Raw genomic sequence first — 57,671 nt, 5'->3', positions numbered from 1 at the left:
AAGTTGTCCAACTCAATACGTGCTCTTGGTCTAAAAACATTCCGTTTAAAGACTGGAACCCCTGCACGAGTCTATACAGATAGTATTGACTTCACAAAGACAACGATCCAACCTGGTGATGACAAACCGTATTATTTCTCAAATACAACACGTAAAGAAGATGTTATTCAAGAACAATATGCTTGTTACCTAACCTATACAAATGAAGAAACTCATAAAATTATCCAAGCCAACTTAGGAAAATCAAGTATGTATTCAGGTGTTGTAGAAGGTGTTGGTGCGCGTTACTGTCCATCTATTGAAGATAAGATTGTACGTTTTGCAGATAAAGAACGTCACCAAATTTTCTTGGAACCAGAGGCAGCATCGCTTGATACAACATATGTTCAAGGACTCAGTTCTTCATTACCTGAAGATGTACAAGATGCTATGCTTCGTACGATTCCTGGATTGGAAAATGTACGTGTTCAAAAATATGGCTATGCCATTGAGTATGATGCAATTGACCCAATTCAATTGAAACCAACTCTAGAAATAATGTCAGTTGATGGTCTGTTTACAGCGGGCCAAATTAATGGTACTTCAGGGTACGAAGAAGCAGCGGGCCAAGGACTAATGGCGGGTATCAATGCAGCATTAAAAGTACGTGGGGAAGAACCACTTATTTTAAAACGTGATGAAGCTTATATTGGTGTTATGATTGACGATTTGGTGACAAAAGGAACGTTAGAGCCGTACCGTTTGCTCACATCTCGTGCAGAATACCGTCTGTTATTACGTCACGATAATGCGTATAGACGTCTATCCCATTTTGGACAACGCATAGGCTTATTACATGATGATAAAGCACAATCTATTCAAGATGATATTGCGATTATTGATGCGTTTATTGAAGAAGCGAAAACAATCAAAGTACCTCATGATGAAAACTTTACGGCATACTTTGCGTCAAAGGATTCTCCGTTTGAAAGTCATGACTTAACATTATATGATGCAGTTAAACGTCCGGGTATTGAATTACTGGAGATGCTTGAACTGTTCAATATGGATGTTCGTCAAGATCTTGCATTCCAAATTCAAGTAGAGATTAAGTATGAAGGTTACATCCGTAAAGCCATGAAGGATGCGGAAAAACTACGTTCGATGGAAAATATAAAACTTCCAGAAGACATTAATTATGATGCCATTGATAACTTATCAATTGAGGGAAAACAAAAACTTGGATTGGTACGTCCTGTCACAATGGGACAAGCATCACGAATATCGGGAGTTAATCCTGCAGATGTCGCAATCCTAGCAATGGTTCTCAAACAAAGAAATAAACAAGCTTAACACCCATTCGTGGGTGTTTTTCTTTGCAGTTTACCACCCAATAATGTATAAAAATTGAAAACTGATCACTTTTAGAATGACTTCGAGATACAACATCATGAATACACCAAAAAAATGATATAATACAAGTAATCGACCCCAAAGGAGGACCTGTTATGAAAATAGGGACAATCGGAAGTGGTGTTATTGTTGAAGAATTTATCCAAGCTGCACGGATCGTTGAAGGTGTTAGTTTTGATGCCGCATATTCAAGAACCATGGACCGTGCATCACTTTTTGCACAAAAAAATGACATACCTAAAGCTTATGATGATCTTGATGCAATGCTAGCTGACCCAGCGTTAGATTTTATTTATATTGCATCACCTAATAGTTTGCATTATAGCTATACAATGCAAGCACTCCATGCTGGAAAAAATGTCATTGTAGAAAAGCCCTTTGCTGGAAATGTGGCCCGGGCACAAGAAATGATTGCCTTGGCAAAAGCGAAAAATTTAATGTTGTTTGAAGCAATTTGCAACATACATATGCCACACTTTAAGTATATTAGTCAGCAATTCGACCGAATTGCTCCAATTAAGGCAATTCAATGTAATTTTAGCCAGTACTCAAGCCGTTATACACAATTAAAAAATGGTGAAGTCACAAATGTCTTTGATCCACAATTTTCTGGCGGAGCGCTAGCAGATATTAACATTTACAACCTTCATTTTGTTGTGGGTTTATTTGGGAAACCTGATCATGTTACTTACATCGCAAATACGCATGAAAATGGTATTGATACTTCTGGTGTTGTAACACTAACGTATCCTGGTATGGTTGTTGAATGTGTCGGTGCAAAAGATAGTTTTTCTAAAAATTTCGGACAAATCCAAGGCGAAAACGGTTACCTCTACATTCCTGAAGGCGTAAACAGTATTAAAAGTGTCGAAACGATTACAAAAGACGCAAAAATCGATTATAATATTCAAGATAAACCACGTCTTTACTATCAAGTAGATGTATTCAAAAATATTTATGATACACAAGATTTTGTGCGTCGTGACGCATTACTTGAACACAGCCTTGCTGTTGTCGAGGTTGCAGAAAAAGCACGCGATGCAATCAATCTAAAATTTGAATTTTAATAAAGGAGTATGCATGAATTTCAACGTATTTATAGAACAGATAAATACATTAGGAATTGTTGTTTCAGATACGATGGAGCAACAATTTTTAACGTATAAATCACTCATTCAAGAAGTGAATCAGGTGTTGAATCTTACCGCAATTGACGATGATGCAGGGATTTTCCACAAGCATTTTTATGATTCATTACTGATATCTCCATTGATTAAGGCAAACACTACCTTAGCGGACATCGGTAGTGGCGCTGGATTTCCAGGAATTGTCATTGCTATTGCAAGACCGGATGTTCATGTGACATGTATTGAGCCAACAACAAAGCGTACAAATTTTCTAAATCGTGTTGTTGCAGAATGTGGTCTCAAAAATGTTACTGTTTTGAACCAACGAGCTGAAGACGCAATCGTTGATTTGAGAGAATCGTTTGACTATGCGACGGCACGGGCTGTGGCATATCTCGATATTCTCAGTGAGTTATGCCTTCCATTCGTCAAAATGGGTGGAACCTTTCTGGCAATGAAAGGTCAACGCGCGATGGAAGAACTGGAAATATCAAAAAAGGCCATCACAACCCTTGGTGGGTCATTCAAAGAAAGTCACTTTTTTGATGATGAAATTATGGGTGAGCGATATAACCTTGAAATCGTTAAAATTAAGAACACGCCAAAGAAATATCCACGTATTTATGCTAAAATAAAGAAGACACCGTTGTCGGGGAGGAATCATGATTGATCGCAAAGATATACCGATTGAACTAGTACAGCCCAATCGTTACCAACCACGTACTGTATTTGATGAAGAAAGCTTATTGGAATTAGCTCAGTCTATTCGTGAGAATGGCTTAATTCAACCAATAGTTGTTCGTGAAGTTGATGATCATTATGAGATTATTGCAGGCGAAAGACGTTATCGCGCCATGCTCATGTCCGGATTTTTAACGGTACCAAGTATTATTAGCAATATCAATGATGAAAAAAGTGCAACATTAGCACTGATTGAAAATATCCAAAGAGAAAATTTAAGTGTCCTTGAGGAAGCACGATCATACCGTGACTTACTAAGACTTCAAGGAATTACGCAAAAAGAACTTGCATCACGTGTCGGAAAATCACAATCAGCAATTGCCAATAAAATTCGTTTGTTGGAATTACCTGAACCAATTCTTGAATCACTCGGGAAAAGAGAAATAACGGAGCGTCATGCACGTGCACTATTGGGTGTTGAACGTGAAAAACAAGAAGAATTCCTAGAGGCGATACTTGCCAAAAAGTTGAATGTTAAACAAACAGAAACTATGGTAAATAAACCGAAAAAACGCAAACCTGTTACGCGTGGAATTTCCCAACATATTAAAATTGGTATCAATACGATAAACCAATCTGTACAGATGATTGAAAAAACAGGAATTGCTGTAAAAGCAGAAATGGAAGACTTAGAAGACGAAGTTGTCATGACAATTCGCTTCCCAAAATAAAACCATAGAAATAAAGGATGTGAGTCAATGGGGAAAATTATAGCCGTAGCAAATCAAAAAGGTGGCGTAGGAAAAACAACGACCAGTATCAACTTATCTGCAGGATTAGCTTACTTAGGTCAAAAAGTTCTACTAATTGATCTGGATCCACAAGGAAACGCATCGCAAGGTGTTGGCGCAAGTCGTATGTCAATTAAAGACAGCACCTATGACCTAATCCTTACAGATAAAGAAGTAGAAGATGTAGCGATTTCGCTAACAACACCACCAATGGATTTAATTCCTGCTACCATCGATTTAGCAGGTGCTGATCTTGAGATGGTTGAGTTTAAAGTAGGACGTGAACGTTTACTTAAAAATAAATTAGAATCAGTCAAAGACAAATACGATTTCATTATTATCGATTGTCCACCATCATTGGGATTACTGAATACAAATGCATTAACTGCAGCAGATTCCGTAATAATTCCAGTACAATGTGAATACTATGCTTTGGAAGGATTAACACAATTACTTTCAACCATTCGCCTTGTACAAAAACTGTTTAATCCAGAATTAAAAATTGAAGGCGTACTCCTTACCATGTTTGATGTTCGTACACGTTTGAGTGTCGAAGTTCAACAAGAGGTTCGTAAGTATTTCAAAGAACGCGTCTACAAAAGTAATATACCGCGAAATGTTAAATTATCTGAAGCACCATCTCGAGGCAATACGATTTTTGAATATGACCTCAAATCCGAAGGTGCAAAAGCTTATGCTTCATTAGCAAAAGAAGTTTTATCGCAGAATAAGAAAGAGAGTTGATATACATGGTCGATAGCAATCGCCTTGGACGTGGACTTGGAGCCATCTTTGGAGACGATGTAAGTAATGTCTTAGAAGATATTCAACAGGGAAAAAACGATGCATTTGGAGGCGTTAAAAACGTCATCAACATTAAAGATATTCGTACAAACCCGTATCAACCACGCCGCCACTTTGATGAACAGAAAATCGCAGAGTTGGCCGAATCAATTAAAACACACGGTTTATTTACGCCAATTTTAGTTCGAGAAACTAAAAAAGGATATGAGCTTGTTGCAGGAGAACGCCGTTTACGTGCGTCAAAACTTGCAGGTCTCAAAGAAATTGCAGCTATCGTTGTTGAATTTGATGATTCACAAATGATGGAAATTGCGATTATTGAGAACGTTCAACGTGAAGATTTAAATGTCATTGAAGAAGCTATGGGATATCAATCCCTAATTGAACGTCTTGGGTTAACTCAAGAAGAAGTCGCATCACGTGTCAGCAAATCACGCAGTCATATTACCAATTTGCTCAGACTTTTACGCTTGCCAAAAGCGGTCCAAGAGATGGTAAGTGAGAATAAATTAACGATGGGTCATGTTCGTCCGCTTGTAACACTAGAAGACGATAAAGAAATCATTCGTATCGCTCAAGAAATCTATGATCGCAAATTATCAGTTCGTGAGGCTGAGGCACTTGTCAATAAACAAGGGCAAACCGATGAACCGAGCGAAAAGAAAACTTCGGAGCATCCTGAGTACAGCTATGTGAAGTCACTGTTTGAAAAGAAACTTCAGACACGTATCAATGTAGATAATAAAAAAGTAACAATTCATTTCTCAGATGATGATGACTTAAACAGAATCTTAGAAATTTTAGGAGTTATGGAATAGTAATGATCCGGTAAGGAGGACATATGCCATTATTCTTTCAAGTAATTGCGATGATTGGTGCCTTAAGTGCGATACCGCTCGCAATATGGATGTATCGAAAAAAATACATCGATATCTTTATTCTGGGTGGGATAGGAATATATGTTGCCGTGTTTAGTAGTATGGAACCAATGCCATTGTTTGCTATTAATTCCGACATCTTTATTATTCGATTTATAAATGATTTTCTACTAGTTCAGCTCTTCTCAATAACACTTGTATTGTGTGTTGTGTTGTTAGTTACGATACTATACCGAAAATTTATCAAGAAACAATAACTCTGGGTATTAAATACCGAGAGTTTTTCTTTGAAAAAACTTAAGAAACGCACATAGTTGCGATAGTATCCAAAAAGCAAGATAACACATGAAATTCTCAATGTTTTCATAGCAATACGGTATAATTTTTCGTAATCTATAAGATAGAAAGGTAGAATGCACATTAGTATATTCTATAGACACGATAGTATGGCACAAATTTATTATGTAGATGCACAATTAGGTCATGATACAAATAGCGGAACCAGTTCTCACGAAGCATGGCAGTCGCTCAAGAATGTTAATACGATACTATTTCAACCGGGAGATTCAATTCTATTTAAAACGGATTGTGAATGGTTTGGACAATTGCATCCACACGGTTCTGGAACCGTCGATAAGCGCATTAAAATAGGTTCATATGGTACAGGGGCACGGCCAGCAATACACGGCATGGGTGTCACGTCTGTAATTTTACTCGTCAATCAAGAATTCTGGGAAATATCACATTTAGAAATAACAAATAAAAATCCTGAAGGTGCTGTACCTGGTCCACGTCGTGGTATAGATATTCAAAACGTTAACTACGGAAATGACACTAATCAGGTTACCAACCTCGATACGATAACCAAGCTACATGATTTCTACATCCATGATATGTATATTCACGATATTCAAGGTGAAGATAAAAAAGATGCTGATGGAAGTGCAGGAATACAGTTCAGTGTATTAATTCCTAATATTTTGGAGGGGATTCCAGCGGAACATTCAGTCAATCAACGGAGCACATTTGATGGAATCCGAATTGAAAATAACGAATTAAGAAACATCGACCGTTCAGGGATTATCTTTTGGACTGATTGGAAGAGTCGTGATTTATTACGCCATGCTGACTTCTTGTATGGTGATAAAACAAAAACGCCTTGGACTCCTATCTTAAATACTTATATTGCCCGTAACAAGTTATTTAATATTGGTGGTGATGGGATTGCGCCTCATATGACAGAATCTGCAATCATCGAATATAACTTTATTGACGGTTACAATACAACATCTGAAGGCTTTAATGCAGGAATGTGGGTTTGGAATAGTGATAATGCGTTATTCCAGTACAACGAAGCAACGGGTGGGATATCCATTCGTGATGGAATGCCGTGGGACTTTGACCAAGCTAACAAAGGAACGATTTACCAATACAATTACTCTTATGGAAATGAAGGGGGAACACTCCTTATTTGTCCTGAAAATGAGGGTAATGGGATTGTCGACTGTATCTTCCGTTATAACCTAAGTTATAACGACTTATATCAAACCTTTACAATTGGTGTTGGTGACACCGCTCAAAACATTCAAGTTCATAATAATGTCTTCTATCTGGATGAGACGATGAATACGAATCATATGGTTGCTCAAGGTGGTAATAACCATGCAGAAATATTTAATAACATTTTCGTAAATCATGGTACTGGTACTTATACAAAGAAAGATAAATGGCAGTACCGCCATAATCTCTATGTTGGTAATAATATACCTGATTTTGAAACGATTCCTGATGTGCAACCTTCGTATGATGATCCGCAGTTTGTAAATACAGATTTTCCAGGAACGATTCTTAATAAGGAAATGGAAACGCGTGATGTAACGGACTGGTCAGCTCTGAACGGTTTCAAGGTCTTGATGACATCACCCGCTATTGATGCTGGAGTGCCTGTTTCAAACGATCCATTAGATTTCTATAAAAACGAAAGTGGTCTTTATGCAAATATTGGCCTCGATCAAAAGACACGCTAAACAGTGTGTTTTTTTTCTAGGAATCAAGGAGTCACAACATAAGCGCTAAAGAATGCGAGTTAATCATAATTTGACGTCATTTTCGTTAAACATGGTAAAGCTTGAAGAAGACGAACAATTGTGGAGGGTGCAATGAAAAAATTGTGGCAAATGATCGTTAAACATGCGTTGCTGATTTGGATTATATTGGTTTATCTGGGTGTGATGCTTTATCTTCAAATTTATGATTTTTTTGTGGGGTACCTATTTTTTGATATTGCATACAGTTCTGGGGATAATATTGCAAGCGTTCGTGATTTATCAAATTCGATTGTTTCAGATTTGAGTCTGGGAATGACGGTATTTCTAATTGTTTCAGTCATCCTTTACTTTATGATGTTGCGAAGAAAACAGACAACGGCATCAAAAGGATGGGATTAAACAGGTAACAGTATGACATTGAAAAGGAGAGTGATTAAGCACACTTTCCTTTTATTTCGACTATATTTGCAATAATTCCCAAAGAAAAATAACAATAAAACAATCGATGATGTGTAAGTGGTTGCACATTTCGATTATTTTAAATAATTCTCTTATATATTATCTTGCTATAAGTTATCATGTTCTTGGTACCCCTTACATGTACAATTATAAGTTATTTTGTCTATAGCAAGAAAGCATAAAGCAAGCACAAGATTATTATGGCTCGATAAGATATTAAGCCGTATTATGTAAGTGCATACATTACTAAAAGTCAGTAGCGGCTCAACTCGAGTCATTACAAATAGGTGTATCCCAGGAGGAAATAGTATGAAGAAAATACTAGTATTATTATTGAGTTTATTAGTGCTTACTGCTTGTGGGTCAAAAGCTAGCGGTGGTGCTCAAACTGAAGCAGATATGGCCAAAGCAGAACGCGTTCTTGAAGGAACGATTCAAATTTATGCGCCAAAAGGAAAAAACTCTGACTATCTTACAAAGTCAATGGAATTATATAATCAAAAATACTCAGCGAATCTAAAATTAGATTTAGTTGATGTTGCTCCAGCAATTCCAATGGTACAAAAAATTACACCAATGCTTGTATCAGATGAAAAAATGCCAGAATTAGTATTCATGCAAGATTCAGTAGCAGGTTCTATCTTTGAAAAATTCGAAGACCGTTTCTACTCTGCTGAAGCATTCGGATTTGTTGGTGAACACGGAAGCAAATTCTACCCAGCAAAAATGAACATGCTTAAAAATATTGCACCAAGTAAACAAACATTTGGATTCCCTAATGACTGGGGTAATGCAGCAATGTTCTATAACGATGCGGCATTCAAAGAAGCTGGTGTCAACATGGAAGAAGTTAAAACATGGGACCAATTCATTGAAGCAGGTAAAAAACTTAATGCAGCTACAGGTAAAAAATTAATGTACATGCGTGATACTGGTGAAGTCGATATGATCAACTATCTGACAGAACAACAAGAAGTATCTATGTTTGATGAAGCAGGAAACTTGAACTTGCTTAATGATGCTGTAATTAAAGCATACGATGTAGTAAACCAAATTCAAGAAGCAGATCTTGCAGCTTATGGACCATCAAATGACTATATTAAAATTGGACAAGAAACAGGTGTTATCTTACAAGGTGGTTGGTTAGCGTCAATGCAATCAAAAGATTTCCCAGATGATTCAGGAAACTGGCGTGTCGCAAAATTACCACAAATGATTGAAGGTAAAGACGTTGCTCCAATGAGTGGTGGATCAAGCTACTATGTTACAAAAAATTCTGAAAATGCAACGGCTGCGTACCAATTCATTACATTTGCACTCACAGACCTTGATGCATTACAAGCATACATGGGATTCATGGGACTTCCTGCAAACATGGAAGCATATGAAACAGAAGCTGCTAAGAAACAATTCGAATACTACGGTAACCAAAGCATTCTCGAAGAACTCAATGAAATTAGTAAAACAAGTGTGAATGGATATGTTTATCCATATTCAACAGACCTTGCAAACTATATTCAACAAGCAAGTTATGACATTCAGTATAACGGTGCAGATGTAAAAACAGCACTCGAAAAACAAGCAAACGATTTTGCTCAAAAATATGGCATTAAAGTGAACTAAGTACTCTGATTTATGAGCACCTTCTCAGGTTTATTGCGGAGGGTGCTTCTTTGATTATTAAGGAGCATATATGAAAAGCAATATCGAATCACAACAATCCAAATCAGCTTATAAAATGTTGTCGCCGTTTATTTTCTTCTTTGTCCTAACGGTGCTAATACCTACTATCGCATCTCTCTTCTTTAGCTTTATGAAAATTTCATCTCAGTTTGAGTGGGTGGGATTCGATAACTTTATAGGGATTTTTAAAGATCCATTATTCTTCAAATCGTATGTGAACGTCTTTATTTTTATGGCCGGTTCAATTCCGATTACAATACTACTCGCATTAATCTTTGCGGTAATTCTTAATAAACCGATGGTCAAAGGACGTACGTTCTTCCGTACGGTTTACTATCTTCCTGCGATTACTTCAATTGTTGCAGTATCGTCTATTTTCTTAACATTTTACAATCCTACCGGACTATTCAACCAAGTACTTGCATTGGTAGGGTTAGGACCCATTCCATGGTTAACTGACCCATTCTGGGCTCGTGTATCAATCATAATAGTTTCAATCTGGCTCAATGTTGGTTACTATACAATCCTCTTCTTAGCAGGGTTGCAAAATGTTCCAGGTGAGATCTACGAAAGTGCAGATATAGATGGAGCCAACAAAGTCCAACAATTCTTCCGCATTACAATCCCAATGCTGAAACCTGTTATCTTGATGGCAATCATCCTATCGACGATTAACGGTTTGGGAGCATTTGAAGTTCCAAACATCTTGTTCAAAAATGGATTCGGTCCAGAATCATCTGTTGTTACTGTAGGGGTTAACCTCTATAAAACAAGCTTTGAGATGGTTGACTTCGGTCGTGCATCAGCAATTTCATGGACAATGGTCTTTGTATCAGCAGTTCTATCAATAATTCAGTTCAAGCTTGGAGGTAAAGATAATGAAGCGTAAATTACCATCATTAACTCTAATTTATTTCGTATTAATATGTGGTGTTGTTGTCTTTGCGCTTCCATACCTATACATGATTATTTCATCTACACAAACCAATGAAGTCATCCTTGGAACAACATTAAATTTCAAATTTGGACCACACTTTGGTGCTAACATTGGCGAAGTTCAAGAGAAATATGATTACGTACGGGTCTTGATGAATACAGCAATTATTACAATTGTCGGAACAGTAATTTCAACGTTTATCACTACTTTAGCGGGATATGTTATGGCTAAGTACAAGTTTAAAGGTCAAAAATTGATGTTTAACCTCGTTATGGTTTCACGGATGGTACCACAATTTGCTGTGATCATTCCACAATTCTATATCTTAAGCAAGCTTGGACTAACAAACACCTATGCTGGTGTAATCATTCCTGCACTTGCATCGACAAACTCTGTATTTATTATGCGTCAGTATGCTAAACAGATTCCTGATGAAATCTTGGAGGCACCACGTATTGATGGTGCCAATGAATGGACGATATTCTCGAAAATTGTAGTTCCGATTTTAATTCCAAGTATCATTACGACCGCACTGCTTACATTCATGGCATACTGGAATGCATATCTCATGCCATTAATTATGTTAACAGATCCAAAGAAATTTACAGTGCCACTTATCATTCAAAATATGACACAAAACTTCTACGATCCCTTAAACTACGGTGCTTTAATGGCATTGCTTGCTACATCAGTAATTCCAATCATTTTAATCTACGGTTGGTTACAAACAAAATTCAAAGCGACCAATTTGGATTCAGCAATTAAATAATGCTAAGACTGCTTGGAGCGAAACGGCTTGAAGCAGTCTTTTTATGAATAAAATCTAAAGGAGATAAGAATCTATGCATGATTCATTTGTTGGTAATATTAATTTGACACGTCACAAATTAAAACAAACACTAATGGTTCTCGATAGTACGGAACGACGTGCACTTATCGCACGTGCAGATCTTTTACTTACAGATACGTTTGTGTTTGATAATGAATGGGATATGGAACGTTCTCACGAACCAATTAACCTACCCAAAATGGATCGTGAATGGAACTATGTCCATAATAGTGATCTAGAATGGTCGTATATGTTTCACCGTCATACATTCTTAAATGATTTGTGGGCTGCCTATGCGCTAACAGACGATTTTAAATACATCGCCTATCTCATGGATTTTATTGATTTATGGATTCTGGAAAATCCGCATACAGAAGCAAATCATCCATTCAGTTGGCGAACAATAGATACCGCCATTCGCATGAACAATTGGATTCGGATTATTGATGCATTACGCGTGATGGAAGTTTTGGATACACAATGGGCAAACCGTCTTTGTGTGTCATTGGATGAGCAGGCTAAGCATGTCTCCGATAATCTCAGTATCATCCGTGCACAGAGTAATTGGGTTGCAATTGAAACTAGTAGTGTCATTGTCTACGAAATATTTAGATATCACGATGCGTCCAAACGAAGTACTTATAAAAATGCAGTATCTTTGCTGCAACTCTGTATGAAGCTGCAGATTAACCGTGATGGACTCCAGTGGGAACAATCGTTTATGTATCATCATGAGGTCTTAATGGTCTTACTCCAAGCATTATGGATTCAAAAGCAAAATGGGCTAAAGTCACACAGTCTTTTCCTTGAAAGTGCGGAACTGATGACCCGTGCTTCAGAAAACCTACGACGTCCAGATAGTACCCAAAGTAATTTTGGAGATAGCGATGTCGAGGTTATGGATGGAATTCTGGCTTTTGCGCAAACAGTTTTGGGTCGTGATGTCGAAGGAGCAAGAGGAAATCTCTTTTCAGTCATGCTCTCAGGGATTAACGAAACCGCAAGCGATGTAAATTCAGCATTAATCTCGACGCATATGTATGAGTCTGGAATTTCTATCATTAAGCATGCAGCATCTGGAAACTTTCTTATGTTTACGCATGGTCCGTTAGGAGGGGGACATGGTCATGATGACTTGTTGCATTTAGAACTTATGTACCGTTTCAAACCGGTCCTTATTGATTCAGGAAGATTTACCTATTTTGAAGCCAATCAATCACGTCTAAAATTTAAGAGTTCACGTGCCCATAATACTGTTTTATTGGATGATCAGGACTACAATGAACATAAAGATGCATGGGATACATTAAAGAACGTTGCGGCAGAGAACCGTGAATTCATTGATGGATCACGTCTCACTTATTTAAAGGCTGGCCACTTTGGGTATAGTACTGTCGCCAATGCTGTATATGTTCAACGTGAGGTAATTGCGTTAGAAGATATGCGGATTCTCGTCATTGATACGTCTCACGGTCAACAAAATCAAGCACTAACCCATCATTTTATCTTTAATTCAGAAGATGTCACCATTTCAGGACAGACAGCAATCCATCATGAAACCGGGTATCAAGTTCAAAGTTTTGGTTCAACACAGCCATGGATTCAAGAAACAACAGAAGTTTCAGAAACTTATAATAAAAAAAGAGAAACAGTCCGCATCATTAAAAAACATGCTGAACAAAAAGCAGTCACATACTTAAGTCCTGTGCAGTATCAAGATATCACGAGTGTACCGGTCTATGACGAACACGGAGCACTTATTGATCCGACTATTGTGAGTTGTTATCGCTTCGAGATTGATACAGTATACGAACATGTTTTGATACAACACCAAGAGCCTCAAGATGGCCGCAAGGTCTACGTGGTTTCAGGTCATTATTTTTACGGAACACTCATTCATTTTGTGACTGATGGCGAGTCCCTTATTTATGAAGAAAAACTACGATAGGAGTACTTATGACAGCAGAAATAATAAAGCAAGCGTTGGATCGTGTAGCAATCCAAACAGCATTAAATATGGAATATTTTGAAGACACATTTCCGTCGGCTTCGACACTTCAGAACCAATATCAGAAGGTAAAAAATGAAGACTGGGTAGAAGGTTTTTGGACAGGTATATTGTGGATGATGTTTGAATATCAACAACAACCAGTTTATCGTGAGATGGCACAACGTCATGTCATCTCATTTATAGATCGTATGGACCGTAATATTGTGCTTGACCATCATGACATGGGATTTCTTTATTCGTTGTCGTGTGTGGCATCATACCGCCTAACAGGAGATGAAGCAGCGAAAGAAGTTGCCCTTAGAGCTGCAGACAAACTCATCACAAGATGGCACGAAAATCCAGGTTTTATCCAAGCGTGGGGTGCTAAAAATGATCCTCAAGAACATCGCTTTATTATTGATTCGCTCTTAAATTTACCCCTTTTATATTGGGCCAATGAAGAAACTGGAATTAGTGAGTATCGTGACATAGCTGATCGACATTATCAAATTTGTTTAACGTACCTCATTCGAGATAACGGGAGTAGTTATCACACCTATTACGTTGATCCAATAACACACATTCCAAGTCATGGATTGACGCGTCAAGGGTTTAGTGATGACTCGTCATGGGCCAGGGGGCAAGCGTGGTCAATTTATGGAATTGCTCTTGGCTATAAACATTATCCGCTGACTGAGACCATGAGCCAATTTATGGCAGTTACTGACTATTTTCTCGAAAAATTACCAGAAAACCAGGTCGCTTACTGGGATTTGATTTTTAATGATGGATCAGACCAACCGCGTGATAGCAGTGCGGCTGCAATTGCGGTATGCGGTATGCTCGAGATGCTACCCCATATCACAGATAGCGACTATAAGAAAAAGATAGAGTCAGCAGTTGATGCAATTATGCTTAGCCTCATCAAAAATTATGCCAATAAAAAACCGGCAAAGGGTCATGCGCTTCTTAATGAAGGTGTATATTCGTGGCATGACAATTTTGGCATAGAAGAAGGAAATATTTGGGGAGATTACTTTTATGTTGAAGCTCTGATGCGCCTCAACAATCCGTCATGGAAGCCATACTGGTAACAAAAACGCATATTTATATAACCGGTTTACTAGTACTGTTTACTAAATAATTGCGATACTGCACGTTATTCGCAATCTATTGCCTGAACCCGGCAGTTCTACAAAAAGTATATGGTATGATAGAAATGTAGTTGCATGTGTCGTTGCGTTGAATATAACGAAACATGAAGCATATGCCATCACAATTAACCCTATTGGTAAAAGGAGAATCTATGATTAAATTAGGTATTTACAACAAAGACAATCAGATCGTACGTGAAAAATTTGATCCTAAATATGAATTGCCAGATCGTTTACTGTATGGCGAATCGGAAGATGCGGTTCACATTGGAAGTCGCAAAATTGCACTTCAAGAAGGAGATTTTATTCGCCTTGAAGTTGATCAGCCTAATCAATACGTTTGGGTCAAGTTCGATGACACATTCGAACCCAGCCTAGTCTACATTAAAGATGCAATAACATGGGATTATCAAATACCATTTGAACAATTAGAACGTAGTGCTTTGAAAGATACATCATTCACCGGAAATGGTCACTATATTTATGCACGTTATGCTTATGATTTTGAAATTAGTCAGTATCGCAACTTGGCATTAAACCGCCACGCAGAATATCTCAACAAAGGGGTATACCCACATGCCTCAGCCAATGTGGAAACGCGAAATGACCCAACTTTCTTTGCGCGTAATGCAATTGATGGTGTTTGGGCTAATGATGATCATGGAGCGTACCCATATCAATCTTGGGGTATTAACCAACAAGATGATGCAGCACTAACGATTGATTTTGGACGTGAGATTGTGACAGATATGATTAGTATTACGTTGCGCTGTGATTTCCCTCATGATACGTGGTGGAATCAAGTATCGATGTCATTTGATGATGGATCCGAAGCAGTCTTTGAGACCGTTAAAACGGATGCCCGTCAAGTCTTCAAATTCGAAGCAAAAACCATTACGTCACTAACAATGCATTCATTGATTAAAGGAGAGCCAGGACCATTCCCAGCCCTCACCCAACTTGAAGTTTTCGGAACTAACAAATAAGATAAGGAGCCTTTATTATGAAATTAGAAACACGCTATGCAGCAAGTCCTCGTGAAATGGAGCGTTTAAATACAACCGAATTACGCGAACAATATTTGGTTGAGTCAATCTTTATTCCTGGAGATATCTTGTTAACATATACGCACAATGACCGTATGATTTTTGGTGGTGTAACACCAACAACGACACCATTAGAAATCGTCTTAAGCACAGAACTCGGTGTGGATTACTTTCTAGAACGTCGTGAATTAGGTGTCATCAACATTGGTGGTAGTGGATCCATCACGATTGAAGGTGAAACGTTCGCCATGGAAAAACAAGATGGTTTCTACATTGGAAAAGAAACTAAAGACATTCAATTCATGTCAAACGATGCAAGTAACCCAGCAAAATTCTATGTTGTCTCGGTACCTGCACATAAAAAATATCCAAACATTAAAATTAGCATAGATCAAATTACACCACGCCTTGCAGGTGAAGCAAAGAGCATGAACGATCGCGAAATTTTCCAGTATATTCATCCAAATGTATGCGAAAGTTGCCAACTTCAAATGGGATATACGATTTTAAAGGAAGGTTCATCATGGAATACCATGCCAAGTCATACTCACGAACGTCGCATGGAAACGTATCTTTACTTTGATATTCCCGAAGGAAACCGAGTGTTCCATTTTATGGGTCAACCTCAAGAAACACGTCATTTACTCGTATCAAATGAACAAGCATGTATCTCACCAAGTTGGTCAATCCATACGGGTGTAGCGACATCAAACTACTCATTCATCTGGTCAATGTGTGGGGAAAATATTACATATGACGACATGGACCATGTCGCAATGGAAGACTTACGTTAATCAAAAAGGATACGTTGTATCCTTTTTTTGTGCTTGTGCATTTGAACTGACTATCCCCGGAACTTGCGTATAATGGATATTAAGACGAGGAGACGTAAAAAATATATGATTATAGCATTAACCGGAGCTGGAATTAGTAAAGCTTCAGGACTTAAAACATTTGATGAGATGCCGGGGGTCCGTCAAATGTTGAATAAAGAATTCTTAGAAAATAATCCCGATGCATTCCGTAACTCCGTATACAACATGCATGATTTGTTCATGGTTGCAAAACCCAATGATGCTCATCTTGCATTAGCTGAATATGGTGTTCAAATATTGACTATGAATGTTGATGGATTGCATGAAAAGGCTGGAAGTAAGCCGATTAACTTACACGGTACAATTCCGACACAGTTTCAAATCGATAATGATTTAGACCTAGAAAATCGTCCCGTACTCTATGGTGAAACAGCTCCAAACTATCCAAAAGGCATTGAGGCTATTAAAAAGTTAGGAAAAGATGATATACTTTTAGTAATAGGAGCATCGGAGTATACCGTCATATCCAATGACATTCGCCGCATTGCAGCAGAAAATGGCGCCCATGTTATTGAAATTCAACAGAATGCGGTAGCGAATACTCGAATTGTTCTAGAGAATCTTATAAAGGCGGGTATACAAGTATGATATTAGCATTTACAGGAGCAGGAATTAGTAAAGACTCAGGCATTAACACATTCATGGAGATGCCTGAAGTGCGTGATCGTTTGTACCGGACATTTGCGACGGCACATCCTCATGAGTATCAAGAAACGATTCGTGACCTTGTAAATGCAGTAAAAAATGCGGAACCTAATGATGCACATCGCGCTCTTGCGGAATACAAAATTCCAATCATTACGATGAATATTGATGGGTTGCATGAACGTGCCGGAAGTACCCAAGTTCTTGAAGTTCATGGAGTACTCCCTTCTGAAGATGAAATTGAGTATGCACATGAACTCTTTCATAAGCCCGTTCTTTATGGCGATCCAGCACCCAATTATGCCAAAGCAATTCAGAAAGTTTCAAAATTAGAATCTGGAGATATTCTTTTGGTGATTGGTGCATCGCGTTATACACAAATTGCCGTTCAGATACGTGAAATCGCTTATATGAATGGCGCTAACATCATAGAAATTCAAGATGATGCAACTTCAAAAGTACGAGATTTTCTATCACGAAATGCTTGATGGGGATAGACAAGCCCTAAAGGAGGATGTATGGAAACAACGATATTAGGTCGCACAGTAAAAGTTAAGATACACCGCCCAATGGGAAGTATGCATCCTGTTTATAGTTCGTTGCTTTACGAACTAAATTATGGTGAGGTAGAGGGTGTATATACACATGATAACGAACTCCAAGACGCTTACTTAGTTGGTGTTGAAGGGCCAGTGTCAGAATTTACGGGACAAGTTATCGCTGTTATTCATCGTGACAATAGTCCAATTACGAAATGGGTAGTGGCTCAAGAGGGGGCTATTTTCTATCATGACGACATTTTACGGCAAGTAAACTTTCAGGAACAGTACTTCAATATTACGATTGATGCACTCTATAAAGTATCGGCTGGGTTTTTAGTATATCGTGAACATCCTGAGCGTGAATACTTGTTGATTCGACTCCAAGACCAAGAGAACTGGTCATTACCTAAAGGACGTATCAAACGTGATGAGTTATCATGGGATACCGCAAATCGCGAGCTTTACGAAGAAGTAGGATTATCGGTTGACAGTGTCGAGACAACGCATTTTGTACTAGAGTACGACTACCGTGATCAGTATCATAAGAAAATCATTCTGTATCTGGGGTCTATCGACACCGAACAAGAAGTTATGAAACATCCAAAAATTGAAACATATGCATGGATGTCATATGATAAAGCCTATCAAGCGGTTGCAGGAACCTACTGGGAATCTATCATTGTTTCTGCAGAACAATGGCTCAATCCAATTCCATTACAATAAAGACATTCGTCAGATTAATACGATCTTCCGAATGTCTTTATTGCGATATAGATAAAACCCAAAATATTGACGAAAACTGCGATTAATGCCAACGACTGAAAAAAAGGCAAGGTAAATCCAATTTGATCGTATAGTGTTGGATAGTTCATGTTTAAATTGAAACCAATAAGTGACGTAAGAATGACATAACATGCTGCCGTAACGACACAGTTAAAAACGATGATTAAAATAAGAATGTAACGATTTTTGTTATAAATCATAAGCCCCTCCATTAAATACAGTATAAAATGAGAATGTAGTCTTAAGATGTGAAACTGAACAAAAACGCCACAATGAAATCGTATGTCATAGCATTCAGTTTGATTAAACAAAGAAATATCCTTATAATTAACCTATGATAACAGATACAATAGTTTCAATCATTACGGCACTTCAAGAAAGTGCTATATCCGTAATTCGGTTGAGTGGTGTTGAGGCAATCGCCTATGCCAATCAACTTTTTTCTCGTGATTTAACAAAGGCAGAATCGCATACTGTGCAATACGGACACATCGTTGATCCTGTCACAAACAATGTCGTGGACGAGGTTTTAGTGAGTGTTTTTAAAGCGCCTAAAACATACACACGAGAAGACGTCGTAGAGATAAGCTGTCATGGTGGTGTATTAGTAACAAAGAAAGTATTAGAACTATGCTTATCGGTAGGTGCTCGAATGGCAGAGCCAGGAGAATTTACCCAACGCGCCTTTTTAAATGGACGGATTGACTTATCACAAGCGGAATCTGTCATGGAATTAATTCAAGCTCCCAATGAATTTGCGCAAGAGATGGCAATTTCAGGAGTTCAAGGAAGTGTTAAAAAACTGATTGATCCCCTGCTCGAGCGATTGATTCAAATAATTGCAAATATCGAAGTAAATATTGATTACCCTGAATACGATGATGTTCAAGTGCTAACCGAAGATGTAATTTTACCGTTGTCAAAAGAATTCTTATCGGATTTAGACCGTATCTTAAAAGAATCAAAGAGTGGTCGAATCATGAAAGAAGGCGTTAAGACGGTTATCCTTGGGAAACCAAATGTTGGAAAATCAAGCATTCTTAATGTACTCTTAGACGAAGAAAAAGCTATTGTGACGGATATAGCCGGAACAACCCGAGATCTTGTGGAAGGGTGGATTCGTCTCGAAAACGTTGCCCTTCATCTTGTGGACACAGCTGGACTTCGAGAAACTGGAGATGTAATCGAGCGTATTGGAATTGAGAAGAGTCGCAAGGCTCTCGAATCCGCAGAGTTAGCTATCTTAGTGTTTGATGCGTCAAAAAAACGTGACCAAGAAGACCTAGAATTACTTGAAGCAACAAAAAATAAAGAACGAATTATCGTCTACAATAAGCAAGACCTCATTCAAAGTCATGATGAAGAGGGTGTTTACGTGAGTGCGTTAGATGGGGATATGGATGCCTTAAAGGAGGCTATAAACGTTCGTTATGTTGAACATACTCAAGCTTTAAGCAAACCAACATTGTCCAATCAGCGTCATATCGCAGCAGTTCAACGCAGTTATTTGGCAATGAAACGTGCGATTGAAGCCTTGGAATTTGGAATGGAACTTGATCTTGTTACGATTGATCTTAATGAATCGTATGTGGAATTGGCTTCCGTTGTAATGGCAAAAGAGGACATCAATGTCTTGGATGAAATCTTTGCTAGATTTTGCCTTGGAAAGTAGGAATAATATGGAATTAGGATGGATTGATTCACACGCCCACATCGCAAGTGACCCTTTGTTTGAATCATTTGATGAGATTGTGGTCCGCGCACAAGAGATGGGAATTACCAAAATAAATATTATTTGTGGAACATTAGCTGAAATAGAACGTGCACTTTCAAAAGTCGAAGGGAATCCGTTGTTTGATTTATCGGTTGGTGCTCACCCTATGGAACTGAATGCACTGCAAGAATCAGAACTGAAAGCAATGGAGGCGTATTATACGCATCCACAAGTAGTTTGTGTTGGTGAAATCGGTATTGATTACTATTGGGATGATTCGTATAAGGCCCACCAAGAAGCAATGTTGATTCGTCAAATCGAATTAGCGAATAGGTATGAACTTCCTGTTGCCATTCATGTTCGTAATGAAAAAGATGGAAGTGATGCAATTGATGATGTGATTCGGATTTTTAAAGAGCATCCTGTAAATCATCACGGTGTCATTCATTGTTATACTGATTCGGTTGAAAATGCGAAAACACTTTTAGATATGGGATTTTATCTCGGATTTGGTGGTGTTGTTACCTTTAAAAATGGCCAAAATGTACGCGATGCATTAGACGTTACGCCGATAAACCGAATCCTAACGGAAACAGATTCGCCGTACTTAGCACCAGTTCCAATGCGTGGTAAGCAAAATGAACCAGGGTTTGTATCCTATGTAGGAAAACATATGAACAATCACTTTGGAAAAGATATGCGCGAACAACTTCAAGAGAACTATAAGCGTCTCTATACAAAGACAAAATAAAAAATCTGAATGTAGTGAACTCCGAATTCTGGTGGGTTCAATGAATTAATATAATCAAGGATTGATTTCTGTGTCAACGGAAGTTAATCCTTTTTGTTTATCACAAATTGTGTTTGTTGCCGTATTGTAAGATACAATCGGAGATAGTGAAGTTATGAAAGAAGTTAGACTAAACGTATTCTTTGATAAATTATTTAAAGATTGAGTCGGTTTTAAAATGCATAAATCCCACTTAAACATGAAAAATCACAACATGAGCTAGAACATATTTTCTTTATATAGTTCACGACATACAATAGTCATATAGTAGAAGGGTAAATCAGATAATGGAAGAAAAAGATAAATATGTAACATACGAAATGTTGAGCCTTTATTTAACTAATATATTATTGCTAATTATTATCGCATTTTTATATATTTTGCATAATTTCACCGGTTCCATGTTATTTATTTATATTTCGCTTGTTGTTTCTTTATTTTTATTTATAAATATTAGTAAAGTCAGACGCAAAATGAAAAGGAAATGATATAAAAAGCATTTTAATTTTTGTCTACTTTCAAGCGCTAGACCATCTAACAAGATTTATATCAACAACGATGCCACACAAAGACAAAATAAAAGACTCCATATGGAGTCTTTTGCTTTATAAGCCTATATCATAGACTTGATGTGTACGATGACAACCATCGTGTTAGGAGCAATGGTTGTTGTTATTGCCAAAAGATTGAGAAAAAGGAAGGTCAATTGGCAATGCTTTGTTTTAAATTATAGATAATCTGGGGTGTTACGGATATAGATGCAGTTTTGAACCCTAAAATAACACTACCAAGGGAGGGTTCGTAAACAGGGGCAACAATTTCTACATTCAAGTCGCTTAATGCTTCTTTGAAAGGATCAAGTATAAAGACGCCACTGTTGAAGACACCGCCGGCATAAGAGACACGGACAGTATCTTTGAAATTAAGATTGGTATAAATACTACGAACCAGGCTAGCGAGTTCTGTTCCTGCTTCTTCAAATAGTGCTATAGCATAGGGGTCGCCAATCTTTGCAAGAACTCCAATATCTGTTGCCAGTTGTGCAATAATGGTTCGGTTATCACCATGTTCAATCACAAATTTCTGAATTAAATCAGAATCCTCTTTAAAGCTATGCTTCTGTTTCATGTATTCATAGAGTTCGGTCCGAGGAAGGCGGCCATCACTTTGTTTGGTAAATAATTGCATGTAATGTTGCGCAATCCAAGCAGCACTACCCTCATCACCACCGAAGGTATAATACCAACCGCCACTTGTATAGCGGTTTCCGTTATCATCAATACCGAGACCGATTGAACCGGTACCAGCAATGACACAGATGCCATGATCATCTGCTAGTGATCCTGCAAGTGCGTTATCAGTATCGTTACCAACAGCATGTGGAACATCTGCCAAAGCACGCGCAATACTAGCTTCAATCTGTTTCATATCTTCAGCAATATTACCGTATCCTGGGCAGCCGACGAAACAACCCGTGATTTCATTTAGAGAAATACCGCTATCATGAACCACTTTTTCTAATCCAGCTTTAAGTGTATCGTGAAGCCCTTCTAATCCGACTTGAAGGTAGTGAATTGTAGGGGTGATTAATTCGTGAATTATTGTGCCATCAGTTTGTACTAATGTAAATTTCGTTTTGGTGCCACCACCATCTATTCCAAGAATATACATAGTTCGTATGCTCGCTTTCTTTATTGAATTCATTATGTCATACCTATGGCAAAAAGCGTATATTATACTTGTATAACCTCAAGATACTACAAGTATAATTCAAGATATAACAAAAAAACTATCGGTTGATAGTTTTCAAGTTATTCAAGATACGGGATGATAATGGAATGTTGGCATATTTGAAAGCGAGAATAACACTTCCGATATCCGGCGAAAAAACAGGAGCTTGTGTATTGGGGAAAACAGATTTGATGGGGTCGAGGATGAGATTTCCACTTTCGAAGACGCCTCCCGCATAAGAAACTCGGACAGACGCATCCGGTTCGAGACAACAGGCTCTAATAATTTGAATAAGTTCAAAAGCTGCTTGTTGAAATATTTCAAGTGCGTACGGATCGCCTGCTTCTGCGAGGGTGTATACAACCCTAGAAAATGCTGCAGTATGGGTGCGTTGATTGTGAAGTAGGATGGTATTTGGAGTAAGTGCTTCAGCATTGAAATGGTATGTTAATGCTTGAACGGCTGATTGAAACATGTTTGATTGGGGATAACGCCCATCCATTTGTTTATGAAGTAGTGTGATGTACTGCGATGCAATCCAATAAGCACTACCTTCATCGCCACCGAATGCATGATGCCAACCACCACTGATAATGCGCTTCTCACCAAGAACGCCCATGCCAATTGAACCCGTTCCGGCGATGATACATACGCCATCATGTCCCTGTAGTGCCCCAGCATGAGCATTTTCAATATCATTACCGACTCGGTGCTTAATGGGTCCCATAGCGTGCGCAATAGCATCTCGTATCGAAGCTTCGTCATCTTTAATATCGCCAAATCCGGGACAGCCAATATATGCATAATCAATGAGAGTTTCGTGAAGCCCAGTTACTGAAAGAAGGTCATTAAGACCTTCTTTAATAATTTGAGTGATGCCATTGAGACCAACCTGCATATAGTGAATTGTAGGATATGTGTTGCGGTAGATGCTTTCTCCATACTGATTTGTGAGAATAAACGCTGTTTTGGTGCCACCACCATCAATTCCTAAATAATACATAGGACCTCCTGTTTTGATTAACGCTTGCGAACAATAACTGTAAACTCACTTCGGTTATGGAAAAGTTGACGTGCTGCTTCAATACGAACTGATTTACGTAATTGTGCAAGTGCGAGTAAGACATGGGTGTATTGGAAATTTTTCCCCATTTTAATTGTGATGATACCCCATCCATGATCTTCAAGGTGTGATGCAACATTCGCAAAAAGTTCAACACTCAGTTTCGATGACATTTTCATATCATTGACGACCATGGCATACTTAGTATCATGCACTGAATCTAAGAAATGCTGTGCAGTATCTTTGTAGTGTGTGACACCTTTGAGTTTTGCGACACGTGGGTCAAGTTTTGCAGGGTCAACCGCAATGACATGGTATCCACGTTCTTGTAAGACCCACGTCCATCCACCAGGAGCTGCGCCAAGGTCAACAGCAAGCCCGTTAGGGTCCACTGGAATGTTGAAGACGTCAAATACTTCGCGGAGTTTAAACTCGGCACGTGAGATCAGTGCGAGATCACGTGAAAAGTGAATCATTCCTCCTGACCATTTCGATAGTTGGAGTTGTGGTGTATTGTAGCCGTAGTAGATGGTCCACTCATGGAAGTATAGTGAAATGACACGTTCAGGGTTTTTAACATCGAGAGTATAGCCTTGAGCTACTAATTGGTCAGCCCAATCATTACGGAATGCAACTGCCTCTTCACGGAATGCTTTTTCTGAGCGGATCTGGATGGCGAATGAGTGGTTCTTGTCGATATGCGCACGTTCGATTAAATCGCCAGCGGTTTCAAAGGGTTCCTGATCGATGATTTCAAATAAATGACGGATAAAGACAATGGGTGTTGTACGGATAACTTCGTTGAGTTTATCAATTGGAAGTTTACTTTCTAATATTGCTTCGGTCTCCGTCAACCAAGTGAGCGTTCCCATTCCAGGGTGATGCTTAATTTCATAGATTAAATGTGATTGTGCATTTTCGTTACATGTAATGATATATTTCATAAGGTTCCTCAAGGTTTCTATTAACTGCACCCATCATACCATGTCAACGCTCAGAATAAAATTAGGGACAAAAGAAAACTCCACTTTTGCGGAGTTTCGTTAGTGTGTTGTCTTTTTAATGATAATATCACAGACAATTTGGATCACGAAGACAATCACAAGGATGACAATAACGCCAACCCATGTGACATCGGCCATTGAACGTCCATGTCCATATCGGATTACAAACGATGCAAGTCCACCACCACCTACGACGGCCCCAGATGCAGATAAGCCTAGAAGACTAATAAGCGTAATTGAGATAGATCTGAAGATGGAGGGAATACTTTCACGTAAATAGACTTTCCATATGATTTGGAGTCTTGATAAACCCATAGATTGCGCCGCCTCAATCAAGCCGCTGTCGACTTCTGAAAGCGAGAGATCTACTTGACGAATGAAGAAGGGCGTACATGCGACAATTAATGGGAAGATAACACCTTCGGCACCAATAATTGTTCCGGAAATGACACGTGTTAGTCCGGTTAAGACTGCAATTAAGATAACAAAAGGAATCGATCGGAACACATTCGTGAAAGCACTTAGAGTCTGATGAACAATTTTATTTTCATAAATCTTTCCAGGACCTGTAGTGACGAGAATAACTCCAAAAATAAGACCAAGAATGATGGAAAAGAATCCTGACACAGCAAGCATATAAACAGTTTCGATAATACTAATGATAAACTCGTCCCAGTTTGCTGCGACGTTGGGAGCAAGTGATGTAATAATTTCCATTATTTGTACACCTCAACTTTCGCATCGATGGTTTGTAGATAATCAAGTGCTTCATGACGGCGTTCGCCAGATAAAATCACAACCATTGAGCCAATAATGTCATGCTTAATTACTTCAATATTCGCGAAGACAATCGAGGTATCAACATCAAAAACACGACTTATATATGAAATAGTGGAATCTTTTGTGCTTTCACCGTAGAAATCGATGCGAATCAATTCCTGGTCATCTGCGAGATTGATGATTTCGGGGTTGTCTTGGAAAATCTGATGCAGTTGGTTAATGTTTGTTGTATTTGCAACAAAGTCCTTGGAAATTTGTGCCTGTGGTTTTGAGAAAATGGAGACAACGTCACTAATTTCTTTTACTGATCCACTTTCCATAACTGCGACACGGTCACAAATTTCTTTAATGACATCCATTTCGTGGGTAATTACAACGATGGTAATACCAAGCTTTTGATTCAGCGATTTAAGCAGAGTGAGTATAGTTTTTGTCGTTTGTGGGTCCAATGCACTTGTTGCTTCATCACACAGTAAAATTTTAGGGTCATTGGCGAGCGCACGCGCTATCGCGACACGCTGTTTCTGTCCACCAGATAGTTGGGAAGGATAGACGTCTTGTTTTTCGGGAATTCCTACAAGTTCGAGTAATGACTCCGCTTTTGCGTTTTTATCAGCTTTACTCATTTTAGTATTATGCATTGCAAGCAAAACATTCTCTTTGACAGTGCGTGATGTCATGAGATTAAATTGTTGGAAAATCATCCCAATATCACGACGGTGCTCTAAGATTTCTTTTTGACTTAGATCGGTCATGATGGCTCCATTGACGATGACATCACCCTGGGTTGGTCTTTCTAATAGATTAATACAGCGTACGAGTGTACTTTTCCCCGCTCCACTGTATCCGATAATCCCAAAAATTTCACCCGCATTAATTTTGAACGAGGCATCTTTTACAGCATATAAAACGCTGTGATTGGTTTGAAATTCTTTTGTTACATTTTTAAATTCAATCATAGGAAGTCCTTTCTAATAATAAAAAGCGCCCATCCATAAGGATGAGCGCGCTCATGTTACCACCTTAATGCGCCTTATCCTCACGAATAAAGCCTTAACAAGTATACGAAATACTTACACGATAACGGGTGATCCGATATGATTTTGGTTTCCCTTGACCATATAGCTCCAAGTCCATTTTCCGTATCCGTTATTTATCTGTTCGCACCTTGTCAGACTCTCTTAGAAACACTTGATACATACTCAACTCTTCGTTGCTTTGATGTAATTATCATGCATCGCATAGAAATTGTCAAATTGTAAGCGGTAGTTTTTGGATTAATATGTATGAGTGGTTCAAAGATATGCGAAGAAGGCACATTGATGTATAATAAGAGTATTAATTAGTGATCGTCATCAAACGTGAGGTCACATTTCTGGGAAGGGGGATTCGATGGATATTATCGAAAGACAGCGTCACTATTATAAGGATGGGCATACGCTTAATCCAACGTGGCGAAAAGAACAATTACGTCGATTGAAAGATGCCATAAAAGACTACGAGCCTTCCTTATATATAGCGTTTGAAAAAGATCTTGGAAAACATGCACAGGAAGTCTACCTCACCGAGATTGCAATCGTGTATCGTGAGATAGATCATATGCTTAAGTATCTCCATAAATTTCAGCGTCCTAAACGTGTTAGGACACCATGGATACTCGTTGGCCGACATAGTCGAATTCATCACTATCCCCGGGGTAATATCCTCATAATGAGTCCCTTTAACTACCCATTCCAGCTTGCAATCATGCCTTTAGTAGGAGCAATAGCGGGTGGGAACACAGCAATCATAAAAACATCTGAACTGACACCACATGTTTCAGCAGTACTTAAAGATATGATTACATCCATTTATGATCCGGCGTTTGTCTGTGTCATTGAAGGCGATGTTCATGTCAATCAGGAACTTTTGAAAGCATCTTATGATTTAATTTTCTTTACGGGAAGTCCCCGTGTTGGGAAAATTGTAATGGAATACGCTTCCAAACATCTGACACCTGTTGTATTAGAACTTGGCGGAAAGAGTCCAGCAATCGTTTTTGAAGATGCAAATCTGCGGCTTGCAGCACAACGAATTGCCTACGGAAAATTCGTAAATACAGGTCAAACTTGTATCGCTCCAGATTATGTTTTAGTCCATGAAAATATCAAAGAAAAATTCGTCCTATATATTAAGGAAGAGATTTTGAAATTGTATGGTCCAAATCCGCGCGAAAATCCTGATTACGGACGGATTGTATCAGAATCTCATGCCCACCGTTTACAACAAATGATCGACGCAGAAAAAAACAATATTTTGTATGGTGGAATGTATGATGGTCGATATATAGAACCAACATTGATCGATAACGAGATTTATGACGACGAAATATTTGGTCCAATACTTCCAATCAAAAGTTTTCAAACAAAGACAGAAATTATTGCGACCGTTAATATGCATCCTAATCCGTTAGCCGTCTATGTTTTCACGAAGACACATCAAGCAATTATTGATGAACTAAGTTTTGGTGGCGGAATGATAAACGATACACTACTCCACATCACGAACGAAGCATTACCTTTTGGGGGTGTACGCACATCAGGGATTGGAAACTACCACGGGAAATATAGTTTCGAGACATTTACCCATCAAAAAGCGATTATGAAGTCGGGGAGTTTTCCCTTAACCATGATGATGCCACCTTATTCAAAGTGGTATCATAAATATATTAGAAAATTCTTTTAAGGAGAGAAATTATGAACAAAACAGAATTTATTCAGGATCTTGGGGTTATTGTTGGATCCAAAAATGACATCTACTTTATTATTCAGTATGATGCCAAAAAACGACTTAATACGTTACAAATTAATGTTGGAGATGAAGAAAATGGCGCATTCTTGGATTTTTTAGCCGGATATCGCGATTTTCATCCAGGAATTGGCTCACGCATTGAATTTCAAGGAAATATCAGTCGCCTCTATATACCGCTAGATTTTAGTCAGATTGACCAGGAAAACGAGCTCGACCAAATTCTTGAGGCAATTACCTTAGAACTCGCGACTCGTCGTTATATTCAACGTTGCGGTGTGAGTGGTCGTACAGATAATCTTGCAATCTACCGTCTTGATAACAATGTTGAAATTCTAAATGCCGAAGTTTACAACCAACGTGTCCGTGATTTCGAAGAAAACCGAAACAGTGGTTCTGAACGTTCACCTCTTGCCTATATTGGAGCTCTTGGAGGTGTATTACTGGGGATGGCGCTTTGGGTAATCGTGGGTCTGATTGGCTTTATCGTAGGTATCATTGGTGCAGTTATGATTCTGGCCGGAATCAAAGGCTATCAAATGTTTGGTGGAAAGAAATCAAAACAGTCCATTATCATCATTGCAATAATGTCCGTTCTTGGAATTGTTTTAGCAGAATACATTTCGATAAGTATTTCATACTATCAAGCGATTAATGGACTCATTCCCTATCAATACATATTATTTGATATTATGCCAACACTCATCCAAGAACCAGAAATCATCCGTATCATGCTCTTTGATATCTCATTTGGAATCTTGTTGTCATTACTCTCAACATGGTCACTTATTAAAGAAGAAATCAAATCTGTTGAAAACCCAACAATCTATTACGAAGTTTACCGTGATGTTGATACATCACACCAATTTTAGTTCTTTCACAAGATACTCAATCGAATCCGCGTGAAAGTATGCGACAATAAATACAAAAGGATGGTCACTATGATTCAACATATCAAAGAATTTAATCGCCACTATAACTACCTATCAGATATTGAAGGATTATATGGCAAACATGGGGGATACTATTTTACTGCGATACAACTCGATCAAAAAAATATGATCGGATTGACATTCTCAGTAACGGACGTGAATGCAATCTTGCCTGAAATTGAAGCACTTCGAGTACAATATGAGAGTATGCCTCATGGTGGGGTTTATACAGATGGTCCAGAGCTAATTGTAGAGCTAAACATGGTTAACATGAATGACTCGCAAGATCTTGTCGATATTGTGGAAGCAATCACAAAAGTGATGCGCAATCATAATTCACAAAACCAATGCTCAATTTCTGGAAGTACAGAGGATATCGGAATCTTCCGAATCGGAACTAAAATGTTTATCCTCAGTGAAGCAGCATATCGTGCCCAAGTTCATACCAACGAAGCACAATATAATCACAAAGAGCCAGCACCAATCGTTCCGTTCCTTGGAGCCCTTGGGGGTATGCTACTGGGTGTAGGGGTATGGATTCTTTTCTCAATGATTCGAATCGTCACAGGGCTTGCAGGTTACTTCATCTTGAAATTCGGATTAAACGGTTATGAAAAAATGGGTGGAAGCGTTACGAAACGCGTTGCCAAGATTTTAATTGGCCTATCCGTCGTTATGATTGTCTTTGCGCAAATACTCACGTATGCATGGCCCTTGTTCATGAATGGCGTGCCACTCTTCATGTCGTTTAGAATTGTGGTCGCACAAATTTTTAACGGATCCGTAGCAACCAATTTTATTATCAATATCGCAATTGGAATTGGATTATCATTGTGGTCAAGTTGGGGGCTAATCAATCACTTACTCAACTTTGCACCGACTTCAACAAAACGCGTTCGTCGTAAAAATAACCGTTTGCTCTAAACTAAGGGGTGGTGTAAAATAGAACCACTTAGGGAGTAAACTATGAAAACAAAAGATTTAGCAATACAAGCCATGATCGCTACAGTATACGTAGCAGTATCCTTGGCATTTCAACCATTATCATTTGGAGCCGTTCAAGTTCGGTTTGCCGAGCTGACGCTCTTACTGCTACTCATCAATAATAAACATGCAACAGGCATCGTTCTCGGATGTTTCATTACGAATCTGTTCAGTCCGCTTGGAATGGCAGATGTAATCTTTGGTACATTAGCAACAGCATTGACATGTTTCTTAATGGCAAAAACAGAAAATGATGTTTTGAAACTGTTATGGGCGGCCATTATTAATGGTGTCATCGTCGGTGCTGAACTCACCATATTATTTGGTGGAGTACCTTTTTTATTCAATCTTGCAACCGTATTCGCAGGAGAAATCATTGCAGTCTTTATTCCAGGAATGTTATTCAAAACAAACATCCGTAATAATAAGGCATTGCAACAATACTTCAATTAATCACATAATTTCCCACAATTAAGTTAATTATGATCAAACCCACTAAAACAGTGGGTTTTTTAATACATGCATTTTGATGACTTCATGAAAAAGTAACTTTTATTTGACCGCACGAGTGAGATTTGCTATATTTTCGTGGTCTTTTTCGAAAGGAGACAATTTTAATGAAGAAATACATAATGACTGTGGTTTTATTAGTCATGGTAACAATCATTAGCGGATGCGCCGTTAATGCGGATGCAACGCCACAAATAACCTATCCAAAACTGAATGAACTAACTGATACTGATGAGGAACCCTATAGGTTTGAGATCGAAACCGTAACGGAACCTTTAGAAGAACCAGGAATTGAAGAACGTGAAGCAAGTTACGTTGTTGACGGAGGTGCAGAATGGATTTATGCCAAAACTCAAGACGGAACAACTGGAACGAAAACTACAAAATACAAAAATATTTATAACAAAAAAGACGAATTATTATCACGTGTAGAAATTCCCGATGCTGTCGAAATTGCTGACACAACACCAACAGTTTATGAAGGTGGACAAAAAGCACAGGTTGATGCTTACTATCGTGCATCACGTATTACCCGTTACGGTGTTGACTGTAATGGCTGTAACATGGGTGCCAATGGGCGTGGATCTACAGCTCTTGGAATTGGTGTAGGACTTGACGAAGTACGTCAAAGTGACGGAACTTGGAGAAAAGGCCTAACCTATGATGGATATTATATTATCGCAACATCTGCAGCGATTCCTTTTGGAACAATTGTAGAAATTTCAAATCACACTGTTAGTGGTGCCGGAATTACACCAGGTGTTCCATTTCAAGCGATTGTAGCCGATCGTGGTGGGGCAATTACTGGAAGTAAGATTGACCTCTATGCAGGAAGTGAACACAACATGCTTATGTCACAAGGTGGTATGCAATCTGCCGATGTTCGTATTGTTGGAATGAACGGAATCTAATAAAAAAATAAACTGGGGGCCTAAGCTCCCAGTTTTCATCATTTTTCAAACATGATATAATATTAGTATGAAGAAACAACGAATCAAAGAGGTTATTGTTGTCGAAGGAAAACATGACCGTGAAAAGATACTCAAATGTATCGATGCAGATATTATTACATCTAGTGGTACCCATATGTCGCAAGAATTTTTGGAGTTATGCAAGAAGATGCATGCCTCTCGTGGTTTAATCGTCTTTACCGATCCGGATGGACCTGGTGAAATGATTCGCCGTCGGATTATTGAAACAGTAGGAACAACAAAACATGCATCCTTGCATGTACTACAAACCAAGAAAAAACAGAAAGTCGGGATTGAGCATGCAGATTGCGAGGATATCCTTGAGGCGCTCACTAAGGCGGCTACTTTTGACATTTACAATGAATCCATGACGTGGGGTGAATTTATTGATTGCGGCCTTTCAGGCCTCCCAGATAGTCAATTAAAACGGGACACACTATCTGAAGCATTACATTTCCCCAAGTCCAATGCAAAAACTACATTTAAGTATCTGAATATGATGAACATAGACGTAGCAACCTGCCGCACTATTTTGAAAGAGAGTAACCTATGAAAACAATTGCTAATTATTCCGTAAGTATGGAGTTGCTAAAACGATACGAACGTCGTGCCAAGAAGCACTTTGGTCAAAATTTTATTATTGATCCGTCAATCGTTAAAAACATTGCAGCCCACAGTGGTGAAAAAGGAACAGTCATTGAGATTGGTCCTGGTTTGGGTGCATTGACGCAACAGCTTGCCGAACGCTATGACAAAGTCATTGCGTATGAAATTGATCCACATATGGTTGAAATTTTACAAGAGACGCTTGAAGACTACTCCAATATTGAAGTCATTCATCAAGATTTTTTAAAAGCGGATTTAAGTCATTTTACAGAACCTGTAACGGTATGTGCGAATTTACCGTACTATATTACAACACCGATCCTCTTTAAATTAATGGAATCAGTTCAAATGGTTGCGATGACCATAATGGTCCAAAAAGAAATTTCTGATCGCCTCACGGCGCTTCCAAATACACGAGACTATGCTGCACTTAGTATCCAAATGCAATACTATTTTGATATCAAGACCGTAATGCATGTATCCAAAGAGAGTTTCCATCCACGTCCAAATGTGGAATCAAGTGTTATTAAATTTACACCAACACACAATACGATGCCTTATGATGAGAAAGCATTCTTTAGTTTTGTAAAAAAATGTTTCCAGTTCCGACGTAAGACACTTACCAATAACTTGAAAACATTAGAACTTGAAGTAAATTACGCTGACGTATTAACAAGTTTGGGAATTAATCCAAGCATTCGTGCAGATGCGTTGAGCTTTGATGACTACCTAAGACTTTACGGAGCCTTGTATGCGTAAAAAAGCGTATGCAAAACTAACATTATATTTGCATGCGAAAGATCGAAAGGATGGCGTGCTACATTTTCAAAACATCACGGTGCCAATCGATCTTTTTGATATGGTTTATTTGGATAAGCATGAAACGATGCATATCGAGACGGATAAAACCTATCTTCCTAACGACAAACGAAATACTGTATATAAAACACTCATGATTCTTAAACGCACCTACAAAATAAGTGATAACTTTAAAGTTCGTATCGTTAAGAACATTCCAGCACAATCTGGTTTGGGTGGTGGAAGTGCCGATGCCGCAGCTGTTATTCATATGATTAATGATATGTACCAGTTACAGATGAGTGACCAAGCAATGATTGCTGTTGCAGCACAAATAGATGAAGATACGCCTTTCTGCCTTTTTAACCGTCCGATGATTGTTGAGGGTGGTGGCGAAATTTTAACACCGGTGAAACTAGATTTGGATTTATTCTATTTGCTTGTAAAACCGGGATTTGGTGTTAGCACAAAATCATTCCTTAAGAAATTTGATAACTTTCAAGATCCTTTAGGTTTCCACCAAGTTCTTGAAGGTATAGAGACGAATAACTATCACCAAATTGTTGGACATACACACAATGATTTTCAACGAGCTGTCATTAAACGTAATGGCCGCCTTCGGAAAGTAATACGTACCCTAAAAGAGGGAGACTTAGAAGGTGTCTGCATGAGTGGTAGTGGCACTACAATTTACGGATTAACGCAAGATTTAAGTAAGGCAATGACTCTATATAATAAAATCGTCTTTGACTACCCGTTCGTGAAATATGGCCGAATTGGGAAGTGAAAGACGCTTTCTTATGTTAAAATAAAATTGGAGGGCAATGAATTATGAAAAATGCAATTGTACTAGCAGCGGGTAAAGGAACACGCATGCAGTCAAATAAAAACAAAGTAATGCATGAAATTTTACGCAAACCGATGATTGGAATGCTTGTAGAGAATCTTAAAAAAGTTGATATTGATAAGATTGTCGTTGTTACAGGACATCAAAAAGATGAAATTGAAGCATACTTAGGCGATAGTGTCGACTATGCAGTTCAAGATGAACAAAAAGGAACAGCAGATGCGGTTGCGAAAGCGACACAACTCAAAGATGATTCAGGATCAACCCTAATTCTCTTTGGTGATGCTGCATTAATTCAGCCAGATACTTTTACCCAACTCTTTGATGCTCATGAAGGTCATGATTTAACGATAATGAGTGCACAAGTACAAGAGCCGGGAAACTACCGTCGTATTATACGCGATAACCAAGGTCAAATCGATCACATCGTCGATTTTAGAAATCTGACAGACTCAGAGCGAAACATTCAGGAAATTAGTTTGGGAATCTTCTGTGTTAATAACGAACTTCTCTTTAAATATTTACCAGAATTTAAAGATGATACCAATACAGAAGAGATTAATCTAACGCAACTCGTTAAAATAATGAAAACGAATGGCCATAAGATTCAATCATTACGCGCTGAAGATTATCAAGAATTTATGGGTGTTAATGATCGATTCCAGCTCAATACCTCAATGCGTTGGTTACAAGAACGCATCAATGCACAGCATATGTATAATGGTGTCACAATTATAAGTCCAAGCGATACATATATTGGACCGGATGTTATCATTGAACCGGATGCGACGATTTATCCAAATACGCATATTTATGGTAAATCAATTATTCGCTCGGGTGCAACAATCTACCCAAACAGTTGGATCGAGAATGCAACCATTGGTGAAAATACTACCATCGATAGTTCTCGAATTACGGATAGCACAGTTGGTGCGCAAACAACAATCGGACCGAATGCCCATATTCGTATGCATTCAGACATCGGAAACAAGGTTCGCATCGGTAATTTTGTAGAAATGAAGAATGTAATCTTCGAAGATTTATCAAGAAGTGCACATTTAACGTATTTAGGCGATGCAAAAGTTGGAAAAGATGTTAATATAGGTTGTGGTGTTGTAACTGCCAACTATGATGGAAAGAATAAATACCGTACTGAAATTGGTTCTGGTAGCTTCATTGGAAGCCATTCTACGCTAATTGCGCCTGTTACAATTGGGGAAAACGCATTGGTTGCCGCGGCAAGTGCTGTTTCGGATGATGTCGAAGATGGAGCAATGGCCATCGCTCGTACACGCCAAGAGACAAAGCCAGGCTATGGAGAGAGATTCAAAAACAAAGAGGGAAAGTAGATTATGATGAGTGAAAAAAACACTGTAGTATTTGCATTATCGTCAAATATTGAATTAGCAGATGAAATCTGTGGACATTTAAATATCAATCGTGGAAAAATTGATGTCCGTCATTTTGCGGACGGAGAAATTCTGATTGAACCGTTGGAGTCGGTACGTGGAAAACACGTATACATTATCCAATCAACATGTGCTCCAGTAAGTGAGACTTACATGGAAGTCTTAATTGCAATCGATGCGTGTCATCGTGCATCGGCAGACGAAATAACAATCGTCATGCCTTATTACGGATATGCTCGTCAAGACCGTAAGGCACGTGCACGTCAACCGATATCTTCAAAATTAATGGCTAATCTGTTAACAACAGCAGGTGCAGACCGCGTTGTAACAATTGATTTACATGCGCCGCAAATTCAAGGGTTCTTTGACATCCCTACAGATGACTTAACAGCTGTAGCGATGATTGGACAATACTACCGTGCTAAAGATTTTACGGACGAAATTGTTGTTGTCTCACCAGATCATGGTGGAGCAACACGTGCTCGTAAATTATCAGATACAATTCCTAATTCAACGATTGCGATTATCGATAAACGTCGTACAAAACCAAACGTTGCAGAAGCGATGAATCTTATTGGTGATGTTAATGGCAAGATTGCTATTGTTATCGATGATATGGTTGATACAGCAGGTTCACTCATGGGTGGAATCGATATGCTTTACGAAAAAGGCGCTAAAGAAGTCTATGCAGCATGTACTCATGGAATTCTTTCAGGACCAGCAGTTGAGCGTATCGCAAACTCACAAATTAAAGAACTACTCATCACAAATACAATTCCACTTCGTGAAGAAGCGAAGCATGTAGAAAAAATCAAACAAATCTCTGTTGGTTACATGCTTGCGAAAGCAATCGAAGCGATCCAAGATCATACTCCTGTAAGTACTTTATTTGACCTATTTAATGACTAATTTAACGTATAAACAAGTTAATGTTGTGATTGTTTTCAATACCGATGAAACGGATGTCCTCATGTGTTTACGCATGAAGAATCCTTATCTCGGGTTGTATAACTTCTTAGGCGGTAAAAAGGAAACACAGGAAACAGATTTAGAGGGTGCCTACCGAGAACTTTATGAAGAATCAGGAATTTCAAAAAATAATATTGAATTAAAACCACTCTTCACAACTCAATATCATCAGGATGGTATCGAGCTCCAAGTATTTTATGGAACTTTACAAGATATGACGATAGCATTAGTTCCGGAAAAACACCCATTGCACTGGATACCGATAATAGGCACTGACTTTGCAGATGAAACCAAATTTGCGGGTCAAGGTAATATCAAGCATATGATAGAAATTATTCGTGAGTCCAAACAAAAAGAAGGCCTTGTCATTTAGACAAGGTCTTTTATGTGTGTTATTGACTAGAATAGTTGTGACGATGCAAAAGCCCTTGTGAATTTGAAGCTAAATAACTTGATATTTACATTGTGTCCTAAAAAAGGATGCAAGAATATCGGTATTCAAAAATGAATGTATATCTTAAAAGTGTAATAACTTATTAGAAAGTGCGAATTCAGTAGGAAAAAAAAAGAGACTACGAAGTGTAATCTCTTTTTAAGTATGTTTGAAGGTGGAAGGAATAAATATATGCACTTACATGATGATTTGGGTAGTAACTACGCATCATCGCGATGTATCCATCGACTTGTGGTGCATAACGCTTCCAAAGTGTTGCAGCATCCGCATTATCACTTTTGAAATCTACAATTACAATTTCAGTGTCATCTTGGGCAAAAAAGTCGATGATACCCTCGCTGTTGGCGTCAATAAACGGAATTTCTTTTTCGATGATTGGTGCAAGATACAGTTGTTGGGTAAATGGGTGTGCGTTGTATGTCATCAGTGGTTGATGGAAACGTGCCTCAATAGACGAGAGGTCATCGTGAGTCCATGTGCGATTCGGGAGAGCCTCAATCGATTCGTGAAGCATCGTTCCATAGGCCATTCCAAATTCGGAGTATTTATCCGGATCGAGCAGCGTATTTTGGGCAATAAGAATAGGCTCGGGAATCATTTCAAATGTCGTGTCAAAGGATTCATTCTGAACCACCGTTGTTTGACCTGGTAATGTTTCAGTTCCAATTTCTTCAGCATCGACAACTTTAAGAATTCGTGATGGAGGACTTGCTGCGAAGAGTAGTTCCGTCTTATTGCGATGTCCACGTAGAAGCGCACTGGAAAGTGGTTCAGGTTTAAATTCCTTTGTAACATCCACTAAAATGAGGTGCTTCTGTGGTCGGGTGAGTGCGACATAAAGTAAACGCAAAGACTCTTCAAGTTCTTCGTGGTCTTGTTTGTATTCAACAATGGTTCGAAGCATATTTTTTTCTTGTGTGCGATAAGGCATTTGTATGTGATTTAAAGCGAGCCCAAGAGCATCATCAGAGACTAGCGTACTTGTATGGTCGCGTACTGTGTGTTTGCCAAGTCCCCACAAGAATACAATTGGAAATTGCAGACCTTTGGATTGATGAATTGTCATCGATGTGACGACATCAGCATCCTTGCTTAGGGGTGATGCTTCGCTGCTTGTATCGTCTTTGAATTCACGGATAAAGCGGATGAAGCCCAGTAGCGTTGGGGTACGTGAAGCCTGATATTGAACGGCTTTTTCAAGTAAAAAATCAACATTGGTTTTATCTTGCAATGATAATTGTGTTTGATAGGTGTTACGCATCACAATAATATCTTGAATGATTGAGACGACATCTTTAGTGCGCCAAGTTCGAATTGCATCATGAATTATAAAGTGTGTTTGGGGATCCATGATCTTAAGTGCTTCCTTAATGGAAACATGTCCGGATAGCTTTAACGCAGCAATCTGATCGTCTGAATATCCGATAAAGACTGATTTTAGAACATAGACAAGATAAAAATCATGGCGGTTTAGCGCATAGTTTAAGATGTGGATAATATCTTGAATAACTTCTGAATTGTAGAAACCGCTTCGATCATCAATGTAATGAGGAATGTTCGCAGCAGCGAAAGCTTCTTTTAGATACGCTTTGCTTGCATGAGAACGCACCAAGATGACCATATCTTTGAACGCATAGCCTTGCTTGTGAAACTTAATAATTTCCTGGGCAATATAATCGGCTCTTTGTTGGTTAACGGATGCCTCGAAATAACGATCACCACGTTCGATAATGTGAAATTCTACAGGATGAGAGTCTTCTGATTGTTGTGGAATTCCGACATTTACATGGTCATGTTCACTATACGATATCCCTAAAGAAAGGTTCATCAACTTATCAAAAACATAGTTGTTGTAATCTACGATATCTTTTTTGGAGCGATAATTAAAAGATAAAAACAAGTTCTGAGTCGTTGTATCTTTCATTAAGTCTTGCATGATATTCGGTTTTGCACCACGGAAGCGATAAATAGATTGTTTAATGTCACCGACACGGAAAATATTGGTCCCATTAGAGATTAAACGAATAATTTCATCTTGGTACTCATTGGTATCCTGAAACTCGTCAACCATAATCTCTTGATAGCGGGGTTGAATTAATGTTGCGATTTCAAAGTTATTAACAGTAAGAATTTCTAAAGCGAGGGATTCAAAGTCGCTAAAGTCGAGACAGTTTTCGGCAATTTTAATGTCATTGTAGGCGCTCATGAAATCTTGTGTCATGTGCAGCAAGTTGGCGACATCATCATATTGTTCGTGGAGTAGTGCAAACTGTGCTTCTAACGGACGGTGATATTCTAAAATTTCATGAATACTATCCCCAAGCTGTTTGCGGGCTTTGGTATAGGCTTCATTTTTAGTGTCTGCATGGAGTTTGAAGTTGAAAAGATCTTGGAAGGAGTCATAAAAAAGAATATCGTGATTTTTAACTGTAGCTTCAACATCCAATAACTTTCCAAAAACATCGTTGAGCATTGTTGATTGGTCAAAAAACTTTACTTGTTTCTTGTCGTTGGCATCATAGGATGCATCCGCTATTGAAACCAAAGTCTGAATATTCGCCTTGATTGCTTGAATAGCGTGTAAATATTGATGGAAAAAATAATCTTTAAATAGAGGTGGTAATGCATCGAAATTATCGGTTTGGTAGAGGTTTAAAGTACGTGCCGCTTCTGCAAGCGGATCTTTTTTACTCAATAACCAAGATGCGGTTGCTTGCAGCGCATCTTTCAACCCGTCAAAATCAATAGGATTCGTCGAAAAGATATCCAGTAAACGTTCAGTTGCTTCAGGATTTGTTTGCAACCAGGTATCCAACGTCGCATCTAAAGCACGATTTTGAAGCAATGTAACTGATGCATCGTCTAAGATGTTTTCAGCACGTTCAGGATTCATGCCAATGATATAACCGTAGTTTTTAATAATCGTCAGGCAGAAGGAGTGAATCGTTGATATTTGTGCTGTCTCAACGAGAGCGATTTGCTCGGCAATAAATGGTGTTGCATGCGTTTCATACTCTTGGTTAAGAGCTGCAAGTAATCGTGTTTTCATTTCCGAAGCAGCAGCTTCTGTAAAGGTCATAGCGCACACTTCATCAATACGAACGTTATCGTGGATGATGCGTTTCATTAATCGCGCAATTAAAACAGTTGTCTTTCCAGCTCCGGCAGAAGCAGAAACAATAACATTTTGGTTCAATGCATCAATGGCAAGCTGTTGTTGCGGGTTAAACGTTGTCATGCTTCATCATCCTTTCTAAGATTAAGATCTTTGTCGACTTCAATGGTGATGGCTTCCGGATCTAAGATACCCGATAATATATGAAATTGAATGGTATCGTAGACGTGGTGTAGGAGTGGTCTGATTTTGTCCATATCAAACGGCTTACGCCATAATCCCATACCAGCTTTCCCCAGACGCAGTCCTCCATAGTAGGCATCAGTTTCGAACGTGTCTTCAGGCAGATCAAACATCCAACCACTATATTTCTTTTGCTTTTTCCAAAGATCTTCCGCAAGTTCTTCATTGTGGATGACGCCTTTTGACATATTGTAGGAGAGTGGTGCAAGTGCAATATTACTGTTGCGCAGTCCAAAGTAAAAGACGCCCAGGACAGATTTACTAAATAATGTTTCGCAAATCATAGCGTACGTTAAGAGTTGGAGTTGCTGTCCCGACTGGACAGAACCTTGACTTAAAGATTGCGCTGTAGATTTGTAATCAACAATTAAAGCATGGTTATCATTCAAATCGATACGGTCAATAATACCGCGTAAGTGGATGTTCTTGAACAATGAATTAGCCTCAAACCACTTTTCAGTATCGGCGACATCAAACGACGATGTCGCAATTGATTCCTTCACAAAATCCATATTCATGGTCATTAATGCTTCATTACGACGCTGAATCATTTTAATTCTGTTAGAATCTTGCGGGAATACACGTCCGATTGAATCCCATGCATCATTGGGAAGTTGTTTATGCATCGTTTCCATAATGCGATGATTGATCGTACCAATAACACGAGGATCAAAGGTGAATTTTTCAGGTTCTCGTAATGCCAATCCACGTTCTACAAAAAATTGGTAAGGGTTGTTGATATACATTTGGAATGCCGAAATAGAGCCAACAATCTTTCCATCTTTCAAATAAATTTGTGGTGCGAGGTCAGGACTTAGGGCGCGGAGTACGGGTGTTCGTTCACTAATTTGTTTTAATGTCCACGGTTCAAGTTGAATGTTACGATCAGCACAGAAACGTTCAATTGGATAGGAGACTTCAATACCCTTTCCTTCATACGATGACGCATGGTAAGACAATGTAAGGTTCGTGCTGTGTGAAAAAATTATGTTTTGTTGATCTAAAAGATATTGTGTGCGAACGTCGAGGCTCGGGAAGTTGTGTATTTGGGCAACATAACTTTCATCCAAGATACCTGTTCGAGAAGCGATTGCTGGAAATTGCTTTGCGCTCAAACCAAGGACATAAAGATGCTGAGGTGCGAGATACGGCAATTCTCGAATATCAATCCATTGAATAATGTTTTGTGTTAATGCACGGCTTTGAACATTTTTAAAGTGATTGATAAAGAATAAATGTGTTGATGCGTCATAGAGATGCATGTGAGATTCGAGAAAAGACTTAATCGGACGAATATCAATGCGCGAATTAAGGGCAAGAGTGTCGTAGGCAAAGGCTAGGGCGCCAGCATAATCTTTGGTTGAAAGATCAAGCATAAATTGCTGTAACGTAAGTACGTCAGACTGAATATGCTCTTGAAGTCGATAGATTTGCGGATAATCAGGATGTGCTTGCGCATGATCAAACGGTTCAAACAATTGTGCGTACGTTAATTCAAAATGTTGAATGTAATAAACAAGGTCATCGATGAACTGTAATTTTAATGGATTCGCTTCAATAAGAGCTAAAACTGATTGAACTGAGTTATCTAAAGCAAGTGTAACCATTGCAAGAAATTGTGCTTTTGCAAGATCAAAGCGTTTATCTGAAAATTTTTGGTGCAGACCATAGCGTGCGAGTGTTGCCTCAATCAATGCATGATGAGCATTGAAATTTGGAATGGCAACGACAGCATCTTTAATGTCATTGTCGAGAATATCCTGGATGACACTCTCAATTTCAGAACGAATGTTTAAAGCAACTCGAAAACGGATGGAAGTAGGATCCATTGGTAAACGCGGGGTAAGGGGAATCTGGTGTCGCACTAAAAAGGCACGATGCGCATGCGAGAGGCCTTGGTCGTATGCAATATATGATTGCGGTCCTACGATTGGTTCAGGAATCATAGTGCGAACAATTGACATCACCTGTGCAATTTCAAGTTGTAATGGTGTCGTCTTGGGCAAATCACTCAAGGATACACCATAGGCGTCCATGTCATCCAAAAGAGCCATAAACGATTGGATCGTTTTGGGGTAATTCAAAACGTCGTTTAATTTTGTAAATGTGTGGTTTTTTAAGGCATGATAAATAGCAACTTCAATCGATTTACGGTCCAAAGAAGCTTCGCTAAATGCAAAGTTAAAAGGGCGAACTTGGACACCAAGTGCAAATTCGCGACCTTCTAAAAGTGCCTTTCGATAATCATCAACAAGATGAGAAGCAGTAATATAGGTTTGTCTCATAAATGCCTCCTTACACACCATTATAAATCATAATCACATTCGAGTGTGACACACTTTCATTTCTTTTGAGAATGTGCCAAAATAAGAGTACATGGGGGGAAATATATAAATGAGTCTGTACACTACTTTGAAGGAAATAAAAGATTTCCGCGTAGGTGCTAAAGACTGTGCTTTCAACGGATATGTAGAAGATTATCTGAACCGGGACACTGTACAATTTAGCGATACGCTGGAGGGCATTTTGGAAATAGATTCTGAAGTGCGTGTGATTGAGGCATTTAGTGTTTTTATTAATAAAGAAGTGATTGCCAATAAAATTATAAGTTACAAGGATATTCATAAAATTCCAAAGTGGTATATTAAAGCACCACTTATTCTTTATACGGAAATAGAAGGCCGCGAATTTGCGATGATTTTGGTCGATCGTAATTATTATGAAGCAAAAGGTATTTTCTTCAGTTTGACTGAGCGCGATGCATTACTCGAGCCGTTTGTTGATAATGTTATAGTGATGGATACATCCGATTCAGAACGAATCGTAGCCTTGTATTCCTTGCTGTTTGAAGGAAAGGCACGATGCTCAGTGCTCCAACGAGAGCTTGACCGTCGCTACTTTACGACACCGCAAGAATTGTTGGAACAAAGTCACGCTGAGAGTCAAAACATTAAAGAAACGCTCGAACTAAGTTTTGAAAATGATCCGAAAGGACGTGCACAACGGATTCATGATGCAATCGCATCATGGTATCTCATAAAAAAAATGGTCTACGTTCAATACATGATAGACCGCGAAACCTTAATCAATGAAAATGAAAATGATATTAAGAAGCACCGTCAGAGTGCTAAACAAATGAGTTCAAGCATTGAATTCAAACCATTTAGTGAAATGTGGAGGCAATAGACATGAAATTGGTATCTTGGAATGTGAATGGATTACGAGCAGTAATGGGAAAAGATTTTGTAGGTATTTTTGAAAGTTTAGATACAGATGTTTTGTGTCTTCAAGAAACGAAAATGCAGGCAGGACAATTGGACTATCATCCGGAAGGATATCACGCATACTATAATTATGCGGTGAAAAAAGGGTACTCAGGAACTGCTGTATATTCGCGACAAGAACCACTTTCGGTCAAATATGGCATTGGAATTTCTGAGCACGATCAAGAGGGTCGTGTAATAACATGCGAATTTGATGCGTTCTACTTAGTGTGTGTGTATACCCCAAACAGTCAGCAAGAATTAAAACGTTTAGAATATCGTATGCAATGGGAGGATGACTTCCGTGCATTCATTACAACACTGGAAGCAGATAAACCAGTTGTAATATGTGGTGACCTCAACGTTGCGCACAAAGAAATCGATCTCAAAAATCCAAGCACAAACCGTAAAAATCCTGGTTTTTCTGACGAAGAACGAGGACAATTTACGAATTTGTTGGATGCAGGTTATCTTGATTCATTCCGACATGTCCACGGAGATGTCACAGATCGTTACTCGTGGTGGAGCTACCGTGCAGCAGCGCGGAGTCGCAATGTAGGGTGGCGGATTGATTATTTTGTTGTTTCAGAGCGCTTGCGTGATGCGATTGTAGGTGCAGATATCTATGATCAAGTTGTTGGAAGTGATCACTGTCCAGTCATGTTAGAACTTCAGGTTTAGAGTAGGATTCCTACTCTTTTTTTATAATAAGTACAGAAAATGACAAGCGTTTCTATTTATGTTATACTTTAACGCGTGTACTAGAAAAGAAGTAGGAAAATAAATGACATTTTTAGAATTAGGATTATCAGAGGAAGTCGCTCGCGCGATAACGGAAAAAGGATATGAAAATCCAACCGATATTCAACAGCAAGCACTCCCTATTTTATTAAATGGTCATGATTTATTAGCGCAATCTCAAACAGGAACAGGTAAAACTGCGGCGTTTGGATTACCAATCGTGACTGCAGTTGAGCATGTAGACAAACAAACACAAGCTTTGATCTTATGTCCAACACGTGAACTAAGTATGCAAGTAGCTGAAGAAATTCGTAGCTTTGCAAAATACAAAAAACTTAGTGTCGTAAGTATATACGGAGGCGCACCGATTGACCGTCAAATTAAAGATTTGAAACGTGGTGCAGATATTGTGGTAGCAACACCAGGACGTTTGATGGATCATATCCGTCGTCGTACGATTCGCTTAAACCACACAACAAGAATTGTTTTAGACGAAGCCGATGAAATGCTGAACATGGGTTTTGTTGATGATATTCGTGAAATTTTCGAATATCTTCCTGAAGAACGTCAAATGGCTTTCTTCTCTGCAACAATGCCTAAAGAAATTATTCGCTTAAGTGATGATTTCTTAGTTGAACCAGAACGTATTGCATTATCACGCAATAACTTAACGGTTTCACGCATCGAGCAACGTTACTATACAGTTGAATCAAACCAAAAAATTAATTTAGTAACACAATTACTACAAATTCACGACGCAAACGGAATCATGATCTTCTGTAATACGAAGAAAATGGTTGACGAGCTCACTACAGAATTAAATAAAGCAGGATTCCCAGCTTTAGGATTACATGGTGACATGAAACAAGAAATGCGAAGCATGGTTATGGGACGCTTTAAGCGAGGCATGGTTAAAGTGCTTATCGCGACGGATGTTGCAGCTCGAGGAATCGACGTTGACAGCATGGACGTTGTTATTAACTATGATGTACCGCAAGAACTTGAATACTATGTACACCGTATTGGACGTACTGGACGTGCAGGTAAAGAAGGATTGGCAATTACACTTGTAACACGCCGCCAACGCTACGCAATTCGTCAAATTGAACGTCTCTCAAATTCAGAAATTAAAGAAACACCACTTCCTACTAAAGAACAACTTAACGCAGTATTGGTGCAAAAACTTGCAGCTGATATTCGCCAATGGTCATCGGCAGAACGTGGTAAACTCTTTGATATAGCATATGAAGGTCTTTCAAAAGAAGGCTTCACACAAGAAGAAATCATCATTGCATTCATCAATAAATCTGTTGCAGAAAATAACTTAGCAGCAATTAAAGGTGAAGCAGCAAGCAAACGTGTTCAAAACCGTGACCAATTCTCAAAAATCGCATTAACAATTGGAGGACGCCAAGGTATTTCGGCATCACACCTTGTTAGTGCAATTGCAACAGCCACAGGAATTCGTGGAAAAGATATCGGACGCATCATAATTGACGATACTGTTTCCACAGTTGAAGTTCCCCGTGAACATGCAACTTCAATAATGGAAGACTTGAAAAAAGTAACTATTAAAGGCAAAAACTTCGATACTGAGATGTTAGAAGTTGAAGCAATTCGTGAACCACGTCGTCGTGACCGTGGTGGAGATTCTCGCCGTCGTGATGGTGGTGGAGGCCGTGACCGCGGAAACCGTGGTGGCGATCGCCGTCGTCGTGGAACGGATTCGGATTCCAAACAAGCACGCTCACGTCGTTACGACAATGAACGTCGTAAAGATCGCGGAAAATAGTAAAATCAAAACTCATAGGTTCGCTATGAGTTTTTTTGTGGGAGTAATTCAGCGTATATTTATGAATACATGGTATGATGTGCATAAGTGATAAAAGGGGGAGTACTGTGGAAAAAAAACATCATAAAAAGTACAACAAATATCTCGAGCATCAAATATACAACTTGATTCGCCAAGATGAACATTCTGCACTCGCGAACGTCGTGGATGCCTTCTTAATGATTGTTGTCTTAGTCAGTGTTGTCGTCGCATTTATCAGCACATTTGATTTACCAACTCATTACACAACAGCGATTAATACCATGGAAATGGTATTTGTCATACTGTTTACATTAGAGTATGCGGTACGACTTTGGACCGCTGATTTAATGTATCCGGAACTATCACCTACCAAAGCACGACTAAAATATGCAAAGAGTGGCATGGCAATTGTAGATTTATTGTCGATTTTACCATTCTATCTGCCAATGTTTGGACTCAGTGCGGGAGCAATGCGTGGCATCAAGTTGCTACGTTTGCTACGTGTGTTCAAGATTAATCGCTATACGTCATCATTAAGTTTGATCGGAAATGTTCTCAAAACACGAGCATCACAATTGTTATCATCGATAATAATTATACTTCTGCTAATGTTTATTGCTTCAATGTTAATGTATGATATTGAGCATCAAGCCCAACCTGATAAATTCAAAAACGCGTTCTCGGCGATGTGGTGGGCAATGTCGACGATTACGACTGTAGGATATGGCGACATCTATCCAATAACAACGGCAGGGCGAATCTTAAGTGCAATTATCACCTTTTTAGGAATTGGTTTAACGGCCATTCCGACTGGTATTGTATCCGCTGGATTTATCGAACAGTCGCGAAAACTGGAAGCGCAAAAGGCACCAAAACTTAAAGTTGAACCACACCATAAATATTGTCCATGTTGTGGTCAGCCGTTACCTGATAGTGACGAAGCGTCTATAATTGATAATGTATAACAGAAAATGTTTGGTGTTTGCGGACCGCTTGTGAAAACCGAATTAGAGACACTGAATGAAATCTGAGATTTTATGAACATGAATTGAAAGTACACATTGAATTCGATGTGTACGAAAGCACTTAAAAATACCTTAGTAAATATTATGTATTTTTTCACAAGTTAGTAAAAAAAATGATGTAACTTGTGAAAAGTATAGGTATAACCTAACAATCTCAATAATATGAATTGACCGAATAAACATAAAATTCGTACAATGGAAGAGCAGACACGGGAGGAATATGCAATGAAAAAATTAGTTGCTTTATTATTAGTTGGCCTTCTTGTATTAACAGGATGTGGCGCATCAAAGCCAAAAGGGCAAGATGTAAAAATTGGAACTGCAGTTACTGTTAAGGCAAAAGCCGCAGCACCAGAAGGGGACAAAAAAGGAAACTTCGAAACAAACGTATACTACGGAACAGTTGTATTGAAAGATGACAAAATTGCTCAAGTGCAAATTGACGTTGCTCAAAACAAACAAGCATACAACGCAGACAACTCAATTGAACCATTCAAATTTGACGGTTCAAAAAAAGTTTTAGGCGATGAATACGGAATGGTCAAAGCAAGTAAAATCGGTCAAGAATGGTACAAACAAATGGAAAATCTTGAAACTTGGATGACAGGAAAAACAGTTGCTGAAGTATTAGCAATGGAAACAGTAGAAAAAGATGCAGCTCACCCAGCTGTACCTGCAAATGCAGATTTAACATCATCAGTTTCAATTGATGTTTCAAACTACTTGGAAATTGTAAAATTAGCAGTTGAAAATGCAGTTGACGTAAAGAATGCAGCAACAGTAGGAAATGTTTCATTCACAACAGGCGCAGCTGACAAACTTGACTTAACAACAACAGTAGCAGCAACAGCATACGATCCAGATGGAAAAGTTGTATACTCATTCATCGATGCAGCACAAGTTACAGGAAAAGTTGAAAACGGTGTTGCTACATTGAACGAAGAAGTTCAACGTACAAAAGGTCAGAAAAAAGACGAATATGGTATGAAGATTGCAAGTTCAATCGGTAAAGAATGGTACGAACAAGTTGCAGCATTTAACGAATATGTTATCGGGAAAACACCAGCAGAAGTCAAAGCAGGTGCAGATGCAGATCTTAAATCATCAGTAACAATGGGCAAAACTCCATTATTATCACCAATTGAAGTCAACAACGAAAAAGCTATCGCTATCGTTAAATAATTATAAAAAACAAGCCTTCGGGCTTGTTTTCCTAAATTCAAATCTCAACCGCACCACCAAGGTGAGGTTGTTTTTGTATAATAAAAGGAGCCCACCCGACTAAAAGGAGCTCCCATATGAAGTATAAGCAATTAAATAAAAAAATAAAAGACCAAATCGATATTTTATTGAGTGTAGGATATTCGATGCGACAAGTTGGACGCGAACTGAATATTTCGCATTCAACTGTTTCGAGGTATAAAAGCAATCATTATAAGAAAAGAAAAATAGATATTCAACATAAATATAACCACTTAATCGATTACCTCAATTCTCGTTATGATCCGAAAGTCCGTTCTATCGATGTCTGCCTCAACAACTATAGAAGGTATCATCCTCATAAACCCTGTGTATCCGTTCAACAAGTGTATAACTGGATCAACCAAGGAAAACTTACGATTGATCCTCTTAAGATGTGTTACAAGAGACGTAGACGAAAGAAGCGAATGAGCGGAATGATGAACCACTTTCAATGGAGTTTGGTAAATCGAACTGTGCTACCAATTAGTCTGAGACCCAATTATATAGAGGCCCGAGATGAAATCGGTCACCTTGAAATTGACTCAATAATCGGAAAGAAAAATGAAAGTGCAGCAATAATATCAATCGTAGATCGATGTTCCAGAATGAATTGGCTGATCAAGGCTGAGTATCGATTGGACTATTACACATCCTCATTAATTAGAAAATTTATAGAAGAAAACAAAATAGTGACGAAATCAATAACCGTTGATAATGGATTAGAGTTTAATACAATGGGAATTACTGCAAAACGACTCGGTGTCAAACTATATAAATGCGATCCTTACTGTTCTTTTCAGCGTGGTTCTAATGAACGAGCCAATGCGATAGTTAGAAGATTTATACCGAAAGGAAAGTCACTTTACAGCATTGGACAACAATATCTTGATGACATTGCCTTTAAAATCAACTCAATGCCGCGTAAAATATTTGACTTTAAAACTGCTTATGAGATAGAATTTTTAAAAATGAATAGTGGTGCGGTTGAGATTTGATAAAAGAAAAACAAGCCCGAAGGCTTGTTTTTACGTATTGATGATTTTTGAATTAGGTCTAGAGATTTACACAAATCGTCTATTACTAAAAAAAAGCTCCGTAAGGAGCTTTTAGTTTTTCTCAGGTGAAGGATATGTTACACCTTTAGTATCAACAGTAATTGATGCTATAACATTATCACTATCAGTTGTTGGACGATCACTGCGGTCACGATCCAGTGCAGCAATTTTATCGACAGCTTCTAAACCACTAGTAACCATACCGAATGCAGCATAGTCTTTGTCTAGGTGCGGTGAATCTTTATGCATGATGAAGAATTGTGAGCCTGCGGAGTTAGGGTCTTGCGCACGTGCCATTGAAAGCACTCCACGATTGTGTTTTAAATCATTCGGGAAGCCATTGTTTGCAAATTCCCCTTTGATACCATAACCCGGTCCGCCCATTCCAGTTCCATCAGGGTCTCCCCCTTGAATCATAAATCCAGGAATTACACGGTGGAAAATAACACCATCATAAAAGCCACTATTTGCCAACGAGATAAAGTTGTTGACGGTATTCGGAGCAACCTCAGGATACAATTCAGCGGTGATAACATCGCCATTAGTCATTGTAATTGTAGCAACTGGATTGGTCTCTTTACTATAATCAGTTTTTGATTCGGTTTCTGTTTTCGTTTCTGGCAATGAAACGGGTTCTTCCTTTGGCTTGGATGAACAACCCACCAACAAAATGCCGAGAATCATAAGTACACTCAGTTTTTTCATACATGTCTCCTCTTTGTACATCTTAGTCATTATAGCATTCTCAATGTGATAAAGCGGTTAAAAATTTGCGGATGTGGCTGCGAATCCCTCAGTAGTTAACGTAAAACAGGTATCAAAAATGGCTACCATCAATCCGCGATCGTGTGTAATGCAAAAGATTGCGCCAGGAAATGCTTCAAGCATTTCGGTGACTTCCTTTTGCGTGTCCGGGCTGAGGTTGCGAGTTGGTTCGTCAAGAATTAAGAGTTGGGGTGATTGATTCATTGCATGGAGCAAGGCAACCTTTGTGCGTTGTCCTCCCGATAGTTTATGCAAGGGAAGTGTCATTTCTTCACGCGAAAAACGCAAGTGTGAGAGTGCATTACGTGTTGATTCAAGGGCGTCACGCGTTCCACTTGGCGCACAATGATCCAAGGGACTTAACGATAAATCCAAGTTTTTCCAAATATCTTGATAAACAACTTGATATGCAATTGAGGTTGGCGCGAGCGCTTCGGTCCATAAATTAATGAATGTAGATTTTCCAATTCCATTTGAACCTGTGCAAGCAATTTTACTGGTGCTCGTCATCGAAAAATGAATGGGTGTGGCTATCATCGGGTGAGACACATCCACATCGACAAGATGACGCTGTGAAATCGGTGCGACAGTATCGAGTACAAAAGTACTCGGCGACTCAACAGTACGCTGTTCGATCTGCGGCTGTTTATCATAACGTGCTTTTTGGGCTTTAAGATTTTTCATTTTCTTTTGAAGTCCGGGGTCTGCCCGATTGACGTTTTGCAATTGATGTCCTACTTTTTGATATTGTTGTTGCCACGTATCAATTTGTTTTTTGTGTTCGCGTTCTTGACTTGCGACAATTTGATTATGATGGGCAATTTTTCGTTGGCGAATATCCCAATAATCTGAATAGGACCCTTCAAAGAGTGTAATTTGTTGCTTGGTCTTTTTGTTGAGTAACTCAAAGTGTATGATTCGATTTGCGGTATGAGTGATAAGTGTGACGTCATGTGATACAAAAAGAATCGGCGCATCTTGATCTAGCATCCAGGTTTCGAGCCATTGCAAGGTTTCAACATCGAGATTATTGGTAGGTTCATCGAGAACGTAAACATCGACATCTTCAAGCATGAGTTTGACCAACTGTAACTTGACACGTTCACCACCACTTAAGGTAGCAAGTGTTCGGTCAAAATCATCTTCCGTCAGATTGGGTAAAAGTTTATGGAACAATTTGAGAAATACGGCGTAACGATCCCACATATTATCTAATGCGAATTCGAGTACACTGAGATCAAGATCGCCCAGTGATACATCTTGGGATACGTAACCAAAAACAAGATTTGGTTGTGATATTGACCGTTGGATATCAAGATCCATTACATCTGGGTGATGGATGAGTGTTTTTAAAAAGACACTCTTTCCATTACCTTCTTCGCCGATGAGAGCGATGCGGTCATGTTGATTTACAGACATAGAAAAAGACGTGACAAGTTCACGTCCCTCTTTTGTCTTAGTGTTGAGACTAAAAGTAAACATTAGAAAACTCCTCCTTATTTAATATTTAGATTTAAATAATAAGAAATTGTCCCAATTGATTCACCAGTTTAGCGATGTGCTACCTCTCTAGTCAAATTAAGTGTACAAGTGGATAACGAAAAAGTCAAATCTCATACTTTTTGTTTCAACTTACGCAAATTATTCGTACGCTTAATCTTTTTAAGTGCAGTGCGATTGGCACTGTATGTTTTCTCGGCAGAGTTTTCATTACCAGGAATATAAAATTCTGTATCTTTGAGCTCATTTGGTAAATACTGGATTTTATTCCATAAATCGGAACGATCATAATCATACATATCAATCGGATCGACCCCGACAGCATTCAAGCGTAAGTACTTAGGAACTTGGTACGCGGTATTACGAACTGTATCTAAGGCACGATCAATGCCATGCTCGGCACTCTTGGATTTTGGTGATAAGGCGCACTCAATAACGACGACACTTAACGGAATACGTGCTTCTGGAAAGCCGATTCGGCGCGCAGCAGCTACGGCTTCAGCGACACGTGCACATAAGGCAGGATTAGCAAGACCGATATCTTCGTAGGCAATCGTAATCAAGCGACGTTCGATGGAATCAAAATCCCCGACTTGGATTAATTTAGCAAGATAGTACAAAGCGCCATCAACATCGCTTCCGCGAATCGACTTTTGGAAGGCGCTCAAAGTATCGTAGTAATTATCAGAGTCTTTATCCATTGAAATATTCATGGATAAAGAAAGGGCATTAAGATGCTGGGCTGTGAGGTGTGTATCTAATGTTGATTTGGTAAGAATCTCCAAGGCATTTAAAGCATAACGCGCATCACCGTTTGCACTTTTAGCGATGGTTGCAATGACATCATCATCAATCGATTTATCCGGGTAGTGCTTGAATGCACGTTTAAGAACAGATTCTAAATGCGCGGTATCAATCGGATTAAACTCGAATAAGTGAACACGTGAACGGATTGCTGGGTTAATCGAGAAATAAGGATTAGCAGTTGTTGCTCCAATCATCGTGATGAGCCCACTTTCAATATGAGGTAAAAGAACATCTTGTTTGTCTTTATTGAGGCGATGGACTTCGTCGATAATCACAACAAGTCCTTGACTCATCTCAGCCTCCACAAATAACTGATCTAATTTTTTCTTATTATCAGTGACCGCATTGAAAAGTCGAAACGGACGTCCTAAAGTGTTTGCGATTGCCATCGCTGTAGTGGTTTTTCCAGTTCCGGGAGGACCGAAAAAAATCATAGATGGAATTTCTTTGTTGGTGACAAGATTGCGTAAAATTTGACCTTCCCCGAGTAAGTGGTCTTGGCCTGCAATTTCGTTAATAGTTTGTGGTCTCACAGTATGTGCTAAAGGTTTATTCATACAAATCTCCTTCTATATATTGTATCATGATTCGTGTAAAATAAGGCATAGAGGTGACACCATGAAAATAGTAATTCAGAAAGTTAAAGAAGCAAAAGTTATCGTTGATTCGGAAAGCGTTGGAGCGATTCAAGAGGGTTTTATGCTACTGGTAGGAATTGAAGTAGATGATGGCGAACGTGATATCCAAAAGGCAGCGGATAAAATTGCACAAATTCGTCTTTTTGAAGATGCCGAAGGAAAGATGAATCGGAGCATTCAAGATGTCGGTGGAAAAATTTTATCAATATCACAATTCACACTTGCAGCTGATGCCCGCAAAGGGAATCGCCCCAGTTTTATTGGTGCAATGCGGCCAGAATTGGCAAATGAATACTTTGAACAGTTTAATGCGAAACTTAGAGCGCATGGAATTGAGGTTCAAACAGGTAAGTTTCAACACCATATGAACGTCATATTAGACAATGATGGCCCGGTTACCGTGATTCTAACTATCAAAGATGGTAAGGTCATTTAAGGTGTGATATTATTATGGGTGGAAATCGCTAAGGAGGGATAAGTATGAGTACACGTCTTGATGGTTTGCATGTTTCGAAAGAAATTCGAAAACAAATTGCACAAGAAGTTTCTGAGATTACGATGCAAGGAAACCGCGCCCCATCACTAACAGTTGTCTTGGTTGGAAACGATCCAGCTTCTGAAACCTATGTAAATTCGAAAATGAAGCAAGCGAGTGCTGTTGGGATGACTTCCAAGACTATTCGACTAGAAGAAGATACGTCTGAAGATGATGTATTACGTCATATCCATGCCTTAAACGATGATGCAGATGTTGATGGAATTCTCGTCCAGCTGCCATTACCAAAACATATCAATGAAGACATAATTGTGGATGCCATCAGCCCAAGTAAAGATGTTGACGGACTTCATCCACTTAATGTTGGTCTATTGGAAATTAACCGCCCTCAGTTCATTTCGTGCACACCCAAAGGGATTATACGCTTATTGGACTGGTATCATATTGATGTAACAGGCAAACGAGCGCTTGTCATTGGGCGAAGTCGTCTCGTGGGAAAACCCGTTGCGACACTCCTAACCCATGCGAATGCGACAGTTACCCTAGCACATTCTCGAACTCAAAATCTCGATACTTTGATTCAAGAAAGTGACATTGTAGTTGTGGCGATTGGGCAACCCAACTTTATTAAGGCATCTCAAGTTCAATCACATCAAGTATTGGTGGATGTTGGAATTCATCGGATTGATGGCAAGATTGTGGGAGATGTTGATCCAGAAGCATATAAAAAAGTTGCTTATGCGACGCCAGTACCGAAAGGTGTTGGTCCGATGACTATTGCAAGTTTATTGGAAAACACACTGCAAGCATACCGTGCGCATCATGCGCAAAAATAAGGAGACCCTATGATTAAAAAAGAATATGGCCTTGGTGATATCGTTCAGATGAAAAAAGACCATCCCTGTAAAAAATCACAATACTTCAAAATTACACGTATGGGTGCGGATATTAAAATAAAATGTGAAGGCTGTGGTGCTGTCATCATGATGGAACGCCACGAATTTGAAAAGAAACTCAAAAAAATAATTGAAAGAAATGAGGCATAAATATGGCATTAACAGCAGGAATTGTTGGTTTACCAAACGTTGGAAAATCAACACTATTTAACGCAATTACAAAATCACAAGTTGAAGCAGCGAACTATCCGTTTGCGACAATTGAACCCAACGTAGGTGTCGTTAAAGTAAACGACAAACGCTTGGAAGATATTCGAAGCAAAATTGAATCTGAAAAAATTATTCCAACAACATTTGAATTTACCGATATTGCAGGGCTTGTAAAGGGAGCATCAAAAGGGGAAGGTTTAGGAAACCAGTTCCTTTCAAACATTCGTGAAGTGGATGCAATCGCTCACGTCGTTCGCTGTTTTGCAAATCCAGACATCGTACATGAGCACGGGGTTGTCGGAGATCCAATCTCTGATATCGAAATTATAGAAATTGAATTGATGCTTGCTGATTTACAATCAGTTGAGAATCGCTTAAATCGTGTCGGACGTAAAGCCAAATCAAACGATAAAGATGCACAGAACGAACTTAAAGTGCTTGATAAGTGTAAAGCGGTGCTTGAAGACAACCGTCCGCTTTCTGATTTGTCACTAACTGATGATGAAATGAAGTTAATTCGTACATTCCACTTCCTAACAATCAAACCTGTCATCTATGTTGCGAACGTAGATGAAGACAGTATCGCAAATGTTGAAGAAAATGAGATGTATCAAAAAGTTAAAGCATATGCTGAGGCACGTGATAGTCGTGTTGTTACTGTATGTGCAAAAGTTGAAGAAGATTTGTCTAGTCTTGCAGATGAAGAACGTGATGAGTTCTTAAGCGAACTTGGTGTTGAAGAGAGTGGTCTCGATGTTTTAGTCCGAAACGCATATGATATTCTTAGCTTGCGTACATTCTTTACAGCAGGGCCGAAAGAAATTCGTGCATGGACATTTACTGAAGGCATGAAGGCACCACAATGTGCTGGGGTAATCCATACTGATTTTGAAAAAGGATTTATTCGTGCCGAAGTCTACCATGTTAATGATCTTGTGGAACTTGGTTCTGAACAAGTCGTTAAAGAAGCTGGGAAACTTCGTTCGGAAGGTAAAGAGTATGTCATGAAAGATGGCGATATTGTCCATTTCCGCTTTAATAACTAAACTTAACAAAAAATTCACCAAATATCGCAAGTCATTGACTTGTGATATTTTTCTTTGTGTTATAATAAACGTAATAAGAGGGGAGAATACTTATGAAATTAGTACTCGCAATTGTATCAAACGATGATAGTTCATCTGTTTCAACAGCGCTAAACAAAGAGAATTTCCAAGTAACACGTCTTGCAACGACAGGAGGATTCCTACGAGCAGGTAACACAACTCTAATTATTGGTTGTGATGATGATCGTGTTGATTCTTGTTTAGAGATTATCGGTCGCGAAGGTAAAAAACGCACCGAAGTGGTTCCTTCCACAGCATCTTATGACATCGGACGCTATGCTTCATTCCCAGTTGAAGTCCAAGTGGGTGGTGCAACAGTATTTGTTGTAGATGTCGAAGCATTCCACAAACTATAATCAAGTACCGCTGCGGCGGTACTTTTATTTAAGGAGACGCTATGAAAGCATTATTATTAAAAATGATTGAGGACCGAATGGATGAAATGATTGCAATACGTCGGCATCTCCATCAATTTCCAGAATTGTCATTCGCAGAAGTTGAGACTGCAGCATACATTAAAAACTTCTATGCGGAAAAACCCGTACAAATAGACACGATTTCAGAGCGTCACGGCTTTGTAGTTACGATTAACCCAGGAAAATCAGAACGTGTCCTCGCATTGAGAGCGGATTTTGATGCCTTACCAATGCAAGAGTTAGTCGAGAGTTCGTTTAAGTCTCAACATGATGGTATTATGCATGCGTGTGGTCATGATTTGCATACAGCAGCTCTTATGATTGCGGCTGATAGTCTCATCACACTTCGTGACCAATTACCGATTACTATCAAAATTATCCACCAACATGCCGAAGAAACACCTCCAGGAGGTGCTGTGGATTTCATGAACTCCGGACTTCTTGATGATGTAACCCGTATTTATGGAGCGCATGTGATGCCTGACGAAAAGCTCGGAACCATCCGTTATGCGAAGGCATCCATGATGGCCGGTAATGCCGCAATCACAGTTGATATTACTGGTTTAGGTGGACATGGTGCATCGCCACATCTAGCGAATGATGCAATTGTTGCTGCAAGTCAATTCGTTGTAGCGACCCAAAGCATTGTGTCTCGCCGTATTGACCCACAAAAACCGGCCGTAATTACAATCGGATCGTTTGAGGGAAAAGGTGCTGATAATGTCATCCAAGAGCATGTTCATCTCGCTTTAAGCACGCGTTATTTCGAGGAAAGTGTTGAAAAATGTCTTGAATCAGAACTTGAAGCGCTGTGTCATGGTATTGCCGCTATGTACAAGGTTGAGGTTCGAATGAATCATTTAGGAGGATACCCCGCACTTGTAAATCATCCTGAAGTGGTATCGAAGATTATTCCAGTTCTTAAAAAAGCAGCCTTTCTTGATACGGTTGAAGAAATTGAACCTGTACCATTCTCAGAAGATTTCGCAACGTATTTAAAAACAATTCCAGGTGCGTTTCTATTTGTAGGGTCATCTGCAGCACCATCTCCATATTTTTTACATAATCCTAAATTTGAAGCAGATGAACGGGTATTGGTTATGCTTGCGCAAACGATGATTGAACTAACAATTGCATATATTGATGAGCAATAACACATGAAACTTTGTGTATTTAGATGACAAAATCACAACATAACGCATAAAAAACAAACAAAAAAGGAGCAAAAGCTCCTTTTATTTATTATAAACACGTTTGTGGTGTTTGATTTCTTTAAGATAGAATGGTGATGTTTCGTGTGTTGTATCCAAGATTTGGTGCGAACCAT

The 57,671-nt window shown here is 38.8% G+C and carries 56 protein-coding genes and 1 other annotated feature (2 of these 57 cut by a window edge); of the genes, 44 read left to right on the top strand and 12 right to left on the bottom strand.

The window, feature by feature from the left end:
- The 19 genes from mnmG to G7061_RS00515 all read left to right on the top strand — a co-directional run.
- On the top strand, positions 1–1,332 hold the 3' portion of the coding sequence (gene mnmG, locus G7061_RS00605; protein WP_159634926.1) for a tRNA uridine-5-carboxymethylaminomethyl(34) synthesis enzyme MnmG. The gene continues 528 nt to the left of window position 1, outside the view; 1,332 of the gene's 1,860 nt are visible here — the last part of the coding sequence; its start codon lies off the left edge, out of view; it ends in the stop codon at positions 1,330–1,332.
- Between the two features lie 155 nt (positions 1,333–1,487).
- Positions 1,488–2,459, top strand: a complete 972-nt coding sequence (locus G7061_RS00600) for a Gfo/Idh/MocA family protein (protein ID WP_166118013.1) — start codon at positions 1,488–1,490, stop codon at positions 2,457–2,459.
- A 13-nt stretch (positions 2,460–2,472) separates the two neighbouring features.
- On the top strand, positions 2,473–3,189 hold the full coding sequence (gene rsmG / locus G7061_RS00595) for a 16S rRNA (guanine(527)-N(7))-methyltransferase RsmG (RefSeq protein WP_166118012.1): 717 nt from the start codon (positions 2,473–2,475) through the stop codon (positions 3,187–3,189).
- The gene (noc, locus tag G7061_RS00590; RefSeq protein ID WP_159634935.1) at positions 3,182–3,931 is read left to right on the top strand and encodes a nucleoid occlusion protein; all 750 of its coding nucleotides are present in this window, start codon (positions 3,182–3,184) and stop codon (positions 3,929–3,931) included. The genes rsmG and noc overlap by 8 nt, the downstream gene beginning before the upstream one ends.
- Before the next feature lie 27 nt (positions 3,932–3,958).
- Positions 3,959–4,735, top strand: a complete 777-nt coding sequence (locus G7061_RS00585) for a ParA family protein (RefSeq protein ID WP_159634938.1) — start codon at positions 3,959–3,961, stop codon at positions 4,733–4,735.
- A 5-nt stretch (positions 4,736–4,740) separates the two neighbouring features.
- On the top strand, positions 4,741–5,613 hold the full coding sequence (locus G7061_RS00580; protein WP_207948901.1) for a ParB/RepB/Spo0J family partition protein: 873 nt from the start codon (positions 4,741–4,743) through the stop codon (positions 5,611–5,613).
- Between the two features lie 23 nt (positions 5,614–5,636).
- Positions 5,637–5,930: a hypothetical protein gene (locus G7061_RS00575; RefSeq protein WP_159634941.1), complete on the top strand. Its 294-nt coding sequence runs from the start codon at positions 5,637–5,639 to the stop codon at positions 5,928–5,930.
- A gap of 189 nt (positions 5,931–6,119) precedes the next feature.
- A complete protein-coding gene (locus tag G7061_RS00570) occupies positions 6,120–7,700 on the top strand; it encodes a hypothetical protein (RefSeq protein ID WP_166118010.1) in 1,581 nt (526 codons plus the stop codon).
- A gap of 132 nt (positions 7,701–7,832) precedes the next feature.
- Positions 7,833–8,120, top strand: coding sequence for a hypothetical protein (locus tag G7061_RS00565; protein ID WP_166118008.1), 288 nt, complete (start codon positions 7,833–7,835; stop codon positions 8,118–8,120).
- A 369-nt stretch (positions 8,121–8,489) separates the two neighbouring features.
- The gene (locus G7061_RS00560; RefSeq protein ID WP_159634950.1) at positions 8,490–9,803 is read left to right on the top strand and encodes an ABC transporter substrate-binding protein; all 1,314 of its coding nucleotides are present in this window, start codon (positions 8,490–8,492) and stop codon (positions 9,801–9,803) included.
- A gap of 70 nt (positions 9,804–9,873) precedes the next feature.
- A complete protein-coding gene (locus G7061_RS00555; protein ID WP_159634953.1) occupies positions 9,874–10,752 on the top strand; it encodes a carbohydrate ABC transporter permease in 879 nt (292 codons plus the stop codon).
- On the top strand, positions 10,742–11,569 hold the full coding sequence (locus tag G7061_RS00550; protein WP_201287515.1) for a carbohydrate ABC transporter permease: 828 nt from the start codon (positions 10,742–10,744) through the stop codon (positions 11,567–11,569). The genes G7061_RS00555 and G7061_RS00550 overlap by 11 nt, the downstream gene beginning before the upstream one ends.
- A 73-nt stretch (positions 11,570–11,642) precedes the next feature.
- Positions 11,643–13,577, top strand: coding sequence for a heparinase II/III family protein (locus tag G7061_RS00545; RefSeq protein WP_166118006.1), 1,935 nt, complete (start codon positions 11,643–11,645; stop codon positions 13,575–13,577).
- 8 nt (positions 13,578–13,585) lie between these two features.
- The gene (locus G7061_RS00540) at positions 13,586–14,713 is read left to right on the top strand and encodes a glycoside hydrolase family 88 protein (RefSeq protein WP_166118004.1); all 1,128 of its coding nucleotides are present in this window, start codon (positions 13,586–13,588) and stop codon (positions 14,711–14,713) included.
- Between the two features lie 212 nt (positions 14,714–14,925).
- Entirely contained in the window at positions 14,926–15,759 is an 834-nt protein-coding gene (locus G7061_RS00535) for a hypothetical protein (protein ID WP_159641743.1), read from the top strand.
- 17 nt (positions 15,760–15,776) lie between these two features.
- Entirely contained in the window at positions 15,777–16,613 is an 837-nt protein-coding gene (gene kduI / locus G7061_RS00530; RefSeq protein WP_240914421.1) for a 5-dehydro-4-deoxy-D-glucuronate isomerase, read from the top strand.
- A gap of 105 nt (positions 16,614–16,718) precedes the next feature.
- On the top strand, positions 16,719–17,282 hold the full coding sequence (locus G7061_RS00525; protein WP_159641744.1) for a Sir2 family NAD-dependent protein deacetylase: 564 nt from the start codon (positions 16,719–16,721) through the stop codon (positions 17,280–17,282).
- Entirely contained in the window at positions 17,279–17,827 is a 549-nt protein-coding gene (locus G7061_RS00520; RefSeq protein ID WP_159641745.1) for a Sir2 family NAD-dependent protein deacetylase, read from the top strand. The genes G7061_RS00525 and G7061_RS00520 overlap by 4 nt, the downstream gene beginning before the upstream one ends.
- A 30-nt stretch (positions 17,828–17,857) precedes the next feature.
- The gene (locus tag G7061_RS00515; RefSeq protein ID WP_159634977.1) at positions 17,858–18,604 is read left to right on the top strand and encodes an NUDIX domain-containing protein; all 747 of its coding nucleotides are present in this window, start codon (positions 17,858–17,860) and stop codon (positions 18,602–18,604) included.
- A gap of 14 nt (positions 18,605–18,618) precedes the next feature.
- Here the strand turns inward: G7061_RS00515 and G7061_RS00510 are convergent, their stop codons facing one another.
- Entirely contained in the window at positions 18,619–18,864 is a 246-nt protein-coding gene (locus tag G7061_RS00510; RefSeq protein WP_166082578.1) for a hypothetical protein, read from the bottom strand.
- A gap of 134 nt (positions 18,865–18,998) precedes the next feature.
- Between G7061_RS00510 and mnmE the strand changes: the two genes are divergently transcribed.
- Both mnmE and G7061_RS00500 read left to right on the top strand, forming a co-directional pair.
- On the top strand, positions 18,999–20,336 hold the full coding sequence (gene mnmE / locus G7061_RS00505; protein WP_166118002.1) for a tRNA uridine-5-carboxymethylaminomethyl(34) synthesis GTPase MnmE: 1,338 nt from the start codon (positions 18,999–19,001) through the stop codon (positions 20,334–20,336).
- Between the two features lie 7 nt (positions 20,337–20,343).
- Positions 20,344–21,129 carry a TatD family hydrolase gene (locus tag G7061_RS00500; RefSeq protein WP_166118000.1) on the top strand — a complete coding sequence of 262 codons (786 nt, stop codon included), beginning with the start codon at positions 20,344–20,346 and terminating at the stop codon, positions 21,127–21,129.
- Positions 21,130–21,870: 741 nt separating this feature from the next.
- Here G7061_RS00500 and G7061_RS00495 read toward each other — a convergent pair.
- From G7061_RS00495 to G7061_RS00475, 5 genes are all read right to left on the bottom strand, one after another.
- A complete protein-coding gene (locus tag G7061_RS00495) occupies positions 21,871–22,872 on the bottom strand; it encodes an N-acetylglucosamine kinase (RefSeq protein WP_166117998.1) in 1,002 nt (333 codons plus the stop codon).
- Positions 22,873–22,957: 85 nt separating this feature from the next.
- Positions 22,958–23,902, bottom strand: a complete 945-nt coding sequence (locus G7061_RS00490; RefSeq protein ID WP_166117996.1) for an N-acetylglucosamine kinase — start codon at positions 23,900–23,902, stop codon at positions 22,958–22,960.
- A 17-nt stretch (positions 23,903–23,919) separates the two neighbouring features.
- Positions 23,920–24,906, bottom strand: a complete 987-nt coding sequence (locus G7061_RS00485) for an SAM-dependent methyltransferase (RefSeq protein ID WP_159634995.1) — start codon at positions 24,904–24,906, stop codon at positions 23,920–23,922.
- A gap of 99 nt (positions 24,907–25,005) precedes the next feature.
- Positions 25,006–25,683 (bottom strand): methionine ABC transporter permease, encoded by a 678-nt coding sequence (locus G7061_RS00480; protein ID WP_166082574.1) that lies wholly within the window; start codon positions 25,681–25,683, stop codon positions 25,006–25,008.
- Entirely contained in the window at positions 25,683–26,705 is a 1,023-nt protein-coding gene (locus G7061_RS00475; protein ID WP_159641751.1) for a methionine ABC transporter ATP-binding protein, read from the bottom strand. Before G7061_RS00475 ends, G7061_RS00480 begins: the two co-directional genes overlap by 1 nt.
- Before the next feature lie 34 nt (positions 26,706–26,739).
- Positions 26,740–26,969, bottom strand: a binding site (T-box leader).
- 169 nt (positions 26,970–27,138) lie between these two features.
- Here G7061_RS00475 and G7061_RS00470 point away from each other — a divergent pair.
- The 11 genes from G7061_RS00470 (at position 27,139) to G7061_RS00420 (ending at position 36,932) form a co-directional block, all read left to right on the top strand.
- A complete protein-coding gene (locus G7061_RS00470) occupies positions 27,139–28,470 on the top strand; it encodes an aldehyde dehydrogenase family protein (protein WP_166117994.1) in 1,332 nt (443 codons plus the stop codon).
- Positions 28,471–28,481: 11 nt separating this feature from the next.
- The gene (locus G7061_RS00465; protein ID WP_159641753.1) at positions 28,482–29,405 is read left to right on the top strand and encodes a hypothetical protein; all 924 of its coding nucleotides are present in this window, start codon (positions 28,482–28,484) and stop codon (positions 29,403–29,405) included.
- A gap of 69 nt (positions 29,406–29,474) precedes the next feature.
- Positions 29,475–30,389, top strand: a complete 915-nt coding sequence (locus G7061_RS00460; RefSeq protein WP_159645117.1) for a hypothetical protein — start codon at positions 29,475–29,477, stop codon at positions 30,387–30,389.
- A 42-nt stretch (positions 30,390–30,431) separates the two neighbouring features.
- Positions 30,432–30,902, top strand: a complete 471-nt coding sequence (locus tag G7061_RS00455; protein ID WP_159645115.1) for a QueT transporter family protein — start codon at positions 30,432–30,434, stop codon at positions 30,900–30,902.
- A 164-nt stretch (positions 30,903–31,066) separates the two neighbouring features.
- On the top strand, positions 31,067–31,870 hold the full coding sequence (locus G7061_RS00450; protein ID WP_159645113.1) for a 3D domain-containing protein: 804 nt from the start codon (positions 31,067–31,069) through the stop codon (positions 31,868–31,870).
- Between the two features lie 67 nt (positions 31,871–31,937).
- Positions 31,938–32,483 (top strand): ribonuclease M5, encoded by a 546-nt coding sequence (gene rnmV, locus G7061_RS00445; protein ID WP_159645111.1) that lies wholly within the window; start codon positions 31,938–31,940, stop codon positions 32,481–32,483.
- A complete protein-coding gene (gene rsmA / locus G7061_RS00440; protein ID WP_159641758.1) occupies positions 32,480–33,295 on the top strand; it encodes a 16S rRNA (adenine(1518)-N(6)/adenine(1519)-N(6))-dimethyltransferase RsmA in 816 nt (271 codons plus the stop codon). The genes rnmV and rsmA overlap by 4 nt, the downstream gene beginning before the upstream one ends.
- Complete coding sequence (gene ispE / locus G7061_RS00435) at positions 33,288–34,121, top strand: 4-(cytidine 5'-diphospho)-2-C-methyl-D-erythritol kinase (RefSeq protein WP_166117992.1); 834 nt, start codon at positions 33,288–33,290, stop codon at positions 34,119–34,121. Before rsmA ends, ispE begins: the two co-directional genes overlap by 8 nt.
- 44 nt (positions 34,122–34,165) lie before the next feature.
- Positions 34,166–35,530, top strand: a complete 1,365-nt coding sequence (glmU, locus tag G7061_RS00430; protein ID WP_159641763.1) for a bifunctional UDP-N-acetylglucosamine diphosphorylase/glucosamine-1-phosphate N-acetyltransferase GlmU — start codon at positions 34,166–34,168, stop codon at positions 35,528–35,530.
- Positions 35,531–35,533: 3 nt separating this feature from the next.
- A complete protein-coding gene (locus G7061_RS00425; RefSeq protein WP_370456898.1) occupies positions 35,534–36,499 on the top strand; it encodes a ribose-phosphate diphosphokinase in 966 nt (321 codons plus the stop codon).
- Positions 36,492–36,932 (top strand): NUDIX hydrolase, encoded by a 441-nt coding sequence (locus G7061_RS00420; RefSeq protein WP_166117990.1) that lies wholly within the window; start codon positions 36,492–36,494, stop codon positions 36,930–36,932. Before G7061_RS00425 ends, G7061_RS00420 begins: the two co-directional genes overlap by 8 nt.
- A 199-nt stretch (positions 36,933–37,131) precedes the next feature.
- Here G7061_RS00420 and G7061_RS00415 read toward each other — a convergent pair whose 3' ends face one another.
- Both G7061_RS00415 and G7061_RS00410 read right to left on the bottom strand, forming a co-directional pair.
- The gene (locus tag G7061_RS00415) at positions 37,132–40,251 is read right to left on the bottom strand and encodes an exodeoxyribonuclease V subunit beta (RefSeq protein WP_166117988.1); all 3,120 of its coding nucleotides are present in this window, start codon (positions 40,249–40,251) and stop codon (positions 37,132–37,134) included.
- On the bottom strand, positions 40,248–42,656 hold the full coding sequence (locus G7061_RS00410; protein WP_166117986.1) for a PD-(D/E)XK nuclease family protein: 2,409 nt from the start codon (positions 42,654–42,656) through the stop codon (positions 40,248–40,250). Before G7061_RS00410 ends, G7061_RS00415 begins: the two co-directional genes overlap by 4 nt.
- Before the next feature lie 109 nt (positions 42,657–42,765).
- Between G7061_RS00410 and G7061_RS00405 the strand changes: the two genes are divergently transcribed.
- The 6 genes from G7061_RS00405 (at position 42,766) to G7061_RS00380 (ending at position 49,450) form a co-directional block, all read left to right on the top strand.
- Positions 42,766–43,557: a hypothetical protein gene (locus G7061_RS00405; protein ID WP_166082561.1), complete on the top strand. Its 792-nt coding sequence runs from the start codon at positions 42,766–42,768 to the stop codon at positions 43,555–43,557.
- Between the two features lie 2 nt (positions 43,558–43,559).
- Positions 43,560–44,315: an exodeoxyribonuclease III gene (locus G7061_RS00400; protein WP_159635046.1), complete on the top strand. Its 756-nt coding sequence runs from the start codon at positions 43,560–43,562 to the stop codon at positions 44,313–44,315.
- A 103-nt stretch (positions 44,316–44,418) separates the two neighbouring features.
- Entirely contained in the window at positions 44,419–46,167 is a 1,749-nt protein-coding gene (locus G7061_RS00395) for a DEAD/DEAH box helicase (protein WP_166082558.1), read from the top strand.
- Positions 46,168–46,274: 107 nt separating this feature from the next.
- Entirely contained in the window at positions 46,275–47,153 is an 879-nt protein-coding gene (locus G7061_RS00390) for an ion transporter (RefSeq protein WP_159641535.1), read from the top strand.
- Between the two features lie 285 nt (positions 47,154–47,438).
- Complete coding sequence (locus tag G7061_RS00385; protein ID WP_159641536.1) at positions 47,439–48,395, top strand: hypothetical protein; 957 nt, start codon at positions 47,439–47,441, stop codon at positions 48,393–48,395.
- 116 nt (positions 48,396–48,511) lie between these two features.
- Positions 48,512–49,450: an IS30 family transposase gene (locus G7061_RS00380; protein WP_166117984.1), complete on the top strand. Its 939-nt coding sequence runs from the start codon at positions 48,512–48,514 to the stop codon at positions 49,448–49,450.
- Positions 49,451–49,561: 111 nt separating this feature from the next.
- Here the strand turns inward: G7061_RS00380 and G7061_RS00375 are convergent, their stop codons facing one another.
- From G7061_RS00375 to G7061_RS00365, 3 genes are all read right to left on the bottom strand, one after another.
- Positions 49,562–50,059: a peptidylprolyl isomerase gene (locus G7061_RS00375; protein ID WP_236262312.1), complete on the bottom strand. Its 498-nt coding sequence runs from the start codon at positions 50,057–50,059 to the stop codon at positions 49,562–49,564.
- 213 nt (positions 50,060–50,272) lie between these two features.
- Positions 50,273–51,757 (bottom strand): ATP-binding cassette domain-containing protein, encoded by a 1,485-nt coding sequence (locus G7061_RS00370; protein ID WP_166117982.1) that lies wholly within the window; start codon positions 51,755–51,757, stop codon positions 50,273–50,275.
- A gap of 131 nt (positions 51,758–51,888) precedes the next feature.
- Positions 51,889–53,139, bottom strand: coding sequence for a replication-associated recombination protein A (locus G7061_RS00365; RefSeq protein ID WP_159641539.1), 1,251 nt, complete (start codon positions 53,137–53,139; stop codon positions 51,889–51,891).
- Positions 53,140–53,200: 61 nt separating this feature from the next.
- On the opposite strand from G7061_RS00365, the gene dtd reads away from it, so the two are divergent.
- The 6 genes from dtd to G7061_RS00335 all read left to right on the top strand — a co-directional run bounded on the left by dtd (position 53,201) and on the right by G7061_RS00335 (position 57,498).
- Positions 53,201–53,656 carry a D-aminoacyl-tRNA deacylase gene (gene dtd, locus G7061_RS00360; protein WP_159641540.1) on the top strand — a complete coding sequence of 152 codons (456 nt, stop codon included), beginning with the start codon at positions 53,201–53,203 and terminating at the stop codon, positions 53,654–53,656.
- 44 nt (positions 53,657–53,700) lie between these two features.
- Positions 53,701–54,552, top strand: a complete 852-nt coding sequence (locus G7061_RS00355; protein ID WP_166117980.1) for a bifunctional 5,10-methylenetetrahydrofolate dehydrogenase/5,10-methenyltetrahydrofolate cyclohydrolase — start codon at positions 53,701–53,703, stop codon at positions 54,550–54,552.
- A 9-nt stretch (positions 54,553–54,561) separates the two neighbouring features.
- On the top strand, positions 54,562–54,762 hold the full coding sequence (locus G7061_RS00350; protein WP_159638564.1) for a DUF951 domain-containing protein: 201 nt from the start codon (positions 54,562–54,564) through the stop codon (positions 54,760–54,762).
- Positions 54,763–54,764: 2 nt separating this feature from the next.
- On the top strand, positions 54,765–55,868 hold the full coding sequence (gene ychF / locus G7061_RS00345) for a redox-regulated ATPase YchF (protein WP_159638562.1): 1,104 nt from the start codon (positions 54,765–54,767) through the stop codon (positions 55,866–55,868).
- Between the two features lie 92 nt (positions 55,869–55,960).
- Positions 55,961–56,284 carry a cyclic-di-AMP receptor gene (locus G7061_RS00340; RefSeq protein ID WP_159638560.1) on the top strand — a complete coding sequence of 108 codons (324 nt, stop codon included), beginning with the start codon at positions 55,961–55,963 and terminating at the stop codon, positions 56,282–56,284.
- Between the two features lie 41 nt (positions 56,285–56,325).
- Positions 56,326–57,498 (top strand): M20 family metallopeptidase, encoded by a 1,173-nt coding sequence (locus G7061_RS00335; protein ID WP_159645088.1) that lies wholly within the window; start codon positions 56,326–56,328, stop codon positions 57,496–57,498.
- An 81-nt stretch (positions 57,499–57,579) separates the two neighbouring features.
- Here G7061_RS00335 and G7061_RS00330 read toward each other — a convergent pair whose 3' ends face one another.
- Positions 57,580–57,671 carry the end of a hydroxymethylglutaryl-CoA synthase gene (locus tag G7061_RS00330; protein WP_166117978.1) on the bottom strand. 1,057 nt of this gene lie beyond the right edge of the window, so only the last 92 of its 1,149 coding nucleotides appear in the window; the start codon falls outside the window, past its right edge; its stop codon occupies positions 57,580–57,582.

The sequence above is a fragment of the Erysipelothrix sp. HDW6B genome (genome assembly GCF_011301115.1).
GTDB classification, from domain to species: domain Bacteria; phylum Bacillota_I; class Bacilli_A; order Erysipelotrichales; family Erysipelotrichaceae; genus Erysipelothrix; species Erysipelothrix anatis.
This window is presented reverse-complemented; position numbering and strand designations above follow the sequence as displayed.

What these genes read in the sequence shown, in the direction of transcription:
- G7061_RS00600 (WP_166118013.1), top strand. Translation starts at nt 1,488, where the DNA reads ATGAAAATAGGGACAATCGGAAGTGGTGTTATTGTTGAAGAATTTATC.
- rsmG (WP_166118012.1), top strand. Translation starts at nt 2,473, where the DNA reads ATGAATTTCAACGTATTTATAGAACAGATAAATACATTAGGAATTGTT.
- noc (WP_159634935.1), top strand. Translation starts at nt 3,182, where the DNA reads ATGATTGATCGCAAAGATATACCGATTGAACTAGTACAGCCCAATCGT.
- G7061_RS00585 (WP_159634938.1), top strand. Translation starts at nt 3,959, where the DNA reads ATGGGGAAAATTATAGCCGTAGCAAATCAAAAAGGTGGCGTAGGAAAA.
- G7061_RS00580 (WP_207948901.1), top strand. Translation starts at nt 4,741, where the DNA reads ATGGTCGATAGCAATCGCCTTGGACGTGGACTTGGAGCCATCTTTGGA.
- G7061_RS00575 (WP_159634941.1), top strand. Translation starts at nt 5,637, where the DNA reads ATGCCATTATTCTTTCAAGTAATTGCGATGATTGGTGCCTTAAGTGCG.
- G7061_RS00570 (WP_166118010.1), top strand. Translation starts at nt 6,120, where the DNA reads ATGGCACAAATTTATTATGTAGATGCACAATTAGGTCATGATACAAAT.
- G7061_RS00565 (WP_166118008.1), top strand. Translation starts at nt 7,833, where the DNA reads ATGAAAAAATTGTGGCAAATGATCGTTAAACATGCGTTGCTGATTTGG.
- G7061_RS00560 (WP_159634950.1), top strand. Translation starts at nt 8,490, where the DNA reads ATGAAGAAAATACTAGTATTATTATTGAGTTTATTAGTGCTTACTGCT.
- G7061_RS00555 (WP_159634953.1), top strand. Translation starts at nt 9,874, where the DNA reads ATGAAAAGCAATATCGAATCACAACAATCCAAATCAGCTTATAAAATG.
- G7061_RS00550 (WP_201287515.1), top strand. Translation starts at nt 10,742, where the DNA reads ATGAAGCGTAAATTACCATCATTAACTCTAATTTATTTCGTATTAATA.
- G7061_RS00545 (WP_166118006.1), top strand. Translation starts at nt 11,643, where the DNA reads ATGCATGATTCATTTGTTGGTAATATTAATTTGACACGTCACAAATTA.
- G7061_RS00540 (WP_166118004.1), top strand. Translation starts at nt 13,586, where the DNA reads ATGACAGCAGAAATAATAAAGCAAGCGTTGGATCGTGTAGCAATCCAA.
- G7061_RS00535 (WP_159641743.1), top strand. Translation starts at nt 14,926, where the DNA reads ATGATTAAATTAGGTATTTACAACAAAGACAATCAGATCGTACGTGAA.
- kduI (WP_240914421.1), top strand. Translation starts at nt 15,777, where the DNA reads ATGAAATTAGAAACACGCTATGCAGCAAGTCCTCGTGAAATGGAGCGT.
- G7061_RS00525 (WP_159641744.1), top strand. Translation starts at nt 16,719, where the DNA reads ATGATTATAGCATTAACCGGAGCTGGAATTAGTAAAGCTTCAGGACTT.
- G7061_RS00520 (WP_159641745.1), top strand. Translation starts at nt 17,279, where the DNA reads ATGATATTAGCATTTACAGGAGCAGGAATTAGTAAAGACTCAGGCATT.
- G7061_RS00515 (WP_159634977.1), top strand. Translation starts at nt 17,858, where the DNA reads ATGGAAACAACGATATTAGGTCGCACAGTAAAAGTTAAGATACACCGC.
- G7061_RS00510 (WP_166082578.1), bottom strand. Translation starts at nt 18,864, where the DNA reads ATGATTTATAACAAAAATCGTTACATTCTTATTTTAATCATCGTTTTT.
- mnmE (WP_166118002.1), top strand. Translation starts at nt 18,999, where the DNA reads ATGATAACAGATACAATAGTTTCAATCATTACGGCACTTCAAGAAAGT.
- G7061_RS00500 (WP_166118000.1), top strand. Translation starts at nt 20,344, where the DNA reads ATGGAATTAGGATGGATTGATTCACACGCCCACATCGCAAGTGACCCT.
- G7061_RS00495 (WP_166117998.1), bottom strand. Translation starts at nt 22,872, where the DNA reads ATGAATTCAATAAAGAAAGCGAGCATACGAACTATGTATATTCTTGGA.
- G7061_RS00490 (WP_166117996.1), bottom strand. Translation starts at nt 23,902, where the DNA reads ATGTATTATTTAGGAATTGATGGTGGTGGCACCAAAACAGCGTTTATT.
- G7061_RS00485 (WP_159634995.1), bottom strand. Translation starts at nt 24,906, where the DNA reads ATGAAATATATCATTACATGTAACGAAAATGCACAATCACATTTAATC.
- G7061_RS00480 (WP_166082574.1), bottom strand. Translation starts at nt 25,683, where the DNA reads ATGGAAATTATTACATCACTTGCTCCCAACGTCGCAGCAAACTGGGAC.
- G7061_RS00475 (WP_159641751.1), bottom strand. Translation starts at nt 26,705, where the DNA reads ATGATTGAATTTAAAAATGTAACAAAAGAATTTCAAACCAATCACAGC.
- G7061_RS00470 (WP_166117994.1), top strand. Translation starts at nt 27,139, where the DNA reads ATGGATATTATCGAAAGACAGCGTCACTATTATAAGGATGGGCATACG.
- G7061_RS00465 (WP_159641753.1), top strand. Translation starts at nt 28,482, where the DNA reads ATGAACAAAACAGAATTTATTCAGGATCTTGGGGTTATTGTTGGATCC.
- G7061_RS00460 (WP_159645117.1), top strand. Translation starts at nt 29,475, where the DNA reads ATGATTCAACATATCAAAGAATTTAATCGCCACTATAACTACCTATCA.
- G7061_RS00455 (WP_159645115.1), top strand. Translation starts at nt 30,432, where the DNA reads ATGAAAACAAAAGATTTAGCAATACAAGCCATGATCGCTACAGTATAC.
- G7061_RS00450 (WP_159645113.1), top strand. Translation starts at nt 31,067, where the DNA reads ATGAAGAAATACATAATGACTGTGGTTTTATTAGTCATGGTAACAATC.
- rnmV (WP_159645111.1), top strand. Translation starts at nt 31,938, where the DNA reads ATGAAGAAACAACGAATCAAAGAGGTTATTGTTGTCGAAGGAAAACAT.
- rsmA (WP_159641758.1), top strand. Translation starts at nt 32,480, where the DNA reads ATGAAAACAATTGCTAATTATTCCGTAAGTATGGAGTTGCTAAAACGA.
- ispE (WP_166117992.1), top strand. Translation starts at nt 33,288, where the DNA reads ATGCGTAAAAAAGCGTATGCAAAACTAACATTATATTTGCATGCGAAA.
- glmU (WP_159641763.1), top strand. Translation starts at nt 34,166, where the DNA reads ATGAAAAATGCAATTGTACTAGCAGCGGGTAAAGGAACACGCATGCAG.
- G7061_RS00425 (WP_370456898.1), top strand. Translation starts at nt 35,534, where the DNA reads ATGATGAGTGAAAAAAACACTGTAGTATTTGCATTATCGTCAAATATT.
- G7061_RS00420 (WP_166117990.1), top strand. Translation starts at nt 36,492, where the DNA reads ATGACTAATTTAACGTATAAACAAGTTAATGTTGTGATTGTTTTCAAT.
- G7061_RS00415 (WP_166117988.1), bottom strand. Translation starts at nt 40,251, where the DNA reads ATGACAACGTTTAACCCGCAACAACAGCTTGCCATTGATGCATTGAAC.
- G7061_RS00410 (WP_166117986.1), bottom strand. Translation starts at nt 42,656, where the DNA reads ATGAGACAAACCTATATTACTGCTTCTCATCTTGTTGATGATTATCGA.
- G7061_RS00405 (WP_166082561.1), top strand. Translation starts at nt 42,766, where the DNA reads ATGAGTCTGTACACTACTTTGAAGGAAATAAAAGATTTCCGCGTAGGT.
- G7061_RS00400 (WP_159635046.1), top strand. Translation starts at nt 43,560, where the DNA reads ATGAAATTGGTATCTTGGAATGTGAATGGATTACGAGCAGTAATGGGA.
- G7061_RS00395 (WP_166082558.1), top strand. Translation starts at nt 44,419, where the DNA reads ATGACATTTTTAGAATTAGGATTATCAGAGGAAGTCGCTCGCGCGATA.
- G7061_RS00385 (WP_159641536.1), top strand. Translation starts at nt 47,439, where the DNA reads ATGAAAAAATTAGTTGCTTTATTATTAGTTGGCCTTCTTGTATTAACA.
- G7061_RS00380 (WP_166117984.1), top strand. Translation starts at nt 48,512, where the DNA reads ATGAAGTATAAGCAATTAAATAAAAAAATAAAAGACCAAATCGATATT.
- G7061_RS00375 (WP_236262312.1), bottom strand. Translation starts at nt 50,059, where the DNA reads ATGACTAATGGCGATGTTATCACCGCTGAATTGTATCCTGAGGTTGCT.
- G7061_RS00370 (WP_166117982.1), bottom strand. Translation starts at nt 51,757, where the DNA reads ATGTTTACTTTTAGTCTCAACACTAAGACAAAAGAGGGACGTGAACTT.
- G7061_RS00365 (WP_159641539.1), bottom strand. Translation starts at nt 53,139, where the DNA reads ATGAATAAACCTTTAGCACATACTGTGAGACCACAAACTATTAACGAA.
- dtd (WP_159641540.1), top strand. Translation starts at nt 53,201, where the DNA reads ATGAAAATAGTAATTCAGAAAGTTAAAGAAGCAAAAGTTATCGTTGAT.
- G7061_RS00355 (WP_166117980.1), top strand. Translation starts at nt 53,701, where the DNA reads ATGAGTACACGTCTTGATGGTTTGCATGTTTCGAAAGAAATTCGAAAA.
- G7061_RS00350 (WP_159638564.1), top strand. Translation starts at nt 54,562, where the DNA reads ATGATTAAAAAAGAATATGGCCTTGGTGATATCGTTCAGATGAAAAAA.
- ychF (WP_159638562.1), top strand. Translation starts at nt 54,765, where the DNA reads ATGGCATTAACAGCAGGAATTGTTGGTTTACCAAACGTTGGAAAATCA.
- G7061_RS00340 (WP_159638560.1), top strand. Translation starts at nt 55,961, where the DNA reads ATGAAATTAGTACTCGCAATTGTATCAAACGATGATAGTTCATCTGTT.
- G7061_RS00335 (WP_159645088.1), top strand. Translation starts at nt 56,326, where the DNA reads ATGAAAGCATTATTATTAAAAATGATTGAGGACCGAATGGATGAAATG.